Here is a 57,671-nt window from a genome sequence, read left to right on the forward strand (position 1 = left end):
AAGTTGAAGATAGTTTACAAAAAGCAGAAAGCAGTTCTATACAAGGTGTTATTCACGAAAGTGCTAATAATATAGCTAATGTTGTTAAACGTGGTAATAAAATATATAGTACTGCAATTAACGGTTTAGCAAAACAAGACTTAGATTTATTAAAAAAGAATAAAAAACAAGTTACTAAACTTTCTAGTGAAGTTGATGAACTAAGGGATAATATTTTCTATTTTATTAAAAATTTAGACGAAACTAGTGTAGGAGCTAGTAATTTCTATATTCATATTTTGGGATACTTGCAAGACATGGCACAATCGCTTGAATACATAAGTAAAGTAAGCCATAAACACGTAAGTAACAACCATAAAAAACTAAAATTCAACCAAATAAAAGAGTTAAAAGAAGTTGATATGCGTTTTGAAACATTTTTTAATAATACTCAAAATGCATTTGAATCAAGATCTTTTGAAGAAATTGGAACTATTTTAGGAAGAAAACAAGAAATTTTAGAGCTTGTTACTAGTAAGATTCAAAAACAAGTAGAGCGTACTCGTAATGAAGAATCCAGTCCAAAAAACACGACGTTGTATTTTAGTTTATTGTTAGAAACCAAAGATTTGTTAAATGCCACTATGAATCTTTTAGAAGAGTATTATAACTCTCATGATGCATCGGTAAAACCAGCAAAAATAACAACAACTTCTGAAGAAGAAGAATAAAATCAACTCCCAAATAATATAAAAAAGCATCTTTTACAAGATGCTTTTTGTTTTTATAATTTAAATTAGAGAACTAATTCATTTTTATCATGAAAACATTTACAATACTATTATTTTTAATTTTAACATATTTAAAAAGTTTTAGTCAAAATATATCTGGTGAACAGCTGCTAGAAAAAGCCATATCTTATCACGATCCTGAAGAGAATTGGAAAACTTTTAATGGCACACTTTTTATAACCATGGAAACACCAAATAGTGGTAAAAGAGACAGTGAAGTAACTATTAACTTACCAAAATCTTACTTTAAGTTGATATCAAAACGAGATAGTCTCATAACTACACATACTTCAGATAAAGGAGCATGTATTATAACTAAAAGTGATTCTTTAAGAATTGCCAAACAAACAACAAAACTAAATCGTTCTCACTGTGAAACAACCGAGCTTTATAAAAACTATTACACGTATTTGTATGGTTTACCCATGAAACTTAAGAACCCTGGAACCAACATAAGTGATAAAGTTGAGACGAAACGATTTAAAGGAAAAGACTATTTAACATTTAGGGTAGATTATGACTCTCAAGTTGGTAGTGATGTGTGGTATTTTTATTTTAATCCCACTACTTATGCTATGGAGATTTATCAATTTTTTAAAACCGATGATAAGGGTAAAATAAAACCTGATAGTGGTGAGTATATTTTATTGAAAGATGAAGCTATAATAAATCATATAAAAATGCCCAAAGCTAGAGCTTGGTTTTATAATAAAGATGATACATATTTAGGAACAGATATTTTAACGCAATAAAAAAAGCACCTCTTTCGAGGTGCTTTTTACAACACTTAATTTTAAATCCCTCTCAAATTCCTTGAGGTTAGAATTGAGAAAAATTTACAAGTGCTAATTATTAAGATCCGCACATTAAACAATCATCACCTTCTCCAGCTTTGGCTTGTGCAATAAGGGCTTTCATTTCTTCAGCACTCATAGGTTGCACATCAACTTCTTGTGTGTTTTGTTTTGCAAATTTCGCAGCGTTTTGTGCAGCTAATTTCATTTTCTTAGCTTCATCTTGCTCAGATACTACTTGATTTACCTCAACAACTTCTGCTGTTGGCTCTTCCATTTTTGTAGTTTGAAGCGTAAATTTAATAGCATCAACAGCACTCTTAGTACGTAAGTAGTACATACCTGTTTTTAAGCCACTTTTCCAAGCATAAAAATGCATTGAAGTTAATTTAGCCATAGTAGCTCCTTCTAAAAACAAGTTAAGTGATTGTGATTGGTCAATAAAATATCCACGTTGACGAGACATGTCTATAATATCTTTCATACTTAGTTCCCAAACTGTTTTGTATAGTTCTTTAATCTCTTGTGGAATGATATCGATACCTTGAACAGATCCGTTAGCTCTCATGATATCTTGTTTTAAACTTTCATTCCATAAACCTAATTCTACTAAATCTTCAAGTAAGTGCTTATTCACTACAATAAACTCACCAGATAATACACGACGTGTGTAAATATTAGAGGTGTAAGGCTCAAAACACTCATTATTTCCTAAAATTTGAGACGTAGATGCTGTTGGCATTGGCGCTACTAATAACGAGTTACGCACACCATGTTTTAATACTTGTTTGCGCAATTTATCCCAATCCCAATTACCACTCAATTCTTCATCTTTTAATCCCCATAAATTATATTGAAACTCACCTTTACTTATAGGAGAGCCTTTATATGATTGGTACGGACCATCTTCTTTAGCCTCCTCCATACTTGCAGTAACAGCAGCAAAATAAAGTGTTTCAAAAATATCCTGATTTAATTTTTTTGCTTCATCACTTGTAAAAGGTAAGCGCAATTGAATAAAAGCATCTGCTAAACCTTGTACACCTAAACCAATAGGTCTGTGACGCATATTAGAGTTTTCTGCTTCAATTACTGGGTAGTAATTTCTATCAATTACTCTGTTTAAATTTTTAGTAACACGTTTAGTAATACGGAACAATTCCTTATGATCAAACTCACCATTTTTAACAAACATTGGTAATGCAATAGATGCTAAATTACAAACAGCAACCTCATCTGGAGATGTGTACTCTAAAATCTCTGTACATAAATTTGAAGAGCGTATAGTTCCTAAATTTTGTTGATTCGATTTACGGTTAGCTGCATCTTTATAAAGCATGTAAGGTGTACCTGTTTCAATTTGAGATTCTAATATTTTCTCCCAAAGCTCGCGTGCTTTAATAGTTTTGCGACCTTTACCTTCTGCTTCATATTTTAAATATAAAGCTTCGAATTCTTCGCTGTGTGTTTCTGGTAATCCTGGACATTCATTAGGACACATTAAAGTCCAAGGCCCATCTTCCTGAACACGTCTCATAAATAAATCTGAAATCCACATCGCATAAAATAAATCACGCGCACGCATTTCTTCTTTACCATGGTTTTTCTTTAAGTCTAAGAAATCAAAAATATCAGCATGCCAAGTTTCAATATAAATAGCAAAACTTCCTTTACGTTTTCCGCCACCTTGATCTACATAACGTGCTGTATCATTAAATACTTGAAGCATTGGTACAATTCCATTACTGGTTCCGTTTGTGCCTGCAATATAACTACCTGTAGCACGAACATTATGAATAGCTAATCCAATTCCTCCTGCAGATTGAGAAATTTTTGCAGTTTGTTTTAAGGTATCATAAATGCCTTCAATACTATCATCTTTCATTGTTAAAAGGAAACAAGATGACATTTGTGGTTTTGGTGTACCTGAATTAAATAATGTTGGTGTAGCGTGCGTAAAATATTTTTTAGACATGAGCTCATAAGTCTCAATAGCTGATTCGATATCATTTAAATGAATTCCAACAGAAACACGCATCAACATGTGCTGAGGACGCTCTGCTATTTGTCCATTTAACTTTAAAAGATATGAACGTTCTAATGTTTTAAACCCAAAATAATCATAACCAAAATCACGATTATATATAATTGTAGAGTCGAAACGGTCTTTGTTCTCCATAATTACATTGTAAACCTCATCAGATAATAAAGGTGCATCCTTACCTGTTCTTGGGTTTACATAGGTATACAAATCGTGCATAACCTCACTAAACGTTTTCTTGGTATTTTTGTGTAAGTTTGAAACAGAAATACGTGCTGCTAAACGTGCATAGTCTGGGTGAGCGGTTGTCATAGTTGCAGCAATTTCGGCTGCTAGATTATCAAGTTCGCTAGTAGTTACACCATCATACAAACCCTCTATTACACGCATTGCTACTTTTAAAGGATCAACTAATTCGTTTAATCCGTAACATAACTTTCTCACTCTAGCAGTGATTTTATCGAACATGATTTGCTCTTTTCTTCCGTCTCTTTTTACTACATACATTGTTTTACACTTTTTTTTAATATTCCTGATACACCTTCAGAAATTGGGTTAGTTAGTTAGCCTAGATTCGAAACTCTTTTTTAAAAAAGTTTAAAACCTAGAGGTTTAGTTAATTTAATAAATCTTATTTAGTTTAGTTTTCCACTAAGTGGAAGGTAATTTTATTTTTTAAAAAGAAATTATTTAGTTTCTTTTATAAATCGATGGTTTCGCGGGTTTGACAAATTATAAGAATACTTCTACACAAAGCTTCGAGGTATTCTTATTCGACTAAAAATCAGCGTCAAAAGTAAATTTATCTTTCTCTTCTTCTTTATTTAATACTCCTGCTTTCTGGTATTCTGACACACGTTTTTCAAAGAAGTTGGTTTTTCCTTGTAACGAAATCATATCCATAAAATCGAATGGATTGGCCGTATTATAAACTTTATCACAACCTAATTCAAATAACAACCTGTCTGTTACAAATTCCAAATATTGCGACATTAAAACAGCATTCATTCCTATCAAACTAGATGGTAAAGATTCTGTTATAAATTCACGTTCTATATCTAAAGCATCTACTAAAATCTCAGTAATACGAGATTTTGGTACACGGTTTATTAAATGTTTGTTATGTAAGTGCACCGCAAAGTCACAGTGAACACCTTCATCACGAGAGATTAATTCGTTTGAGAAAGTTAATCCTGGCATTAAGCCTCTTTTCTTTAACCAAAAAATAGAACAAAATGCGCCTGAAAAGAAAATCCCTTCTACAGCTGCAAAAGCAATTAAACGTTCTGCAAAACTTGGAGACTCTATCCATTTTAAAGCCCAATCTGCTTTCTTTTTAATTGCAGGAAAGTTCTCTAAAGCATTAAATAATAAATCTTTTTCTTTTTCGTCTTTTACGTAAGTATCTATTAAAAGCGAGTAAGTTTCACTATGGATATTTTCCATCATGATTTGAAATCCATAGAAGAATTTTGCTTCACTATACTGCACTTCGTTTACAAAATTTTCTGCTAAATTTTCATTTACAATACCATCACTCGCTGCAAAAAATGCTAAAATATGCTTAATAAAATAACGCTCATCATCATTTAATTTTGTAGACCAGTCTGTTAAATCTTGATGTAAATCAATTTCTTCTGCCGTCCAAAAACTTGCCTCAGATTTTTTGTACCATTCCCAAATATCATGATGTTGGATTGGAAAAATCACAAAACGATCTTTATTTTCTTGCAAAATTGGTTCTACAGCTATTTGCGACATTGTTTTTTGTTTTTAAAAAGTTTACTAAAATTTTCACACTTTTGGGAACAACAAAGATTGAAAATAGATGCCAAAAATGAAAGGTATAGTTATAAACATTGTCAACAAGTTTTTAACAATGTAAAAATCATAAGGAATACCAACGTTTGATTTTTGTTATTTTTAATTAATTGATAATCAATAATTTAAAAATATTTTAAGCTTAAATAAACATTGATGTATTTTGAGATAGATGCCCTAAAAAAACATGTTTTATTGTGTTTAACTAACTGGCTTTTGTAGTTATTTTGAGGTACTCATTTTTTCTGCAATCTTTTCTAATTCCAGATACCAATCTTCACCAAATTTTCTAATTAAAGCTTCTTTTACAAATTTATAAACCGGAACGCCTAATTCTTTACCAAGTTCGCAAGCATCATCACAAATTTGCCATTTATGATAATTTATGGCTGAAAATTCTGTGTATTCTTGAACTCTTATAGGATATAAATGACAGGATACTGGTTTTTTCCAAGAAATTTCTCCTTGATTGTATGCTTCTTCAATGGCGCAAAGTGCTACGTTGTTTTTATCAAAAATAACATAAGCACAATCTGCATTATTTATTAAAGGTGTTTCAAAATCGCCATCTTCATTAGTTATAAAAGTACCTTGTGCTTCAATAGCTTCAATACCTACTTTTCTTAAAAAAGGTTTTACTTTAGGATAAATAGCTTCAAGTATTTTAGTTTCATCAGGCTCAAGTGGCGCACCAGCATCACCATCAATACAACAAGCGCCTTTACAGGCAGACAGGTTGCATAAAAAATCCTTTTCTATAATCTCCTCAGAAACAATTGTTTTACCTAACTGAAACATAAAATTGTTTATCTTTTAAGTAGCAAAAATAGTTAATCTTTACATCAAATTAATTAAGATAATACGCTACTTTTGCCGAAAATTTAAAACTCAAGACATGCAACTTAATTTTAAAGAAATATTTACAGCGTTTATGGTGCTTTTCGCTGTTATAGATATTGTAGGTAATATTCCTATTGTTATTGATTTACGCAAAAAAGTTGGGCATATACAAAGTGAAAAAGCCTCTATAATTGCTGGTGGTATTTTAATAATTTTTCTGTTTTTAGGAAAAAGTATTTTAAACCTTATAGGCATTGATGTAAACTCTTTTGCAGTAGCTGGTTCTTTTATTTTATTTTTTATTGCTTTAGAGATGATTTTAGGTATTACATTATATAAACAGGAAGAACATACTGCTATGACAGCTTCTATTTTTCCATTAGCATTTCCGCTTATTGCTGGTCCTGGTAGTTTAACTACCTTACTATCATTAAGAGCAGAATTTAGAACAGAAAATATTATTGTTGCGGTTTTACTAAATGTTATTGTTATTTTTATAGTATTAAAAACATCAGCGAGAATTGAGCGTTTTTTAGGAGCAAACGGTATTAATATTATCCGTAAAGTATTTGGTGTTGTTTTATTAGCAATTGCTGTTAAACTTTTTGCCCATAACATAAAAGCCTTGTTTGAGCTGATATAAAAACCATTTACAAATGAAATTAGCAACAATTATAATTAGTGTTCTTGCTTTAGCACTTATTGTCTTTAACCTAACCAAAGTAAATTTTGATGCCCCTTTTGAAGGTGATAGCACCATTGCTTTAATAACCATTTTAGCATCCCTATGTGTTATTTTAATGATGTCCATTTTAAGGATTTCAAAACGTATAGAACAAAAAGTAAAAGAACGCCAATAGTATGTTTGATGCCTTGATTATTGGTGGAGGTGCCGCTGGTTTGTCTTGTGCTTTAGTGTTGGGATCTGCTAAGGATAAAACTTTTGCAAAAGATAAACGCATTGGTATTATTGTTCACCAAAAAACATCCCATTTACAAACTGCCTTATTCAATAATGTTTTAGGATTAAACCCCGGAACTACAGGAGCCTCCATTTTGCAAAGCGGAAAAGAGCAACTCGCTACTTTATACCCACACGTGGAACAAATAGATAAAGAAAAAGTTTTGGAAATCTCTAAAACCGATGATTTGTTTTTAATAAAAACCAACAAAAATAGATACACTTCAAAATTGGTTGTGATTGCCGTGGGTTACACCAATTTAATGACTATAAAAGGTTTGGAACAATACATAGAACCTCATCCAAGAGCGGCTATTGAAAAGGAACGTATTTGGTTAAAAAATACAGATCATAAAATTGAAGACAATCTTTATGTTGCTGGAACACTTGCGGGTTGGCGAAGCCAATTTGCTATCGCTTCGGGTAGTGGTACACACGTGGCTACCGATATTTTAACCCTTTGGAATAGTGGGAACCATGTGAAAGTACATGATAAGGTTGATGTATAATCATTCAGCCTTGCTTAACTTAACCCTCCTTTGACGGCACGAGCGAGACGCTCGCGTTATCGGGGGATAAGCTGAGTAAAGTAGCTAAATAAGTTTATTAGGACTCCCAATATTCAACCAATTTACCTACCGTCCATATGTTATCTTTCTTATCAAGAATTACTATAAAACCATAGCCATTTAAGCCACTATAAACTATGTCTAAAGAAAAAATTCCAATATTTTTGGATTTATTAAAATAAATTCTCGATAAGTTATAAGTTGCCAAATCATTCCTGTTTTTATATTTCTCCTCACCTTTATCAGAAAAACTCAATAGTTTATACTTGGTTGTATCCATTTTAAATAATTTGGATTCCATATAAGATTTACCCTTTTTATTTTTTATTTCTGATAAAATTGATTCAAAATCATTCTTTTCTAAAAAAGGCTTAATTTTATTAAATACATGTTCATCACCTTTTATTTGATTAATTGTATCGCAAATAAAAACAACTAATGGTTCATAAACTTCCGTTTTCTTCATTTCTATAAGCTCATAAAATTTTTTTTGGCCTTCTAGATTCTTAAAATCCTCTGGGGATGGAACAACTAATTTTCTATAATCTGTTATTGTTGAATCAACTAATTCATTAAATAAACTACTAAAGATGTGCCTTTCCAATATGTCATCATTATTTGGATTGCAGTCATAAACAAAAAAAATAAAAAACGTCATGGCTAAAATTCTATATATAAAACATTTATTCATCACAACTCTGATTTATGTTATCGTTTAAAGGAATTTGTTGTAAATTAATGTAGTCATTCATCTGCATTTGAGTTATTAAAGGAGGATTTGTTATCTTTCCAATCTGGTCTAGTCCTTCCCATCCAAATGCCATATAATAGTCTATTGAATATGTATTGTTATCTAATTCCCTAATTGCATTAGCTATTGGTTGAACATGATTGTAAACCATAAATGTATGCGTTGCATTATTTCCTACCTTACTAGCAGGAGATATACCTTCAAAATACTCCCATAAGGACACTAAATAATTGTATTGTTCTGTTGATAGCGGTTCAGTCCCCAAATTATTACCATGATATATTCTTCTTAATTCGGCATGAATACCTTCATGAATTATTATAGAAGCTATTTCAAGGCTTGTTTTGTTATTTATCGAATGAGGAAAAGTTATAGTAATAATTCCAGTATTCTGATCAAAAGTAGTAGATGCTTCTTGATTAGAAGAAAGATTATCAATTTTTAATTTTAATTTAAATTCAGCTTTATTGTTTGTGAATGCAGATAATACATCTTTAAATAAATTATTATCAGTTGAACTAAGCAATTGATACACACATTTAGCTTTACTTGTAAGCTCATTAATAATTATATCCTCAAAATCCACTTCGCCATCGTTAATACCATCATTATCAAGGGCTTCAATAGCAAGTTTAGCAAAAGCCCCAGCTTGTGCATCAATCTCAACCCCATTCCAAAATTGATTTATAAAAGCTGTTATCTCTCCAGCCTCTATTGGGTTGTTAAACCACCAGTTATATGCATCACTCCCTATTTTTAAACCTAATTTATCTGCTACTTGTGCTGTAGACAACAAACTCTTTAAAGGCGTTAATATTGCAACACCTCCGCTACCTGTTCCTGTTCCTTCACAGGAGTTATTACAATCTTCTGTTTTAGTTTCCGTACTCTTATCAAATAAAAATGTATCAGGTTCTCCACCACACACCAAGACATCCATTGTTTGGGTTATCGTTTCTTTTTCCCCACAACTTTCATGTAAATGCCATCTATCTGAGTTTGTCCCCCCGCAACCTGCTACGTATGTATAGGTGTTACAATTTAAGCCACTAGACGAGATGGTTGAACCGCCTGAACCATCTCCCGAACTACCACTACCTGTACCTGCTCCACCAGCAGTACCTCCAGTTCCTGAACCAGAGTAAGTTGGCAGAGTGATTTCACCACATATGCAATCATCAACTTCTCCTTTATTTGTAATTGAAAAATTTGGATTTGAAGCTAAAAAATTTGACAAACTATACTTTTGTATTTTACCAACAAAAGCATCTAGATTATAACCCGATTCAATAAAGGCTTGCAATGTATCGTCATTAGACACAAACTTATGCACATAAATTGAGGGCTCTGTAGAGGTTATACTTTCATTAACTATTAGGTTGTAAAATGTAGCGGTATCATCATCATTTACCTTTAACCTAAAAGTGTAATTGGTATTACCCAGACTATCAATAACCTCAACAATATTATCTAAATCTAAAGAATTTTGATTATTTCCATTTTTTGATGTAGTTGAAGTATTATAGCCTATTTTAGAGTTTATGGCTGATAAAATATCGCTTCCTATTTCTTTCGAACTCAGAAATTTTATATGTAATTCTGGTGTTTTTAGCTCTAAAGAGCTAATCGTATTATCGTCTTTTTCACAATTCCAAATAGACATGGAAATCACGAAAAGCAAGATTCCGAGTTTGTAAAAGCTTTTACTTTTTAAAAATTTAAGGTGATTTAATACATTCATGTAAGCAATAATTATATGGTTAATAAAATAATTTTGCTTTTACTAGTTATGAGGGAAATTATTATTTGATAAACTTAATAAAATCATTGTAAATTCCTACGATGAAAGTTAATGAAATTATGCCATTTGTCGAAAATACAAGTTTCTTGCTGTGGGAAACCCGTAAAAGTTTAAAGTTTATAAAATTTTAAGGAATATTTTATAAATTATTTTGGATAGCCTAATACTCACCAGTATCACTCAACTTAATCACCTCATCAATCATAATATCGCGTTGGTTGTAAACCTCTTCAAAAGCGCCATCACCAAATAGCTGATCAGCTAATGTGGCTTTAATATATTGTTTTACCTCTTCATGGTAGGCTACAAAAGTTACTTTAGATTCGGTTCTTAAATTGAGATAATCTTGAAAAGCAAATACCAATTCGTCATTAACCTCAAACGTATCTATAAATAGTTGTCTAGACATATTATCATAGGCATGTCTATCTTTCTCTAAAGCTTCAAATACAAAATTTCCAAAAAAACCACGTCGCAATAAATAGGATAATGTTTCATTTTGCATACTTCTATCTATAGGTACAAAAACGTCAGGTACAATACCTCCACCACCATAAACTATTTTTCCAGCAGGTGTTTTAAATTTTAACGAATCGTCTACTTTAATTTTTTCAGGATCTAGAAGCTCTCCACTTTCTAATCTATCAAAATACTCGTCGTAGTAATCTTTATTTCCGTTTTTATAAGGACGTTGTATAGAACGTCCTGTTGGGGTATAATACCTAGATACTGTTAGACGCACCGCGCTGCCATCACCTAAGTCCATCTCGCGTTGTACTAAGCCTTTTCCGTAAGAGCGACGCCCTACAATAGTGCCTTTGTCATTATCTTGTAAAGCACCTGCAACTATCTCACTTGCCGATGCTGAGTTTTCGTCAATCAAAACATATACTTTACCATCTTCAAAATCACCTTTGTCGGTGGCGTAGCTTTTTTCAATACTACCTCGTTTGTTTTTAGTGAACAAAATGAGTTTATCATCCTCTAAAAATTCATCAACAATTTGTTCGGCAATACCTAAAAAACCTCCTGGATTATCTCTCAAATCAAGGGCAATTTCTGTTGCGCCTAAATCTTTTAACTTTTCTAAACCCGCTTTAAATTCTTTATAGGTAGATTCTGCAAAACGGTTTATTTTTATATAGCCCAATTTTTCGGTGAGCATATAAGATGCATCCACACTTTTTATAGGAATAACAGCACGTTTTATTGTAAAATCAAGTAATTCTGGTTCTCCTTTTCTATAAACTTTTAATTTTACTTTAGAGTTTATAGTCCCTTTTAATCTTTTAATAATTTCACCATCTTTTAAATTATCACCAAAAAGAGAATCATCATTAGCCATAATAATTCTATCTCCGCCAACTATACCAGCTTTAGCGCTAGGTCCGTTTTCAATAGCTCTAATAACTGCAATCGTATCTTTATAGGTATAAAAGCTAACCCCAATACCTACAAAATCTCCTTTCATTTCTTCGGCAACACGCGCCATGTTTTCTTTAGGAATATAAACCGAGTGCGGATCTAGATTTTTAAGTATGCCATTAACGGTTACATCAACAATACTGTCTGTATTGATTTTATCTACATAATCATATTCAATGTAATCGATAAGCCTGTTTAGTTTATCTTTTTTACTATTAGTAGAAAACAATCTGTCTGGCGAATCCGTAAAATCTAATTTTCCGCCAATAAAAATGCCAGCTGCAATAGCAAAACCTATAATTAAGGGCAAATATTTTTTTTTGTATGGCATTATGCTTTTAAATCTTCTATATGTTCTAATTCAATTCCTGCTTTTTTCAAAAATTTTAGCCCAGAATCATCTTTATAAGCTTCGTTATAAACCACTTTTACAATACCTGCTTGGTGTATTAATTTACTACACTCTTTGCAAGGCGACATGGTAATATACAAAGTAGCGCCTTTACATGATTGTGTAGATGATGCTACTTTTAAAATGGCATTAGCCTCAGCATGTAAAACATACCATTTGGTGTATCCTTCGTCGTCTTCACAAAAATTTTCAAACCCCGATGGCGTCCCGTTATAACCATCAGATATAATCATTCTATCTTTTACAATAAGCGCCCCTACTTGTCGGCGTTTACAATATGATAATTTGCCCCATTCTTGCGCAATTCTCAAATAAGCTTTATCGTACTTAAGTTGTTTATTTTTTAGCATTAATTTTTTTAATTATGGCGTTACCCAGAAAAAAATCTGGGTCAGGCTTTCCGTTTCAATCTTTTGCCAAAAGCAAAAGGATTTTTACTACAATCCTTAACGCAAAACAATATAACGAATATACTTGGTTCGTATTTTAATTACAACGTAAGTTCGTTAAAGTTTTATGAAAATTTTATAGTTTTTAAAATCATATTATTGGAAACGTAATTTGCGTTAGGGATTTTAGCAAGCTACCGTGTAGCGCGAAAAGCCCGACCCAGACTTTTTTCTGGGTAACGCCCAAATAAAAATTTAAGAAAGGTAGTCGCTATTTAATATCATTGGTATAACAAGCCCAACTACAATAGCTGAGATAACCATAATCCAATCGCGCTTTGAAAACCTAAAAATTGTTTGAAAAATATAGCCTAAAAACAATACTACAAATACGATAATTACTTGCGAAAGCTCGATACCTAAAGCAAACTCTAACAATAATATTAACTTATTATCAGCATCTCCTAAAAACATTTGAAACTCTCTAGCAAAGCCTAAACCATGTACCAATCCAAAAAATAATGTTGAGAAAAACAAAACACCTACTTTTTCTTTTTGAGCACCTTTTCCGGCTGTAAACACATTAAAAAGCGCTATAATTAAAATGGTTATTGGAATTAAAAACTCTACTATGGTTGCATTTACACTTATAACATTGTATGCAGCTAAAACTAATGATAATGTGTGGCCTAAAGTAAACATGGAAACTAGAAGTAACACACGTTTCCAATCTTTAAAAATGTAAGGGACTGTTAAAACTATTAGGAATAAAACATGATCGTAGGCATCAATATCTAAAACGTGGTTGATGCCATATTGTACATTAAACCAAAACTCTTCTAACATAATAACTGGTAATTAGGGTTGTTTCAAAGATACAATTATTTGGTATTTTTTTAAATTTGATTGTACTTTTTATCTAGTTGAAAAAGCATCTCTTTGGTTATATCTTCCAAAGAGAATTCGTGTTTCCATTTCCAGTCTTGCCTTGCATAGGAATCGTTGATGCTTTTAGGCCAACTGTTTGCAATATCTTGCCTGTAATCTGGATTGTAATTTATTTCAAAATCTGGAATGTATTGTTTGATGGACTCTACAACTTCTTTAGGCGTAAAGCTTATGGCTGATAAATTATATGACGATCTTATTTTTACATCTTCATCTTTAGCTTGCATAATATCCACGGTTGCTTTAATAGCATCGTCCATAAACATCATAGGGAGTTTAGTGTCTTCTTTTAAAAAGCATTCATATTTTTTATCGGTTAATGCTTTATGATAAATTTCTACGGCATAATCAGTAGTGCCGCCACCTGGTAATGTTTTCCAGCTAATGATACCTGGGTAACGCAAACTTCTTACATCTACATTGTACTTGTTAAAATAATATTCGCACCAACGCTCTCCCACTTGTTTGGTTATGCCATAAACTGTTGAAGGCTCCATAACGGTGTATTGTGGTGTAAAATCTTTTGGTGTTGTAGACCCATAAACTGCTATACTTGATGGCCAAAATACTTTTTTTATAAATTTTGCCTTTGCTAAATTTAATACATGAAACAAGGAAGTCATGTTTAAATCCCAAGCTTTCATGGGGTATTTTTCTCCGGTTGCACTTAACATGGCTGCCATTAGGTATACCGTGTCAATATGATGTTTTTCGACACAAATTTTAACGCTAGCGTAATCTTGTGCATCTACAATTTCAAAATTACCGCTATTAGCAATATCAGGATTACTGTAACTAATATCGCTAGCAATGACGTTATCGTTACCGTAAATACTGCGTAATTTTAAAGTTAATTCTGAACCTATTTGTCCACAGGCGCCAATAATTAATATTTTAGAGCTCATTAAAAACCGTCTTTATAAGAATTTTGCAAAAATAACAAGATTATATTGATAATATTATATTTTTAAAGTCAAATCTTTTCAATTTCGCTATATTGAAATGCGTTCTAAAGTAAAGTAATACTTATATATTTGTAGTAAGAATTAAAATTATAAACCAAACTCTATGAGTATTAAAATATTTAGCGTTTTAACCGTACTTCTTTTATTTATTTCTTGTAAAAAAACTCAAGAAACTACTCCTGAGGAAACTGAAAAACAACAAAGTAAAAATATAACCGAGAAAGACATTTCAAAATTAAAATATACTGAGTATGCTTTAGATTCTAAGACTGAAGTCATTATAAAAGATTGGCAAGAATACTATCAGCTCAAAGATATCATTGATAATGTAAAAAAAGGTGACTTAAGTTTTTTTTACGATAATGAAGATACTATACAAATACTAATAAAAAAAATAAAAGAAACAATTCCAACGGATATAATTTCTGATGGGATTTTAGCTAGACTACTGGTTTTAGAAACCAAGTTACTTAAATTAAAAAGTTTGTCAAACTTATCTACTACAAGTAAACAAGAGCTTTTAAATACCATAGAAGAGTTTTTGGTTGCTTTTTCAAATGTTAACTTTCAAATGAATAAAAAAGTAGAGTTTGATAATCAAAACATTGAAACACTTTAAAATAAAAAAAGGAGGTTTTAAAAACCTCCTTTTTTTATTTTAATTTTATGTGTCTAATTTTTTGTTGGGGTTACTTGTGTTTGTAAAGCTTGTTTTTGCCTTAATAATTCAACTTTAGACAACTGAACTAAATTAAAGTTTGGAGCAGATTTTAAAGTATCATCCAAAATATCAACAGCGGCGTCAATATTTGCTTTTTTATCTTTATTATAAACCGAAAGGGCATTTAAATACATAAAAGCTGATTTTAAAGGCACCTCATAAGGTTGTTGTGATTCATAAAAAGGTCTTTTTTCATCATCTTTAGAGTTTGCTAAACCATAATTAATATACTTTTCTGCTGCCTCCAATTTTAGTGTTTGTAAATTAAGCTCTGCTAATTCATAGGCTACAAAAGCACTCGGCTTTCTTGTATACATTTCTTCAAAATGTCCAATAGCTAACTCTGGCTGGTTAACAGATTTTAAAGACACAGCTTTAACCTCTAGGGCAATATCAGAGTCAGTTAAGTTTTTTTCAAAACCAATAGTGTTTATAGCCTGTACATATTTACCTTCGCTCATATAAATATAGGCCAAAGTATCTTTTCTAGCTTTTGATGGTGTTATAATATTTAAATGCGTCATCGCGTTAATAATACCCTGAACATCTCCTTGAGCGGTCATTTGTTTGTAATAAGCCTCATAATGTTTCAATAAATCAGCGTTAGATTGTGCACTCAGCATAAAACAACACATCAATAAAACCAATCCAAATAATTTTTTCATTTTTTTAATATTTAATTTTTTCGTGCGCTAAAACTATAAAAAATTAAGATTTAATCACTTAAAAGAATGCTAATTATTTCTGTTTACATTAAATATTACTTAATATGTCCCAAGAAAAAACAATTTCAAAACATAGGTCTGAATTAAAACTTTAAAACAAAAGTTCTTTTTTAATCCTTCAAATTTAAATAATGGAGATGCCTTTTTTAGGAAAATAAGAAAAATATGACTATATTTAGATTTACTAAACTAAAAAATTATGGGAATAAAAAGTTTTCAAGGCGCTAGAAGACAGCAATCTAGCGTTATAGATACCACCGCTTTAAAGGTGAGTGATTACATGACTACAAATTTAATCACGTTTACTCCTGACCAAACCATTGAGAGTGTTATGCAATCTTTAATTAAAAATAGGATTTCTGGTGGACCCGTAGTTAATGAAAAAAATGAATTAATTGGTATTATTTCTGAAGGTGATTGCATAAAACAAATTAGTGAGAGCCGATATTATAATATGCCAATGCAAGACAAAACTATTGAAAAACATATGGCTTTAAATGTTGAAACGATTGATGGCAACATGAATATTTTTGATGCTGCCAACAAGTTTTTAGAAGCCAAAAGACGTCGTTTCCCTATTGTTGAAAACGGTAAATTAGTAGGCCAAATAAGCCAAAAAGATGTTCTTAAAGCAGCGATGAAATTGAAGGGGCAAAATTGGAGGTAAACTAGCTCTCTCTTTTTACTAATGCAAAAAAATCGTTTTCTAAAGATAAATAGCCTTGATCGTAAACAAAATAGTAAATGGTTCCTGCTTTTGTTCTATAAATACTTGTAAAATAATTAAAATCAAAACCCGCCTCTACTAATTTAGCTCTTGATATTTTGGTTTTTTGGTCAGGGTTTAAAGTTTCTAAAACTCTGTAATTTTTTCTTAAACGGTTATTAGTATTTCTAATTAAGTTTTTACTGTCCTTATTTACATTGTTATTATAGGCATTTCTACAACCATCACTACAGAATTTTTTATCAACTCTGCCCACAATTTTATCTCCACATTCTAAACACTGTTTTTCCATAATTATTTATTTTTAATTTGATACCAACGCAGATTTAAGTCTTCCGTATCAAAATAGAAATCTTCTATATATTGTAATCCTATTTTTAGAAGCGCGTTATGCGAGGCTTGATTTCTAATTTCTGTTGTAGCGTAAAGTTCTGATAATTTTAGAAATTGAAATGCATAATCAACAGCTGCTTTTCCAGATTCGGTGGCATAACCTTTTCCCCAATAACGCTTAATTAATCTGTAACCAACGTCATAATATTTGGTAAACCCATTCATATTATATTCTGTATTAAATCTTAACCCAGACCAACCTATAAATTCTCCTGTAGATTTCTCAATAACAGCCCAACGAACTATGCCTCTCTCTTTATACTGATTAATAACAGATAGAATTATTTTTAAAGATTCCTCTTTAGTTTTTATAGGCTTATTCCCTAAGTATTTATGTACATCGGGATTAGAATCTAATTCAAACATGCCATCTAAATCAGTTAGCCTAATCTCTCTTAAAATGAGTCTATCTGTTTCTATATGAAATCTCATTGCCTCTAAAAATTACACAAACATAATAAAAATTATCCAATTACAAACGACTACAAACATTTACAAACGATTTTAAATAAGTAAATACCGAATAATTTTTGGTCGATACATAATATTTGCAATGTCGAAACATAAGAACTCGATAGTATTAACTGTTTAACTATTAAAATTTAAAATTATGAACACACTTAGAAACAAAGTACAGTTGATTGGTAACTTAGGAAACGATCCAGAAATCATCAATCTAGAATCTGGCAAAACACTAGCAAAATTCGCAATTGCAACCAATGAAAGCTACACCAATAATAAAGGTGAAAAAATAACAGATACACAATGGCACAATGTAGTTGCATGGGGAAAAACAGCTCAAATAATTGAAAAATATGTAACCAAAGGAAAAGAAGTTGCTATTGAAGGCAAACTAACATCCAGAAGTTACGATGATAAAGATGGAAACAAGCGATACATAACCGAAGTAGTTTGCAGCGAACTACTTATGTTAGGTAAGTGATTCTCATTTTAAAAAGGCGGTTTTAAAACCGCCTTTTTTATTTAAATCAATTTAAATAGAGTTTTTCTAGTTATAAAAATTATATTAAATATCTATTTTTTTTAATTATTCACAATAAGTATTAATCAAACTAAAAATATCAATAAAACTTCTGGTATTATGCATTGGTTAGTATAACCTTTACTACTTTTATACTGAATATTTCAACAAATAGATAATATGTCAGTAGAGCCAAAACTTACGCGATTTAAACAAAGTGTGTTATCAAAATATCAAATATACAATAGCATATTTATGACGCTACCTTTTGATGCCGTTACAAAAACCGGTGTTTTACTCCCTTTATTTCATGAAACTTGTGAAAAAGGCTTTGCTAAAGGAGATAACCCAACAACTATTGTTGATACCTTTTTTAAAAAATATCAAGCTCGTAGAACCAAAGAAAGTCAAATAAATCTATTATTCAGATTTATACAATACATTGAAAGACAAGTGGTTCTATTCGATGCCATTGAAGATGCTGCATTCCCAATAGTTAATAACATGGAAGGTATTGGAACTTTAAGAAACCTGAAAGAATCAGCTACTTCTGAAAATAAATTAGAAGAATTAAAAACCTATCTAGATGAGTTTAAGGTACGTATTGTTTTAACGGCTCACCCAACTCAATTCTATCCAGGTTCTGTTTTAGGAATCATTACAGATTTAACAGAAGCCATCAAAGAAAACGATTTATCTCAAATTAATAACCTTTTTGGGCAATTAGGAAAAACACCTTTCTTTAAAAGAGAAAAGCCAACACCATACCATGAAGCCATAAGTTTAATTTGGTATTTAGAAAATGTTTTTTACGAATCCTTTGGTAAAATATATAATTACATCCAGCAAAATATTTATGATGATGGCAGAAAACACAACGAAATTATTAATGTTGGGTTTTGGCCAGGTGGCGACCGAGACGGAAATCCGTTTGTAAAACCAGATACTACCTTAAAAGTTGCTACAAAATTAAAGCAAGCTATTTTAAAAAAGTATTACATCGATTTAAAAAATTTAAGACGAAAACTAACCTTCAGAGGTGTTGAAGATAGAGTAATAAATCTTGAAACTATCATATACAATTATAGTTTAAATCCTAATTCTAAGGATTATATCACATCTAAAGAACTGATTAAAGAGTTACTTAGTATTAGAAATCTTGTTGTAGAAGAACATCAATCTTTATATGTCGGTGAATTAAATAGTTTAATAAATAGGATACACCTGTTTGGGTATAACTTTGCTTCTTTAGACATTAGACAAGATAGTAGAATCCATCACTCAGTATTTACCACAGCAATTGACTACTTAATTAAAACAGGCAGTTCATCATTCCCTAAAAATTACCACGATTTATCAGAAAATGAGCAAATAGAAATATTATCAAAATCAAACGATAATATTCCAAATTTAGAAGTGTTTGAAGATGAAATGGTTTATAATACCCTAAAAACAATAGCTATTATTAAAGACATTCAAATTAGTAATGGAGAGCGTGGTGCTAACCGTTATATCATTAGCAACAATCAAACTGCATTAAACGTTATGCAGCTATTTGCGATGTTAAAAATAGTAGCATTTAAAGAGGAATTAACCGTTGATGTAGCGCCATTATTTGAAACTATCACCGATTTAGAAAATGCACCAAAAGTTATGGAGCAACTTTACACAAATGAAGCTTATATGGCCCATTTAAGAAAAAGAGGTAGTAAACAAACAATTATGTTAGGTTTTTCTGACGGAACAAAAGATGGTGGTTATTTAATGGCAAATTGGGGTATTTATAAAGCAAAAGAGTTACTAACTGATATGTCTAGAAAATATGACATTACTGCCATATTTTTTGATGGTCGTGGTGGTCCCCCAGCTCGAGGCGGTGGAAAAACGCATCAATTTTATTCTTCATTAGGCCCAACCATTGAGGATAAAGAAGTGCAATTAACTATTCAAGGCCAAACCATTAGTTCTAATTTTGGGACCTTAGATTCGTCTCAATACAACCTAGAACAATTAATAAGTTCTGGAATTAAAAATAGAATAGGTAGTGACAAAAACAAATTATCTGACGATGATAGAATTGTTATGAATGAATTGGCTGAAACTAGTTATAAAGTCTATAAAGATTTTAAAAGTCACCCCATGTTTATTCCGTATTTAGAGCGCATGAGTACCTTAAAATACTATGCTAAAACAAATATTGGTAGTAGACCATCAAAACGAGGTACTTCTGATAAACTCGTTTTTTCAGATTTAAGAGCCATCCCATTTGTAGGTTCTTGGAGTCAGTTAAAACAAAATGTCCCAGGTTTTTTTGGAGTAGGTACGGCTTTAAAACAGTATGAAGATAGTGGTGAATTTTACAAATTAGAACATCTGTATAACAACTCTAAATTCTTCAAAACATTACTTGAAAATAGTATGATGTCGTTAACCAAATCATTTTTCGATTTAACAAAATATATGTCTGAAGACGAAGAATTTGGAGATTTTTGGAATATAATTTATACCGAGTATATTACAACTAAAAGATTACTATTAAAACTAACTGGATATAACGTATTAATGGAAAATGAACCAGCAGGAAAAGCTTCTATCGAAGTCAGAGAATCAATTGTTTTACCATTACTAACAATACAACAATATGCGCTTAAAAAAATTCAAGAATTAGAAAAACAAGGACTTAAAGATACCGATGAGATTAAAGTTTATGAAAAAATAGTTACAAGATCGTTATTTGGTAATATTAATGCTAGTAGAAATTCGGCTTAGTATTTCTTAACAGAATTACATAACATAAATTATAATTATTAATTAAGGCTAGTAGTACTAAGTAGAAGTAAAACTTCTATATCAAATATTTTATATAAAACCATTAGCTATTAAAAAACAGGCTGTCTTAAAAATTTAAGACAGCCTGTTTAATTATAATTAAACTATAAGATTAATGCTCGTTCAATCTAAAATCTGGATAAGCATCCATACCATGCTCATGGCTATCTAAACCTTCAAGTTCTTCTTTTTCAGAAACTCTAATACCAACTGTTTTCTTCAAAGTAAATATAATTATAAATGCTGTTACAGTGCAAAACAATGCATAACATCCAACACCAATTAATTGAATCATAAATTGATCAAAACCTGCTTTAGCACCAAATATTCCAACTGCTAATGTCCCCCAAACACCACAAATAAGGTGCACAGCTATAGCGCCTACAGGATCATCTAATTTTAATTTATCAACAAAACTTACAGCAAAAACAATAATAGCTCCTGCAATAACACCAATAAGAATAGCGTCTGTTGGACTCATTTGATCTGCGCCAGCAGTAATACCTACTAAACCTCCTAAAATACCATTTAAGAACATCGTTAAATCTAAGTTTTTATACATTGCTGTAGATACTAACATGGCAACAACTCCACCAGCTGCAGCTGCTAAACAAGTTGTAACTAATGTTAAAGAAGTTCCAGATGGATCAGCAGATAAAACTGAACCCCCATTAAATCCAAACCATCCTAACCACAAAATTAGAACACCAGCGGTTGCTAACGGTATATTATGTCCAGGTATCGCTTGTGGTTTTCCATCTTTAAATTTTCCAATTCTTGAACCTAATAACCAAACGGCTACTATAGCTGCCCATCCACCAACTGAATGTACTAAAGTAGAACCTGCAAAATCATAAAAGCCTTCTGCTTCACCAAAAGTGAATGAAGATAAGAAGCCACCACCCCATTGCCACGAACCTGCAATAGGATAAACAAAGCCAACATATACAATTGTAAATATCATAAAAGGAACAATCTTCATTCGCTCTGCTACAGCTCCCGACACAATAGTAGCAGCTGTTGCCGCAAACATCCCTTGGAATAAGAAATCTGTCCAGTAAGTGTATCCTTCGTTATATGTTAAATCTAGAACTCCTTCGGCTGTTAATGGCGAATCTAAGCCAAAGCCAGCAAATCCAAAAAATCCATTAAACTCACCTGGATACATTAAGTTAAAACCAACTAAGCAATAAAGCAATAAACCAATGGTAATAATAAATATATTTTTAAAAAGTATGTTTATTGTATTTTTTTGTCTTGTTAAACCAATTTCTAAAAATGCAAAACCTAGGTGCATAAAGAAAACTAGTGCTGTACAGATCATCATCCATACATTATTTGTTGTTAATAATTCCATAATAATTGTTTGATTTTTTAAGATTATTTTAAAGTATTTCCGCCTTTTTCTCCTGTTCTAATTCTATAACATTCTTGAATATCAGATACAAAAATTTTACCATCACCAACTTCTCCTGTTGCAGCAGATTTTAATATGGCTTGAACAGTTACTTCTTCAAAATCATCATTAACAACAATAGATAAATACCTACGTTGAATATCGCTAGTACTATAAGATACTCCTCTGTAAACGTGCCCCTCTTTTTCATTACCTAGACCAGTTACATCCCAGTAAGAAAAAAAGTTTACACCAACTTCGTGTAACGCATCTTTAACCACACGGTACTTGGATTTTCTAATAATCGCTTCAATTTTTTTCATAATTTCTTATCTTAATTTTGATTAGTTCTTTCAATAATATGAAAAAAAATAGATTTTATTTATCTCTAAAACCTATCGTTTTTAAAAATTAAAAGATGCCTTATAAATAAGGCATCTTTTTATTAAATTTTAAAAAAAATGTATAATAAATTGATATTATTCAATTTCTCTTTGTCTCTTACCTGGGTAAGCAATAGCACCATGCTCAGAAATATCAAGACCTGCAATTTCTTCTTCTTCAGTAACTCTTAAGCCTCCAAAGGCTTTCTTAATTATAAATAAGAAAATGAAAGAAAGTAAAATTGCCCAAACTGCATAAGCTAAAACTCCAATTGCTTGAGCACCTAATTGAGCAGCACCCCCACCATTGAATAGACCAATACCTGTATCACCATCTACACCCCAAAGACCAATAACTAAAGTCCCCCAAGCTCCTGCAACACCATGTACAGAAATAGCACCTACAGCATCATCAATTTTTAAAGTTTTTTCAACAAATCCAATAGATAAAACTACAAGAATTCCACCTAATAAACCAGCTATTACAGCGCCACCTTCAGTCATATTGCCACAACCTGCAGTAATACTTACAAGACCTGCTAGCGCACCATTTAAAGTCATACCTAAATTAGGTTTTCCGTTTTTAATCCAAGTAAATAATAAGCCTCCTAAAGCACCTGCTGCTGCTGCAAGGTTAGTTACTAAAACAACTTGAGAAGCAGCCGTTGCATCGTCTCCACCCCAAGCTAATTGAGAACCACCATTAAAACCAAACCATCCTAACCAAAGGATAAATACCCCTAAAGTTGCATACATTTGGTTATGTCCGTGCATTTCAACTGGCTTACCGTCAAGATATTTTCCAATTCTTGGACCTACCATCCAAGCAGCTACAAGTGCAGCCCATCCACCCACAGAGTGAACTATTGATGATCCAGCAAAATCTATAAATTCAGCAGGCATAATACCATCTGTATTATTTAGCCATCCACCATTCCATTCCCAACCACCAGCGATAGGGTATATAACAGCCGTTAAAACAATACTAAAAATAGCGTATGTTGTATATTTTGTTCTTCCAGCGATAGCCCCAGATACTATAGTAGCAGCTGTAGCAGCAAACACCGTTTGAAAAAATAAATCGGCAGCACCTTGAGAGAAAATAAAACCGCCCCAGTGGAACCATCCACCACCTTGATCTGCTCCATACATTAGAGAGTATCCTACAAACCAGAAAGCTAATGAACCAACTGCGATGTCTAGGAAGTTTTTCATTGCGATATTAACCGCATTTTTAGAATCCGTCATTCCAGACTCTACTAAAAAGAATCCTGCTTGCATGAAAAATACTAGAATACCTGAAATAAGCATCCACATCATTCCCATATCGCCTTCTATTGCGGCAGTATCCTGAATAAATAATGACATATTTAATATTGACATAATAAATAGTTTTTAAGGGTTAGTTAATATTGAGTATAAAGTAAACCACTCTTGAAAAGCTGTTTACTTTATGCTACTTTTAAATTTTGTTTTTGTTTTTTTAGAAAGAATAGATCGCAGCTAAAACAAAAGAACTCAAGCTTTTTTGTAATCCTAAATCATTATCTAACCATACAGCATCAGAAGCACTGTCTAATCTAAGTTCTGGCTTGATTGTTAAGTTATCAATTGCAAAACTTCCTGTTAAAGTTAAAGCAAATACACTTGCATCAGATACGCCAGTACCTGCCCAGTCAATAGCTCCAAAATCTTTATCTTCAGAAAAATACTCACCTCTTAAACCAATTGTAAAAGTATCAGAAGTAGCTAATTGTGGATATAAAGCAACACCTGTAAATCCTCCACCATCATCTTCTAAAATTAAATGAGCAGCGTTTATACCTAAAAATAATTTATCAGATAAATCAAATCCACCTGTAAAGTCAATTTCTGTAAAAGAAGGATCAACTAATACATTTAAGAATTGACCATAAAAACCTAACTGTGCTCCAAATGCATAATCACCAGTTGGGTTAAACTCAGTTAAATCTGTATCATTCATAACACCTAACATTAAGCTGAAATCATCACTTAAAGCAATATCTGCTTTAATTCCAGTATGACTAAATGGACCATAAGAGAATAAATAAGACGTACTGTAGTTAAAGTTAGCTGTTGGAGAAATTACTTCATACCCTAAAAAAGTATTAAAGTTACCCATTGTTAGTGTTACTGACTCACTAACGTTCCAGTAAGCATATAATTGATTTACAATATTTCCAGTTGCTGAATACATTGGAGACGCAAAAATAGCATCAGTACCTCTTGGACCAAATACTAAATCAGCAACAAAACCTGCTTTTTCACCTTCATAACCTAATACAATGTTTGCCATACCTAAAGCAAAACCAGGTAGATTAGCAAAAGAAGATCCAGGAGCAGTCCAGTTATTTAAATCGTTAGGGGCATTTAAATTTGTCCTGTAATAAGCATCAATACTTCCACTTACAGTAAATGAAGGCGCAGTCTCCTCTTCTTGTGCGAATAAGGCAGTAGCCATAAAAAGCATTGAAAGTGTAATAATTTTTTTCATAATTGATTTAATTTAAGTTATTAATTTTTTTAGTTAATTTTCATTAAGAATGAGTCAAATCTATGTTAAAAAGTTTTAACCCCCATAAAAAATAGGGGTGTTGTTATTACTTTTATCAATATTCTAATTTTTACCCTATTTTTTTAGGGGTATTCATTTTATTTATTAAATTTTTGAGTTTTTAACAAAACAACTCTTTGAGTAATTTTCAGGTTTTTTTGAGTTTTTATAACATTATTGTAGTTAAAATTGAGGTTTTATGCTTTTAATTCATATTTTGATTACTTATTCATAAATTTTGTGAATTGAGTATTTATTAAAAAAAGAGTTTAATATTGATATATAATTATTTTTATTAATACTTAACTTCTAAAATCGAAATAATGAAATACAGCTTATTGTAATTCAAATACTAGTGCATATCTTAGCATTCCAACTCAATTTTTTAAACTAAAGTTTGTTGATTATGCTGAAGAAACAAGGACTATATTTACCTGAATTTGAACACGAAAACTGTGGCGCAGGATTTATTTGTAATCTAAAAGGAGAGAAAACAAATCAAATCATTCATGATGCATTAGAAATTCTAGTAAAATTAGAACACCGTGGTGGTGTAAGTGCTGATGGAAAAACCGGAGATGGTGCTGGTTTGTTAATTGATATCCCACACGAATACTTTCAAAGAGTTTGTAATTTTTCAATCCCTCAGCCGAAAGAATATGCAGTTGGCATGGTTTTTTTACCTAAAATTAAAAATCAGTACCAGTTTTGTAAGACACTTTTCGAAAAAGAAATTAAAAATCAAGGTCTTACTGTTTTAGGATGGCGAAAAGTACCTGTTGATTCGTCTCAATTAGGAGAAATTGCTAAAGCTTCAGAACCAGAAATCGAGCAAATATTTATTGGAAAAACAGACCCAATTGATGAGGCAACTTTTAAAGCAAAATTATACGCTGCACGAAAAATTACTGAACATGAAGTAAGAAATTCTAAGATTTCTGAAAGTGGTTATTTTTACTTACCAAGCCTATCAAACACAACTTTAATATACAAAGGCATTATCATGCCTGAAGATATTGGCCCTTATTATACAGATTTACAACAAATAGATTTAGTAACTAGATTAGCTCTAGTGCATCAGCGTTTTTCTACCAACACGATGCCTACATGGGAATTGGCTCAGCCTTTCCGCTTTATGTGTCAAAATGGTGAAATTAATACCCTTCGCGGAAATGTAAGTAGAATGCGTGTTCGAGAAGAAATCATGAAAAGTGATGTTTTCGGTCCACAAATAGAAAAATTATTTCCAATAATTCTTCCAGGAAAATCAGATTCTGCATCTATGGACATGGTGGTAGAATTATTAACTCACACAGGGCGATCGCTACCAGAAATTATGATGATGATGATTCCTGAAGCTTGGGAAAAACATGCTACCATGACTCCTGAAAGAAAAGCATTTTATGAGTATAACGCTTGTATCATGGAACCATGGGATGGACCTGCATCAGTACCTTTTACTGACGGAAATTATATAGGTGCTTTATTAGATAGAAATGGCTTAAGACCATCTAGATATACCGTTACTAAAAGTGGCAAACTAATCATGTCTTCAGAAATAGGTGTGGTAGATATTGAACCAGAAGACATTTTAAATCATGGACGTTTAGAACCTGGTAAAATGTTCTTGGTAGACATGAACGAAGGTCGTATTATTAAAGACGAAGAAATTAAAAGTAAAATTGTTTTAGAAAGACCTTATAAAGAATGGCTTGAAAAAACCCGATTACATTTAAGAGACGTTCCTTATACAAATACCACTTGCCCAATTGAAACCATCGATATTAAAACTAGACAGCGTTTATTTAATTATACGTTTGAAGATATTCAAGAAGTAATAACCCCAATGGCCTTAGATGGTAAAGAGGCTTTAGGTTCTATGGGTATTGATACGCCATTAGCTGTTTTGTCAGATAGACCTCAGCTTATTTCTAACTACTTTAAGCAATTATTTGCACAAGTTACTAATCCCCCTTTAGATGGGATTCGTGAAGAAATTGTTACAGATATTGCCTTAAATTTAGGTAAAGACCGAAATATTTTCAGCATTACTGAAAGACAGTGTAGAAAATTACGTATTCAAAACCCTGTAATTTCTAATGCCGATTTAGAAAAAATAAGAACTATAGATATTGATGGTTTTAAAGCCGAAACTATTCAAATCCTATACACAAAATCTCAAGGTTTAAACGGGCTAGAAGATGCTTTAGAAGACATTATAGTTCAAACTACAAAAGCCCTAGAACGCGGATCTAATATTATTATTTTATCTGATAGAGGTGTTAATCAAGATTTAGCTCCAATTCCTGCTTTACTAGCCTGTTCTTATGTAAATCATCAAATGAATCGTTTACGTAAACGTTCTTATTTTGATATTATCATTGAATCTGCAGAACCTCGTGAACCTCATCATTTTGCAACACTATTTGGTTACGGCGCAAGTGCAATAAACCCATATATGGTTAACGAAATAATCAGAATGCAAGTTACTGACGGTTTTATAACCAATATGGACGAACAAAAAGCAGTTGATAATTTCAACAAAGCCATTGGTAAAGGAATTTTAAAAATAATGAATAAAATAGGTATCTCTACATTGCATTCGTATAGAGGTTCTCAAATTTTTGAAATAGTAGGATTCAATTCTCAATTTGTTGAAAAATACTTCCCTTACACAGCTTCAAGAATAGAAGGTATTGGCTTATATGAAATTGAAAAAGAAATTAATGAGCGCTATAAACAAGCTTACCCTGATAATACAATTAATAAACTTTTAGGTTTAAATATTGGTGGGGACTACAGATGGCGAAGAAATGGCGAAAGACATTTATTTAATCCTACAACAATTGCAAAACTTCAACAAGCTGTCAGACTAAGCGATCAAGCTAGCTATGATGTTTATGCAAAAGCCATAAACGAACAAGCTGAGAATTTAATGACTATTCGTGGTTTATTTCAGTTTGATAATTTAGACCCTATCCCTTTAGATGAAGTAGAACCATGGACAGAAATTGTAAAACGTTTCAAAACAGGCGCTATGTCATATGGTTCTATATCGCGCGAAGCTCATGAGAACTTAGCCATAGCCATGAATAGAATAGGTGGTAAATCAAACTCTGGTGAAGGTGGTGAAGATAGAAGACGTTTTCATCCGGACACTAATGGCGATAGCCGTAATTCAGCCATCAAACAAGTTGCTTCAGGTCGTTTTGGAGTTACCTCGCATTACTTAACCAATGCAAGAGAAATTCAAATTAAAATGGCTCAAGGCGCTAAGCCTGGAGAAGGTGGGCAATTACCGGGGTACAAAGTATTACCTTGGATTGCGGCAGCGAGAAACTCAACCCCTTTTGTTGGTTTAATTTCACCACCACCACATCATGATATTTATTCTATTGAAGATTTAGCTCAATTAATTTTTGATTTAAAAAACGCTAATAGAGAAGCTAGAATTAATGTAAAATTAGTTTCAGAGGTTGGTGTTGGTACTATTGCTGCCGGTGTAGCAAAAGCAAAAGCAGATGTAGTTTTAATTGCTGGTTATGATGGTGGTACTGGAGCATCTCCTTTAACATCGTTAAAACACGCTGGTTTGCCTTGGGAACTTGGCTTAGCTGAAGCACAACAAACCTTGGTTTTAAATAACTTAAGAAGTAGAATTGTAGTTGAATGTGATGGCCAGTTAAAAACAGGACGAGATGTTGCTATCGCAGCATTATTAGGTGCTGAAGAGTTTGGTTTTGCAACAGCACCATTAGTAGCTTCAGGATGTATTATGATGCGTAAATGTCATTTAAATACTTGCCCAGTTGGAATTGCAACTCAAGATAAAGAGTTACGTAAAAACTTTAAAGGGACACCTGAACACGTTATCAATTTCTTCTATTATATAGCTGAAGAATTGCGAGGTATTATGGCGCAATTAGGTTTTAGAACACTTGGAGAAATGGTAGGGCAAACTCATAAAATAAATGCCAATAAAGCTATAAAACATTATAAAGCTAAAGGTTTAGATTTATCTAGCATTTTACACAGACCTACCGCTTACAAACAAATGATTGTAAAAAATACAGAAAAACAAGATCATAATATTGATAATGTTTTAGATTTTACAATTCTAAAGGACTCACATAGAGCTTTATATAGAAAAGAAAAAATGAGCTTGCAATATCCTATAAGAAATATAAACCGAACGGTAGGCGCCATTGTGAGTAATGAAATTTCTAAAATATATGGCCATTTAGGATTACCTGAAGATACTTTAAATATTGATTTTAATGGTTCTGCTGGTCAAAGTTTTGGAGCTTTTGGAGCACACGGATTAACATTTACACTTGAGGGAAATACGAATGATTATTTAGGAAAAGGATTATCGGGTGCAAAACTTATAGTTAAAAAACCTATAAAAGCTGATTTTCTGGCTGAAGAAAATATCATTGTTGGTAATGTATGTTTATTTGGTGCCGTACAAGGGCAAGCATACATTAACGGTATTGCTGGAGAGCGTTTTGCTGTTCGTAACTCTGGTGCAACGACTGTTGTAGAAGGTGTTGGAGATCACTGTTGTGAGTATATGACTGGTGGTAAAGTAGTTGTACTTGGTAAAACAGGCAGAAACTTTGCAGCAGGTATGAGTGGAGGTATTGCCTATGTTTACGATCCAGAAAATAAGTTTGTAAATGGCTTATGTAATACAGAAACTATTGAATTTGAAAATGTTTTAGGTGAAGATGCCTCGGATTTGAAAAACTTAATTGAAAAACATAAATTATATACTGATAGTAAACTTGCTACCAGATTATTAGAAAATTGGGATGAAAGTTTAGGCAACTTCATAAAAGTGATGCCAACAGAGTACAAACGTGCCTTAAAACGTTTAGAAACCGAAGAACCAATGTTAGAAGAATTAACAACAGCATAATGTCATGGGAAAAGTTACAGGATTTAAAGAGTTTGAAAGACAAGATGAAACTTACACGCCAGTTGAAGAACGTGTAAAACATTATAAAGAATTTACAGTATCGCTTAGCGAAGAAGAAATTACTAAACAAGGGTCTCGTTGTATGGATTGTGGTATTCCATTTTGCCATAGCGGATGCCCTTTAGGTAATTTAATTCCAGATTTTAATCATATGGTACACCAAGGTGAATGGCAAAAAGCATCTTGGATACTCCATTCAACAAATAATTTTCCAGAGTTTACAGGTCGTTTATGTCCCGCACCATGCGAAAAAGCTTGTGTTTTAGGAATCATTGAAGACCCTATATCCATTGAAAATATTGAGAAAAACATTGTTGAGCGTGCCTTTAAAGAAGGTTGGATAAAGCCACAACCCCCCAAAACTCGCACAGGTAAAGTAGTTGCCGTTGTTGGTTCAGGTCCTGCCGGTTTAGCTACCGCTCAACAATTAAACAGAGCTGGCCATACAGTTACTGTATTTGAAAGAGATGATGAAATTGGTGGTTTATTGCGTTACGGAATTCCTAACTTTAAAATGGAAAAGGAAATTATAGACCGCCGTTTAGCCATCTTAAAAGCAGAAGGGATTATGTTTAAAACGAATGTTAATGTGGGAGAAAATTACAGTGTTGAAGAACTTAAAAACTTTGATGCAGTTGTTTTATGTGGTGGTTCTACAGAACGAAGAAGTTTACCAACTCCAGGCATTGATGCTGATGGCGTAGTACAAGCCATGGATTTTTTAACGCAACAAACTAAAGTCTTGTTTGGTAAAAAAGTTGAAAATCAAATTATGGCTACCGATAAACATGTGATTGTTATTGGTGGTGGTGATACAGGGTCAGATTGTGTTGGTACATCCAATCGTCATGGGGCAAAGTCAGTAGTGAATTTTGAAATTATGCCGAAACCTCCAGGGCATCGCTCTCCAACAACACCATGGCCCTATTGGCCATTACAATTAAAAACATCCTCATCTCATGATGAGGGTGTAGAGCGTAACTGGCTAATCAATACCAAAGAATTTATTACCAATGAGAATAATAAATTAATCGCTTTAAAAACAGTCAATGTAGAGTGGAAAATCGTTCTTGGCGAGCGTCCTCAACTTATAGAAATTGAAGGTACTGAGAAAACATGGCCTTGTGATTTAGCTCTATTAGCACTAGGTTTTACTGGTCCTGAAAGTACTTTGGCTGATAAACTAGGTATTTTAAAAGATGCTCGATCCAACTATAAAGCAGAATATGGAAAATATCAAACAAATATTCCAAATATATTTACTGCAGGAGATATGCGCAGAGGGCAATCATTAATTGTTTGGGCTATTTCTGAAGGTAGAGAAGCCGCTAGACAAGTAGATATTTACTTAATGGGAAAATCTAATTTACCATCTAAAGATATTGGAGGAGATTTAGTAGCCATATAATAATCTATAAAAGTGTATTAAAAAAATGCGAACTTAATAGTTCGCATTTTTTTTAAGTATTTTGCATAAACTCCTCGCATTTATCAACCATATTTTTACTACCACAAATAAAAGGCACACGCTGGTGTAATTCGGTGGGTTCTATATCCATAATTCTTGTAAAACCATCACTTGCTTTACCATTTGCCTGTTCAGCTAAATATGCCATAGGATTGCATTCATAAAGCAAACGTAATTTACCATTAGGATTTTTCGCGCTTTGCGGATATAAATAAACACCTCCTTTTATCATGTTTCTATGAAAATCAGATACTAGAGAACCTATATATCTAGAAGTATACGGTCTATCATCTTCTTCTTTTTGACAATATTTAATATAATTTTTTATCCCTTGAGGGAAATCGAAATAATTACCTTCGTTTACAGAGTAGATACTTCCATCTTCAGGAAATTGCATGTTAGGGTGAGATAAATAAAATGAACCTATTGCAGGATTTAAAGTAAAGCCATTCACACCATCTCCTGTGGTATAAACTAACATAGTTGATGTGCCATAAACAACATAACCAGCAGCAACTTGTTGATTACCTTTTTGTAAAAAATCTTTTAGAGTTACAGGCGTTCCAACTGGAGTTACCCGTCTGTAAATTGAAAAAATAGTTCCAACTGAAACATTTACATCAATATTCGATGAGCCATCTAAGGGATCAATTAAAACAATATATTTGTTTTGATGATTTTCATCTTGACTGTTAATAGAAATAAAATCGTCCTCTTCCTCACTAGCAATACCACAAACAATGTTTCTATTTGTTAAAGTTTGTATAAACTTTTCGTTAGCATAAACGTCTAGTTTTTGTTGGTCTTCACCTTGAATATTGGTATCCCCTGCTGCTCCAATTATATCTACTAAACCAGCTTTATTTACCTCATGGTTTACTACTTTAGCTGCTAATCTGATAGAATTTATAAGACTTGATAATTCTCCTGAGGAATATTTAAAAGAAGCTTGGTTTTCAATTATAAATTCTCCTAAGGTTTGTTTTTTGTGAGTCATAAATTTGATGATTTGTTAGTACAAATTAACATATTTTTTTAACGAACTACAACGTTTTCGTTGTTGAATAATGAATTATTGAACTTTAAACTATATTTGAAGTAATTTTTAAGAAATATGAATTTTATAATACGTAATGCTATTAAATCGGATATGCAACAAGTGCATAATTTAATAAAAGAACTTGCAATATTTGAAAAAGAACCTGATGCTGTAGAGGTAACTATTGAAGATTTAGAAAAGGATGGCTTTGGAGAACATCCTGCTTTTCACTGTTTTGTTGCAGAAGTGAACTCCAAAATTGAAGGTATTGCTTTAATTTACAATAGGTATTCTACCTGGAAAGGCAAAATATTACATTTAGAAGATTTGGTGGTTAGTCAATCTATGAGAGGTACAGGGATTGGTTCTGCTCTTTTAGATGAAGTTGTAAAATATGGCCATCTATTGGGGGTGAGAAGAATAAATTGGGAAGTGCTTGATTGGAATGAGCCTGCTATAGCTTTTTATGAGAAAAAAGGAGCCCATGTTATGCGTGATTGGGATGTAGTACAATTAAGCGAGCAAGCTATAAAAAATTATATTTCAAAATTATAAGATGCAAGTATTTAAGTTTGGTGGAGCTTCTGTAAAAGATGCTAATGGTGTAAAAAATTTAGTATCAGTTTTACAAAAAGTTGGTTTTAAAAATACGCTTATTGTCATTTCGGCAATGGGTAAAACCACTAACGCTTTAGAAATTGTAATTAAAAATTATTTCGAAAATAAAAAAGCGCTACAAAGTTCTGTACAAGATGTTAAAGAATATCATAATGAAATACTTTTAGATTTATTTGAAAACGAAAATCATCACGCTTTTAAAAAAACTACTTCATTATTTAATGAATTAGATACGTTTCTAAAAAGCAATAAATCGCCAGATTATAATTATGTTTATGACCAAGTTATTGGTTTTGGAGAACTTGTTTCAACTACCATCATCAGCGAATATTTAAATCAAGTTGGCATACAAAATAATTGGCTAGATGTCAGAGATTTTATCAAAACCGATAGCTATTATAGGCGTGCTAATATAAATTGGGATATCACTCAAACTTTAATTACTACCAATTTTAATACCTCTATTTTAAATATTACTCAAGGTTTTTTAGGTAGTGATGATAACAATTTTACAACTACTTTAGGAAGAGAGGGAAGTGATTATACTGCAGCCATTTTTGCTTATTGTTTAAATGCAGAACATGTAACCATTTGGAAAGATGTACCTGGAGTATTGAATGCAGACCCTAGATATTTTGAAAACACTAAACTCTTAAATAAAATATCTTATACTGAGGCTATAGAATTGGCTTTTTATGGTGCCTCTGTTATTCACCCAAAAACATTACAACCGCTTCAAGGCAAAGAGATACCACTATATGTAAAATCTTTTTTAAACCCAGAAAATAATGGTACCCGTATTGGTAAAAATGTGACTTTAGAACCTATGATTCCTTGCTTTATTGTAAAGAAAAATCAAGTGTTAATTTCGTTATCTTCCTTAGATTTCTCTTACATAGTTGAAGAAAATATCAGTGAAATTTTCAATTTATTACATCTTTATAAAATGAAAGTAGATGTAATTCAAAATTCCGCCATAAGCTTCTCTGTTTGTGTAGATAATTTATATAATAATCTAGATAAATTAATACATCATTTAAAAGCAAAATTTAAAGTATCTTACAACGAAAACGTGTCGCTTTACACTATTCGGCATTATACTGAAGCTTCTATTAAACAAATTGAAGTAGGTAAAACCATATTACTAAAACAATTAACACAACAAACCGTTCAAGTAGTAACTGAATAAACAATTTACTACATTTGCATCCATGAGTAAAGAGCCCAATTTAGGTTTAGTAACAGCAAAAGAAGTCGCCAAAGCTATTCAATTAGATAAGTATGGTTTTTTTGGCACTTTTGTTGGATGGCTACTCATGAAACTCCTTAAAATATCTACCTTAAATAAATTTTATAAACGCAATAAACATCTTCAAGGAATAGATTTTTTAGATAGTATTTTAGAAGAATTTAAAATTAAATTTGAAATTCCTGAAGAAGACTTAAAACGGCTTCCAAAAGATGGTGCATATATTACAGTATCAAACCATCCTCTTGGTGGAATAGATGGTATTTTACTTTTAAAATTAATGTTGGAACAGCGCAGTGATTTTAAAATAATTGCAAACTTTCTGCTTCACAGAATAGAACCTATGAAACCTTACATTATGCCTGTAAATCCTTTTGAGGACAGGAAAGATGTAAAATCAAGTTTAGCAGGCTTTAAAAACTCCATTTTACATTTAAGAGATGGGCACCCACTTGGTATTTTCCCTGCTGGTGAAGTTTCTACTTACCGCGATGGAAAATTAGTGGTTGATAGACCTTGGGAAGAAGCAGCCATGAAATTAGTTAAAAAAGCAGAAGTCCCCGTAGTTCCCATTTATTTTCATGCAAAGAATAGCAAACTTTTTTATAAACTCTCTAAAATTAATGATACGTTCCGTACAGCTAAATTACCATCTGAAGTTTTAACTCAAAAAAGACGCACCATAAAAGTTAGAATAGGAAAACCAATCTCGGTAAATGATCAAAAAGAGTATGAAACCTTAGCTGAATTTTCAGAATTTTTAAGACGGAAAACCTACATGTTATCTAATGCTTTTGAAGACAAACCAAAAATATTAGACAACTTACAATCCACACTAAAAACACCAAAAACCCCTAAACGCATCATTACACCTGTACAAACAGAATTGATGATGAAGGAGGTAGAGGCCCTTAGAAAAGACGATTTAAGACTTTTAGAAAGTAAAAATTACGAAGTTTTTTTGGCTCAAGCCAATAAAATTCCTTTTATTCTTCGTGAAATAGGGCGTTTACGCGAAATTACCTTTAGAGAAGTTGGCGAGGGCACCAATGAAGCTATTGATTTAGATGCTTTTGATAATTATTATCACCACATGTTTCTTTGGGATAGCGAAAATAATGTGCTTGCTGGAGCTTACAGAATGGGCTTAGGTTCTAAAATTTTCGAGCGTTATGGGATCGATGGGTTTTATCTTCAAGATTTATTTAGGTTTGAACCAGAACTTTATAAAATGATGAGTCAATCTATCGAAATGGGACGCGCTTTCATCATTAAAGATTACCAACAAAAACCCATGCCTTTATTTTTACTATGGAAAGGTATTGTACACATCACGCTTCGCTACCCAGAACATAAATATTTAATTGGAGGTGTAAGTATAAGTAATCAGTTTTCAAATTTCTCAAAATCATTGATGGTGGAGTTTATGAAATCTCATTATTACGACCCTTATATTGCGCAATATGTGCGTCCTAAAAAAGAGTTTAAAGTAAAGCTAAAAGACGCCGATAAGGATTTTGTTTTTGATGAAGCTGAAGCAGATTTGAATAAGTTTGATAAGTTTATTGATGAAATAGAACCAGGTGCCTTACGCTTACCAGTATTACTTAAAAAATACATAAAACAAAATGCCAGATTAGTGGCCTTTAATGTAGATCCTCTATTTAACAACTCGGTTGATGGGTTGATGTATATCAAAATTGCCGATTTACCAGAGAGTACCGTTCGCCCGGTTATGGAAGAATTTCAAGCAGAATTGGAACGCAAGTTTATGGAAAAAAATGGTGGTTAAACCGCAGCCAGTAGTGTTATAAAAATCAATGTTAACTTCGGTATTTGAGCCACTGATTTATCAATCTATTACTTAAAACATCCATTTTACGGGAAACCCGTAACCCATTTTGCGTTTTTCGATAAAAAGCGGATTTTTTTATAAAAAAAGTTGCATTTTCTTATTTTTTTTTTGTTTGAAATGTCTTAAACTTAATTTTTAATCAAAGCCGATAGAAAAGTGGTTTTAGGCAACCAGAGTACTCTATAACTAGCGCTAGTTTTTATTTTCTCCCTAACTATTACATAGCGCATTTAAAACAACAACGGCTTTGTTGTTTTGTGCATCGGCTTTATATTTTTCGGCTTTAAAATTCGGCTAACAATGTTTAACCAACCCAAATACATATTAAAAGTAAATGTATGGGTTTAAAATTTTAGAAATTATGAGAAAATATTTATTACATTGATTGTTTTTTCACTGATGTTTTGCAAATGCAACCTCTACACGAAAAATCCTTTTTTCAGATATTGATTGTGAAGAACAGGTATACAACACAGTTACCCAAGCTATAAATAGTGAACTATTTTCACTTGAAGAAATTGAATGGATTTCACAGGCGGCATTAGCTATCTATTGCTATGGTTATACACTAGATGAAGTTATTGGAGCTCAACGATAAATTCAGCCAAATATTTAAAAACAAAATCTGCTGTTTTGAAACAGCAGATTACAATATTATTTTATGAAAATTTTTATTCTTGTAATAACGTGTTTAGTTTTTATTAATGTTAAAATTAGCAAAAATGATTTGTCTGGATTAATAGTTTACGGATACCAAAGAAATTATATTCCAAAAGAAGAAAAAGAAAAAGCCAAAGAGCTTTACAATTTGCTAGACCAAATGAATAAAAGTGCAAAAGATTTAAATTTTGAGCTAATGTTTAATTCAAATGAATCTATTTTTAAATTAGAAAATCAAATGGAAAACGATTTAGATCCATTATCTATTTCTTATGCAAAAAATATGATTTCAAAAGGAATGTGTTACTACAATATTGAAGAAGATATGATATTGCGACAAACAGATATATATGGTGATAAGACACTTATAAAATCATCACCTAAAAAGTTTAAATGGAAACTATTTAAAGAGAACAAACAAATAGGATCTTATTTATGCTACAAAGCAACAACTATTGTTTCTAAGCAAAGCATAGGGAAAAGTAAAACTTTTATTATTGAAGCATGGTATTGCCCCGAAATACCATTACCCTATGGACCCAATGGGTATAACGGTCTTCCTGGGATAATTCTAGAATTAAAGGACTCAAACTATACATATTTTGCAAAAACATTAAAAATAGAACCAAATAAGAATTATAAAATAGAACCTCCCAAATCAGATAAAATTATTAGTGAGATTGAACACGAAGGGAATTTGATAAAAAGATACGGAAATTGATTTTTTTTAAAATAAAAATTCTTACGATAATTTTATTTTTTTATTTTTTTTGTAAAAACAATCTGTGTTATGCTCAAAAAATAGTTGTTTCCGGCAAAGTAACAGACACATTACAAACCCCATTATCTTACGTCAACATTCTTGCCATACCAGAAAATGATAACGAAGCGGTTACTTTTGCCATAACCCAAGAAAACGGTACTTACAAATTAGGCTTAAGTAAAAACCAAACTTATAATGTTACAGTTAGCTATTTAGGGTTTAAACAGCAAACGGTTAGTATAACAACTACCAATCAAGACCTTTTTAAAGACTTTGTATTAAAAGAAAACCCAGACCAGCTTGATGAAGTGACTTTAAACTACACGCCACCAATAACTGTAAAAAAAGACACCATTACCTACAAAGTAGATGCTTTTGTAACTGGTGAAGAGCGCAAACTACGAGAAGTGCTTAAAAAATTGCCTGGTGTAGAGGTTGACAAAGCAGGCAATGTGATGGTGCAAGGTAAAAAAGTAACCAAAGTATTGGTTGAGGATAAAACCTTTTTTACAGGAGATAGTAAACTGGCTGTAAACAATATACCCGCCGATGCGGTTGATAAAGTAGAAATTCTAGACAACTACAACGATGTTGCTATGTTAAAAGGTTTGCAAGATACCGAAGATATGGCAATGAACATTAAACTAAAAGAAGACAAAAAGAAATTTGCCTTTGGCGATGTTGAAGTTGGTGCAGGCATTAAAGACCGTTATTTAGTGCATCCAAACTTATTTTATTACAGCCCAAAAACCAATGTTAATTTTATTGGCGACCTAAATAACCAAGGTATTAAAAGTTTTAGCTTTCGCGATTATTTAGAGTTTGAAGGTGGTTTTAATAAACTCATGAACGATGCTGGCAGTTATTTTAGTCTATTTAACAGCGATTTTGCGCAGTATTTAAACAATCAAGATTATACGGCAAACACCAACCAGTTTGGTGCTTTAAACATCAGGCAATCTATAAATAACGTTACCGATATTAGTGGCTACGTTATAACTTCTAAAAGTAAAACAGAAACGCAAAGCGAAACTTTAAACGAATACGTTAACGTTCAAAATCCTTTTTTTGAAGAACGAACCGTAAACAATAACCTCAACAACTTTTTTACCATTGGTAAATTAACATTAGATTACGACCCAAGTTTTAATGAAGATTTTGCGTATAATAGTTTTATAAAACTAACTAATAATGATAGTAATGGTTTTATTACTACCATAAACCCCAATCAAAATAACAGCATTTCTACCTTAACCGATGTCGTGGGCATCAACTTAAAACAAAACGTAAATTACAGCCGTAAACTTTCAAAAGACCATACCCTAACTTTAGAAGCTACATACAACTTCCAAAACGATAAACCTCTTACCGAATGGCTTACTAACAGGCAAATTTTGCAAGGTTTAATTCCTTTAGTTAACGATACGTTTTATAATATTTTTCAAACTAAAAAATCGAATTCACATAGCTTTAATGCCATTATAAAAGATTATTGGGTACTAAACAACTTTAACCATTTTTACACAAGTGTAGGCTTAAATACTGCCTTTAGTAGTTTTTTTAATGAAGATTTACAGAAACTTTCAAATGGTAACACCAATAACTTTAATACCAATGGTTTTGGAAATGACTTTGGGTATAACTTCGTAGATACGTTTATGGGTTTAGAATATAAGTTTCAAATAGGTATTGCAACCTTTAAACCCATGTTATATTATCATTTTTACAATTGGAATACAAAACAATTTCAAGACACCTTTTCTAATAATAAGGCTTTATTATTACCGCAGTTTACAACAAAAATAGAGTTTAATAACAGCGAAAAAATAAACTTTAAATATGCCTTAAATGCACGTTTCCCGAGTATTGAACGGTTAGCTAATAACTTTATACTTTCTAGTTTTAATAGCGTTTTTAAAGGCGATACCACATTAGAGAATCAATTATATCATACCGTAAGTTTAAGCTATTATAAGTTTAGTTTGTTTAAAAACTTAAATCTTAATTTAAACACGAGCTTTAACAAAAAGGTAAAGCATTTTAAAAATGTTACACAACTAAATGGTATCAATCAATTTAATACTCAAATATTATTTAATGAACCCGAATACAACTGGTCTGTTAGTGGCGGAATATCTAAAAAAATCAATAAAATAAAATATAACTTTAGAAGCCGTTTTAATTACAATGATTTTTACCAGATTTTGAATGATGCTACTAATTTGAATATTTCAAAATCTATTTCTTCAACAATAAGTGCTGAAACTTCTTTTAAAAATCATCCCAATATTGAGGTAGGTTACACAAAAGACTTCAATAATTATCGCTCTTTTAATTTGATTAATAATTTTGAAAACGACCGATTATTTGTAATTCTGGAATATGATTTTTTAAAAGATTTTATTTTCAAAGCAGATTATAGTTTTGATAATTATACAAATAAAAATAACGGTATAGATAATTCATTTGATACGGCAAATATGTCGTTATTTTATCAAAAAGAAGATACGCCTTGGGGTTTTGAAATTAATGCCATCAATCTTTTTGATTTAACATTTAAACAACAAAACGCCTTCAGTAATTTTTTAATAAGCGATAGTAAAACATTTATTCTACCAAGAATTATTATGTTTAAAATTTCTTATAAATTGTAAAACATCCGTTATATTAATTCAAACTCGTAAAAACATACTTCATTTCGGTTGCTATTTGCAAACTTCTATTAAAATACACTTCAGTTTGTTTATTGGTTCCATCAGATATTTTCGGATCCTCGTAAGTTATAGCTATCCGCTTATCACAACCTAAAACAATAGGGCAACCTTTGTCTGCAGAAGAGCAAGTCATGATGGCTGCAAATTCTGAATTTGGGTTGAAAGCATCTGCAAACTGTTTTGAGAAAGCAATAATTGAAGTATCATTATCAGAAAACTTTATACTATAAACCGGATTATTACCTTCTGATAATTTAGAAATTTTAAAACCCTGACTTATTAATGTTTCTCCTATTTTTGGAAACATGGCGGTTGCTTCTGTTCCGCCTGAATAACATGACACTTTATTAATCCCAAAATATGCTGCCATTGTTTGTGCCCAAACTTGAGACAAATGGCTACGGCGCGAATTATGTGTGCATATAAAATTTAAACGGATGGGCTTATGGTTTTTAATTTTGTCATTTATGTAATGTATTAAAGGCTTAAGAACGGCTTTTCGGTCATCAGAAATGACTTTAGTATCTAAGGCACTAATACTTTTAGATAGTGTTTCAAACATTTATTTATTATTTATAATTAACAACAATTACCATCTGGATTACAACTTGGATCATTTCCTTGTAAAACTGGTTCTGAAACTTCAGTAATTCCACAAGCTTCTTTTGCCTTACAATCTGTTTTTTCAATGGCTAATTTAAATATTAAATTATGACCTTGTATTTCGAAATCGTTAACAAACAATTGCGCCGTATGGAAGTTAGCATTACTATATTCAAACTTAACCTCAGCATCTAAAACATAAGCTTTCATTTTTCCTACTTTTTTTAAAATACCTAAGGCTTTATAAACTGACATATAATCTGTTTTATCTAATTCGCTTGTGCTTTCCCATAGTTGAATAATGGTTTCTTTCCAAGCATCAGTTTGAGCTCCACAATCAACGGAATCAATTGTGATGTGCTTTACTTCTGTGATGTGGTAATTTGCTCCTACTAACTGGTTTGGTGCATATTCAAATAGTAAAGATTTACTAATATGCGATTCTAATATTTTAAAAAATTCTTGTGTTTTCATGATGTTTTTAAATTAAATAATGGTTACTAAATAAACAATGACAACAAATTTTAGTTAACAACAATTAGATTTAGTTGAATTAAAAAAAGCATTTAATTGGGTTTGTAACGCTGTCCAACGTTCAATATCAATACAATAACACATGCTTTTACCTTCTAATTCGCCTTTAAGTAAACCTATACTTTTTAATTCTTTTAAATGCTGAGAAATGGTTGGTTGCGCCAAACCAATTTCCTCAACTAAATCGTTACATATACAAGCGTTTTGATTACTAATGTATTGTAAAATAGCAACTCTTGCCGGATGACCTAATACTTTAAAAAATTGTGCTAAATCGTTTTGTTGCTCAGTAAATATTTCTGTTTTTGTTAAGCCCATTTATAATAATTATATATTGCAATATTACGATAATAAAGTGAATATAAAAAGTCAAAAAACTTTTTTTGACTTTTTATATGATTGTGATTGATTTTAGAACCAAGGTTTTTTTCCTACTTGATAGGTGTTATAAAATTCCTCATCAGACTTCGTTAAATAAACAATACCTTCTATTAAGCCTATAACTCCAGTAATACCAGCACCTAAACCACATGTAATAAATCCTAAAACAAAGGTTAAAACTAGTAAAATTATACCTTCTTTGTTATACCCTAATACAAATTTATGTACGCCTAATGATCCTAATAAAATAGCCAAAACGCCTGCCAATATTTTTTTATTTTCACCTGTTACGTTTTCAAATGTTTCTTTAGCATTATCAGCAAACTCAGAAGCAGATTCTTTCGCTTCATTTGCAAATTCTTTTGCTTTTTCTTTAGCCTCTTTAGCTATTTCTTCAGCTTTATCAGCAGCTTTTTTTGCACCTTCTTTAGCATCGCCTAACATGTCATTTAGATCGTCGCTTAAACTTTTTTCGTCAGACATAATTTTTAGTTTTGATTTGTTTTTTAAAAGTAATAAAAATAAACTTCATTACTAACTATGTGTCTTTCAAATTAAAAGAACGTTACAAAATAAATTATCTGAATAATAAAATAATACCACCTATAGCCGTTACAATTAAAATAAAACGTCTGTAATTTAAATTGGATATTCGTTTAACAATAGACACTCCAACAAAAAAACCTATAATAACCATAGGAATTAAAATAGTATTTAAAGCTAAAGATTCTACTGAAACGGTTTTCCAAACAAAGAAGTGAAATGGTAATTTAAAAACATTAATGATAAAAAATAACCAAGCAGCCGTACCAATAAATTCGTTTTTTGGAAAACGCATAGCTAAAAAATAAATGTTTGAAACTGGACCTGCCAAATTACCTATCATGGTTGTAAAACCTGCCAAAAACCCTGTGATATATGCAAACCATTTATTAGTTGGTACTTTATTAGTATTTCGGATTTCTGTGAAAAACATAATGATTACTGAGACAATTATAATAACTGCCATAAGTCTTTTAAATAAGATTTCGGAAACATCATTACCAATCCAAACACCTACTAAAACTCCAACAATCATCCAGGGTATTAATTTTTTAATAATATGCCATTGAGCATGCCTATTATAATAAATAACTGCAAAAATATCGGCACAAATTAACATGGGTAGTAATATCCCAGTTGATGCTTTCTCACCAAAAACAAAGGCCAAAATTACTACAATAATAATCCCAATACCTTTTATTCCAGACTTAGATAACCCTAATAAAAAAACAGCAAAACCAATGGCAACCCATTGTAACGAAGTTAATTGATAAGATTGAAGTATCTGTATGTAAGTCAATAGTAGTTTTTTAAAGCTACTAATTTACAAAAACGCACTATCAAGAGGTTTGCAAAGTTCAATTTTATTACCATCGTTATCTAATATCCATCCAGATATTATTTTGGTATTATTACTTTTAATACCATTTACCAAACCAAATTTTATAAAGTTAACAAAATTTTGCTTTTATCTTATCTACAATGGTTTGAGCTAATTTTTCTTTACTTTCTATTGTCCAACCTGCAACATGAGGTGATATTAAAACGTTTTCTGATTTAATTAAATATTGAAACGCTTCTGGCATTTCTGAAGAAAATAAACTCTCAAATGAGGCCTTTTCATACTCTAAAACATCAAGTCCTGCTCCTAAAATTTTGCCTGATTTTAAAGCTGAAACTAGATCTTCCGTCACCACACTTTTTCCTCGAGCGGTATTAAAAAACCAAAACGGTTTTTGAAACTGATTGATAAAATCTGAATTTATCATCTTTAAGGTTAGGGGAGTTTGTGGGGTATGTAAACTGACTACATCTACTTGTTTTTGAAATTCTTTTAGCGAAACTTGTTTTGCGTTTTCATCTCCTACATGTTCTTTAATATCATAACATAAAACGGCAACATCAAAGCCTTTTAATTTTTTAGCAAAGGCTTTACCCATGTTGCCATACCCAATTAAGCCTACAATTTTACCATCAAGCTCTAAACCTCTATTCTCTTCTCGTAACCATTTGCCTTGTCTAACCTCGGTATCTGCTTTGTTAAGCTTATTAAATAATGATAATAACATACCCAGTGTGTGTTCACCAACAGCATTACGGTTACCTTCAGGTGCAGCTATAAGCTCAATACCTTTTGAAAAGGCGTAATCACAATCAATATTCTCTAAACCAGCTCCCACTCTTCCAATAAATTTAAGATTAGTTGCAGCATCCAAAAATTGTTTATCGATAGTAAAACGACTTCTTAAAACAATACCATCGTAATTTTGAATTTTAGATTCGATGTCTTCTTTTGAAGATGTGTAATCTTCATGGTTTGTAAAGCCTAAATCGTTTAATTGATTAATTAAAAATTTATGATTAGTATCGAGATGAAGAATTTTCATTGGTGTAATTTAGGTTATAAAATTACGAAGTTTTGCGTTAGCGATTGCAGTGAAAATCCTTTTGCTTTTTTGCAAAAGATTATAACGGAAAGCGCGACCCAAAGGGTAACGCCCGAATTATTATATACCTAAAATTAATTTTGCTATCCAGAAATAGATAAGAATGCCAAAGATATCGTTACTTGTTGTTATAAAAGGCCCTGTTGCAATGGCTGGATCTATACCGCGTTTATTTAAAAATAAAGGTACAAAAGTGCCTATTAAACCTGCTACAATAATAACTATTATTAATGAAATTGATATGGCTAAGGCTGTATTTGCGTTGCCTTGTGTAACCCAAACAAATACAAATAAAAAAAGTGCTAAAATAAAACCGTTAAGTGCGGCGAGTAACATTTCTTTAATTAACCGGCTATTGATACTTCCTTTTACATCATCATTTGCTAAACCTTGGACGATTATGGCGCTTGATTGAACCCCTACATTACCTGCCATAGCCGCAATTAATGGTGTAAAGAAAAATAAAACTGCATATTTTGAAAAGGCTTCTTGAAAACCTTCCATAATTAAAAAAGCACCAACACCACCAACTAATCCTAAAAATAGCCATGGCAAGCGTGCTTTTGTTAGTTGTAAAATACTATCATCAGCCTCTACATCGCCCGTAATACCTGCTGCCATTTGATAATCTTTATCGGCTTCTTCTTTTAAAACATCTACAATATCATCTATAGTAATACGGCCTACAAGTGTTTTATTTTCATCTACTACAGGGATGGCTTCTAAATCGTATTTTGCCATAACTCTGGCTACTTCTTCAACATCTTCATCTACTTTTACGTAGTCGACATTTGAATTAGAAATTTCAGAAATTTTTTGATCACTTTTAGCAATTATAAGGTCTTTTAATGATAAACGACCAATCAACTTTTCCTGCTTATCTACTACATAAATAGAGTGCACTCTGGTTACATCTTTTGCTTGCCCTCTAATTCTTCGCATACAACCTGCAACGGTCCAGGTTTCGTAAACCTTAACTAGCTCTTTAGCCATTAAACCTCCTGCTGTATCTTCATCATAAGCTAAAAGCTCTCTAATTTCAGCTTGGTGTTCTGCATCTTCTATATTTGAAATAACTTCTTGCTGCCGCGCTTCTGGTAATTCTGAGATAATATCAGCAGCATCATCGGTATCTAACTCTTCAATTTCTTCAGCAATTTCTTTTGCTGATAGATTTCTTAGAACTTTTTCCCGGTTATCTTCATCCATCTCCATAAGGATGTCTGAAGTGGTTTCGGAATCTAGAAGTTTTATGATATACATAGCCTCTTCTAGATTTAATTCATCTAAAATTTCGGCAATATCAGCATAATGAAAGTCGTCTAAAAGCTTATGTAACTCCTTATTGTTTTTTGATTCAATAAGTTTCTCAACTTGCTCTACGAGTTCATCTGTAAGTTGGAATTGTATGTTTTCTTTTTCTTCTAACAAATTGAAAACTTAAAAAGGGTTAACTATCTTTTTCTATTAATTGAGTGAGCTCAATAAACTCTTGAACATTTAATTGTTCGGGACGCTTGTCAAATATACTATTTGCTTTTAAATTATCGGATAAATTAAAAGTTTTTAAGCTATTACGAATTGTTTTTCGACGTTGTTGAAACGCTGTCTTTACGGTTTTAAAAAATAACTTTTCATCACAAGGTAAAGTGAAATTATCTTTTCTTATAAGTCTTAAAACGCCTGAATCTACTTTTGGTGGTGGTGTAAAAACATTTGGAGACACTGTAAATAAATATTCTGCATCATAAAAAGCTTGAACTAAAACTGATAAAATGCCGTAAACTTTACTTCCTTCTTTTGAACAAATCCGTTCTGCAACTTCTTTTTGAAACATGCCTGAAAATTCAGGAATTTGATGACGAATCTCTAATGTTTTAAATACAATTTGACTTGAAATATTATAAGGAAAATTACCAATAATAGCTAATGGTTCGTCTTTAAAAACGGTATTTAAATCGTATTTTAAAAAATCTTTTTCTATAATTCGAGGTGCCAGTGTTAAGTAATTAGCCTGAAGATATTCTACAGATTCTGAATCAATTTCTATAACATACGTATTGGCATCTTTTTTTAATAAATACTTAGTAAGTACTCCCATACCTGGGCCAATTTCCAAAATATTTTGATACCCTTTTAAGGTTAAGGTATCTGCAATTTTTTGTGCTACCATTTCATCATTTAAAAAATGCTGTCCAAGATGTTTTTTTGCTTTTACTTGATGATGGTTGGAGTTGTTTGACACAGATAGAGGGTATTAAAACGCTAAGATAAACTATAAAAATGGATTCCTGTGTTTACTGGAATGACAAGGCTAATTGAAGTTTACTGTATACTCATCAATAATTTCAAGTTCGGTTCTAAAAGCTAACATTTTATCGGCAAACTTTTTTAAGCCTTCGCCTCTAAGTCTTTCTGCATCTTCTTTATAATATGCATCTAAAGCTTCTCTGGAATATGTCCTGTATTGCACAGAGTATGTAACGCCTCCCAAATCTTCTTCAACTAAAACTCTTGTAAGTGTCGCTTTTTCAAATTTACCAGTTGCTAAAACTTGTGGAATATGCTCTTTAATCCAAAGTAGCCATTCTTTATGAATACTTTCGTCAATATTTACCGTTACATTGTATATATACATAGCTATAAATTTATTGCAAATAACAGAAGTTCTTTTTCATCATCAAAAGGTTTTATTGTTTTTTGAAAATTCAAGCCTAACTTTTCTAATAATTTTATTGATTTTGTATTAGCAGAAGTTGTGATTGCTAAGAGTTTTTCTAATTTAAAATGATTTTTTGCAAGTTTTATAACTTCTTGAGAGGCTTCAAAACCAAAGCCTTTACCTTCATATTCTGGTAAAAAAGCAAAACCTAAATCTACGTCATCTAAGGTATCTCTTTTAATAAGTCCGCAAGTGCCAATGGGTTTATTATTTTCGTCTTTTAGTAACACTTTATAAAACCCAAACCCAAAATCTTTATAGCTTTGAAGATGACCTTCAGAGATTCGTTTTTCTGCATCAGAAATTGTTTTTGTGTGTCTATCTCCAATAAACTTAATCCAATTTGGAGCATTTACTAGTTCTAGAAAAAACGTGGCATCTTCTATTAAAAATTTTGAAATAATGAGACGTTTGGTTTCTGCTATTATCATTTAAACTAATTTATGGCATCACCACGTAATAATCTAAATCGTTTTCTTGCTTCTACAAAATAAATGCTGTCTGCATGATTAAAGATAATTTGCTCATAGAGTTGTTTTGCCTTTTCGGGAAGATTTAATTGCTTTTGATAAATTTCAGCTAAATGATAATAAGCATCATCAATTAAAATACCGTCACTATAATTTTCAATAATAGTTTCGTAATTATCTTTCGCCTTTTCAAATTGAGATTTCATTTCAAATAATTGAGCTTGTTTGTATAATGCTTGTGCTATAATAGGCTCTGTTTTATGATCTTTCAAAATTTTATCTAACAATAAAATAGCCTCTTCGTTTCTATTTTGAAACGCCAATAAATCTGCTTTTGCATATAATTTTAAGGCCGATTGAAGAGAATCTTCATATTTATTATCTGATATAAGTAGTTTTAAATCGAGTGCATCATTAGCAATAAGTTGTGATGTTGAGGCTTTTAAGATTTTTAGTTGAGATTCTGCCCATTTAAAATCGCCTTTATAGTAACTTGCTTTAGCAACTTTAAAACGAGCTTCTTGAGAAATGGTGCTGTTTTTTAAATTGCGTTGTATTTGTGTATAATAAATTAATGCTTGATTAAACTTTTCTTGAAGTAATAAAATATCGCCTAATTCTAATTTCACTTTAGCCTTTTCTAATTCGTTGATTGGTAAAATTAAAATGTTTTCTAAAAAAGATGTTGCATCTTTTGTTTCGTTCATGTAAAAAGCCAAAAAGTGGGCATATGAGATTTGTAAATTCAATGTTTGAGTTTGTAAACCAAATATTTTAAAAAGCTCTAAATAGGTATTTTTTATAGTTATATACTGCTCTTTTGAGGATTCTTTTATTTGAAGTTGCAATAAGTTATTATGAGCTTCTAATTTAGTGTCTGAATCTTGAGCGTTTTCAGTTAAATACGTAAGTATTTCTTTAGCAGTCTCGTTTTCATTTTCGTTTAAAGTGATTAAAGCTAAATCTTCAATTCGGCTTAAGCTTTGTTGGTTTCTATTAAAAATTGCTTTTTCTTGGGTAAAGGCTTTATTAAAATCTTTTTGCTGAACAAAAAGCCAACTCAATAAATCATTCCATAATAAATTAGGTTGTTCTTGAATTTTTTTGAGTAGAATTTTTCTGAACAAAATATTATTACCACTAGTACTTTGTTCAGTTATAAAATCGTTTATTGAGCGCTTTATATCTCTAACTGTCGCAGGATTTACTTCAACAAAATTTATATAGCTATTAAACATTCTTTCAATATTACCTTGTTCACCGTAAATTTGAGCTAATTGTAAATTAAAATTAAAGTCGGGGTTTAAAACCATTGCATTTTCGTAGGCTATTATAGCTTCATCTAAAAGGGAATGATTTTGAAAACTTCTAGCTACAGAAAACACATTACTAGGTTTTGTATCGATACTTTCTAAAGCTTTTTTATAATAAACTTGTGCGTTTACTAAATCGTTTTTAAGTTGATAATTATAACCTAATTCAACAATAAATGCAGGGTAATTAATCCTTTCTAGTAAATTCTGTAAAAAACTTTCAGCCTCATCATATTGTTCTAATTCTTGATGGGTACTTATTATTTGATTAATATAATTAATGTTTGAAGTGGCATTTGAATATAACTTCTTATACTCAATAAGCGCTTTTTCGTATTCACCATTTTTAAAATATTCTTTAGCAATAATATCATTTTGTGATATAGCCGAACCAGAAATAAGAATACATAGTATTAAAAGAAATCTCATATTGTAAAGATAGCAAATGTGATTTTTACTATTTGTAAATATTATTATAAAAAATGCCCGAATAAAATTCGGGCACTAACCAACCAAAAATAATATGCTATTAACTAACGTTAATTTAAATACTCGAGATTGGGGACAGTCTTAAATTTCTGAATTACCAGAAATGACTATTAGCAAAAAAATCTTTTGTAAATACTTTACTGAATTTATTTAAAAAAACAAATTAACTATTTAGTTGCAACAACTGAAATTTTATTTTCAGACTTAATGATCTCAAAATCTGAAAATAATACTTTACTTGCAACAAAAATTAAAGTGATTAAAAGTACAATACGTTTAAAATTTTTCATTGGGTTAGTAGGTTACATATTTTTGGGACTACTAATTTGAAAAATATAAACTAAAACTCCAAAAGAAATGAATAAAAATGGTCAAACAACGAAATAAATTTGTATTTCGTCGATTAAAAAAACTTATTTTATAAAATTTGTAAGAATTTATTTTCTTTTATGGTTTTTGAAAAATAAAACTAATCTATAATTTTAAAACCTGTATAAGGTTGTAAAACCTCAGGTATTTCTATACCATTTTCTGTTTGATAATTTTCTAAAATTCCAGCTAAAACTCTTGGTAATGCCAAAGAACTACCGTTTAATGTATGTGCTAGTTCGTTTTTCCCTTCGCTATTTTTAAATCGAAGTTTTAAACGGTTTGCTTGAAATGTTTCAAAATTTGAAACAGAAGATATTTCTAACCATCTATCTTGCGCCGTTGAAAATACTTCAAAATCATAGGTTAATGCTGATGCAAAAGAGGTGTCTCCACCACATAAACGTAATATTCTATATGGAAGTTTTAATTCTTTTAAAATATCTTTTACATGATCAACCATTTCATCTAATGCTTGATAAGATTTTGTTGGATGTTCTACTCTAATAATTTCAACTTTATCAAATTGATGCAATCTGTTTAAACCTCTTACATGTGCTCCATAACTACCTGCCTCACGACGGAAACAAGGTGTATAACCAGTAATACCAATAGGTAAATCACTTTCATTTAAAACCACATCCCTAAAAATATTAGTCCCCGGTACTTCTGCGGTAGGTATTAAATACAAATTATCTTCAGTAATATGATACATTTGTCCTTCTTTATCTGGTAATTGCCCGGTGCCAAAACCAGAAGCTTCATTTACTAAATGTGGTAATTGGTATTCGGTATAACCAGCTGCTGTGTTTTTATCTAAAAAATAGGTTATTAAAGCACGTTGTAACTTCGCTCCTTTCCCTTTATAAACTGGAAATCCTGCTCCTGTAATTTTATTACCAAGCTCAAAATCTATAATGTCGTACTTTTTCGCCAACTCCCAATGAGGAAGTGCATTAGCATGCAATTTAGGAATTTCCCCAGCTGTAAAAATCTCTTCGTTATCTAACTCTGAATTTCCTCTTTTAACCAAATCGTTTGGGATATTTGGTATTTTATATAACAATTCGGTTAAAGCTTCTACTTTGTTATTTAATGCATCTGAAAGTTCTTTTGATACATCCTTTAAAAGAGCTGTTTTTTCTTTTAAAATATTAGCTTTTTGTGGTTCGCCAGATTTATATAAGTTTCCTATTTCTTTAGATAATGCATTAGATTCTGCCAATGTATTATCAAGTTCAGCTTGAATACGTCTTCTATCTTCATCAAAAGCTATAACATTATTTATCATTTCTGATGCATCCATGTTTCGCTTTTCAAGGCGTTTAATAACTAAATCTTTGTTTTCTCTAATAAAGGCAACTTGTAACATGTAAAAGGAATTTAAGAGACAAATTTAATGAATTGATAAGATATTTAAAGGGTTAAATGAAACTTAAATAAAATGAGTTTTTATATAAGCTAGTGCGGTTACCTCATCATTTGCTAATTGCATTTTTAAGGCTTCAATAGATTCGAACTTTTCCTCATCACGGATGCGATGTAACAAATCTATTTGAATTTTTTTATGGTAAATATCTTTATTAAAATTAAAGAAATGCACTTCTATGGTTTGTGAATTCCCATTTACTGTTGGATTGACACCAATATTCATCATACCATAAAATACGATATCACTCATTATGGATTTCACAATATAAACCCCTTGTTTAGGTATAATTTTGTAGTCCTCTGCTACATGAATATTCGCAGTAGGATACTGAATTTTTTTTCCTAAGCCTTTTCCCTTAACAACTGTTCCACTTAACATAAAATGATATCCTAAAAAACTGTTAGCTTTTTCAATGTCTCCCTCAATTAAAGCTTGCCTAATTTTTGTTGAACTTACCGAAACATCATCAATATCTTGAGCTGAAATTTCTTCAACATCAAAACTATAAGTATTCCCAAAAACTTTTAAATCATTTATGTCAGCATTTCTATTTCTTCCAAATCTATGGTCGTAACCTATAATCACTTTTTTAGCATTTAATTTTTCTACTAAAATTTGTTTTACAAAATCTTCGGCTGAAAGTCTCGAAAATTCTTTTGTAAACTTTTTAACAAGTAAATAATCTATCCCTAAAGCTTCTAAAATTTTGTAGCGCTCATCAATAGTATTTATAAGTTTAATGTTTGAATCTTTTTGCAAAACCATTCGTGGATGTGGAAAAAAAGTAAGTATAACAGACTTTAATCCATTTATTTTAGCAGTATTAATAAGACGTTTTATTATTTTTTGATGCCCTATATGAACACCATCAAAAGTACCAATGGTTACTACCGATTCTTTTTTATCGAAAGACTCTAATATGCTTTTTATTTTCAACGAAAATGCTTTTATGCAAAATTAGATATAATACCTATATAAAAAAAGGATACCATACACTTAGGGTTTTTTAACCTTAAATTGTTTTATATATAGACAAGAAAAAGTCTTTATTGATTAAATACAGAGTCTTTTTTTTTTAAAATTTAAAAAATAACTATTATTGTTATTAGAATTACAGAAACACCCTTAAATCTAAGTGAATGATATCAAAATTGCGTTACGGACTTACAATTACTTTTCTCTGGCTAAATAGCTATGGATATGCTCAAAAATATAGTTGGGAGAAAACCACAATAATTGAAAAAAATAATCTATCGGAATTTTACATCAATGAAGAAAAGGTTGAGATTTTTGAATTGGATTTAGATGCTTTTAAAAAGCAAATAGCCAATGCTCCCTTAAGAAACTTTAACAATAAAAAGGCAGGTAGACTGATACAAATTCCTGGTTATAACGGTAACCCAGAAAATTTTTATGTTTATGAGGTTTCGGTATTTTCTGAGTCACTTTCTGCTAAATATCCAAATATAAAATCATATATAGGTTTTAGTTCAGATAATTCAGGTGCTCAATTAAGAATGAGTGTTTCTCCAAATGGTATTCAAACAATGATTACTTATTTAGACAAACCCACAGTTTTTTTGCAACCTTTAAGTCATGGTAATAAAAATTATGTGCTTTATGATAAAAACTCTAAAACTAAATATGAAGATCCATTTGAATGTAATACCATAGAAGATATTAACAAAAGTTTTGATAACTCTATAACTAATAGAGATGCTAATGATCAAATTTTAAGGTCTTTTAGAATAGCTGTCTCTACAAATGGAGAATATACTACTTACCACGGAGGCACTGTTGAAGGGGCATTAGCTGCAATTAATGCAACATTAACTAGATTAAATGCTGTATTTGAAACCGATATGGCTGTAACTTTTGTTCTTGTAGATGCCCCAGAATTAATTTTTACTGACGCTAGTTCAGACCCATATTCAACTAATTTAAATGATTGGAATTTACAATTACAAAACACATTGACTACTACTATCGGTAACGCTGCGTATGATATTGGACATATGTTTGGAGCTACTGGTGGAGGTGGTAATGCTGGTTGTATTGGTTGTGTTTGTATAGATGATAGTGCATCAACTAATGATATTAATAAAGGAGGTGGTATTACTTCTCCATCAAATGGTATACCTGAAGGCGACACCTTTGATCTTGATTTTGTAGCCCATGAAATTGGGCACCAAATGGGTGCAAATCATACTTGGGCCTTTGATACAGAAGGAACCGGTGTGAACTCGGAACCTGGCAGTGGAACAACTATAATGGCTTATGCAGGTATTACTGGTGCCAATAACGTACAACAAAATGGTGATGATTATTTTCATTACCATAGTATAAATCAAATACTTAATAATTTAGATACGAAGAGCTGTGCCACTGTAACACCCATAACTAATAACCCTCCTGTAGCTAGTGCTGGTAATGATTTTACTATCCCTACAGGAACAGCTTATATTTTAAAAGGTTCTGCAACAGATCCTAATGGAGGAGATACCTTATCTTATTGTTGGGAGCAAATAGACAGTGGGCAAGTAACTAATACTAGTTTTGGGCCTACATTAACTAGTGGATCTATGAACAGATCATTGCCCCCTTCTAGTACTTCAGATAGATATATTCCAAAATTAGATCGGGTTATTACTGGACAACTTACACAAACAAACCCAACTATAAATAGTGCATGGGAAACTGTATCTATAGTCGGAAGAACTTTAAATTGGGCTTTAACTGTGAGAGACCGAGAACCAACTGCTGTGGGACTGAATGGTCAAAGTAGTTTTGATTTAATGCAAATAACTGTTGATGCTAATTCTGGTCCATTTATAGTAACATCTCAATCTTCAAATGTAACTTGGGACGTTGGATCCAATCAAACAGTTACTTGGGATGTAGCAGGAACAGATTCAGGACAAGTAAATACTCCAAATGTTAATATTAAACTATCAATAGATGGCGGACTTACATATCCTTTTAATTTAGCTTCTAATGTTCCAAATAATGGTTCTGCAGACATAATTGTTCCTGATACTGGAATAGACTCAAATACTGCAAGAGTTATGGTTGAAGGAAATAATAATATTTTTTACGCTATAAATTCTATTAATTTCAATATTCAGAAATCCGAATTTGCTATAGCAATTTCTAATAATTTAATAGATGTTTGTTCCCCTTCCGATGCTTTATATAATTTTACATACAATACCTTTTTAGGCTTTACTGGTACTACAACCTTTTCAACACTAGGTTTGCCTTCAGGTGCCGTTGCTACTTTTAATCCCACAAGTGCCTCAGCTAACGGAACTCTAGTAACTTTAATAATTTCTGGAACATCTACTGTTGGAGTTGGTAATTATATTTTTGATGTAGTTGGTACTTCTGGATCTATTGTTAAAGACTCAAATGCATCTCTAAATATTTTTAGTAATTCATTTAACTCAACAACACTTTCATCTCCTTCTAACGGGGCAATAAATATTCCAGTATCTACTAATTTAAGTTGGGATAATGATTCTAATGCTCAAGCATTTGATATTGAAATCGCTTCTGATGCTGGTTTTACTAATATCGTTGAAAGTGCCACAGTGTCATCAAATTTATTTACTACAAATTTACTGGCAAGTAACACAAATTATTTCTGGCGAGTAAAACCTAAAAACTTATGTGGTGATGGTATATTCTCCTCAATCTTTAGTTTTACAACTCAAAACATAAGTTGCCAATCGTTTAATTCAAACAACACGCCCACTAATATACCTGATAATAATGCTACAGGTATAACTTCGATTATTAATATTGCTACAAGTGAAACAGTTCTTATTACCGATGTGAATCTTACTTTAAATGTAACACATCCTTGGATTGGTGATTTAACAGTTTCATTAACTAGTCCAAATGGAACAGAAATCACTCTTATAAGTTCAAGAACTGATGATGGCAACAATTATAGCAATACTACTTTTGATGATGATGCTTCTAGTTTGATTAATACTGGATCAGCACCTTTTACAGGCTCTTTTAGACCAGAACAACCTTTATCAATATTTAATTCGGAATTTTCAAATGGTAATTGGTTATTAAAAATTGTTGATAGTGGTCCTGCTGATATTGGAACTTTAGATAACTGGAGCATAGAAATATGTGGCAGCCCTCCTTCTGATTCTGATGCTGATGGGGTTTTTGATAACATAGATAATTGTAACTCTATTTCAAATGCAGATCAAGCAGATTTTGATAATGATGGTATCGGTGATGTTTGTGATGATGATATTGATAACGATGGTATTTTGAATGTAAACGACACCTGTAATGATACACCACTAGGTGATACTGTAGATGTAAACGGTTGCTCGGTATTCTCATTACCTTCTAATAATTTTAATTTACAAATAAGTAGTGAAACTTGTCGTAATAGTAATAATGGAAGTATTAGTATTTCTGCTATTGAAACCTTTAATTATGTAGCTCAATTAACTGGTAATGGCGTTAATATTTCTAATAACTTTACTTCGTCAACAGTATTTTCTGGAATAGAGGCCGGTAATTATACCATTTGTATAACAGTTAGTGGAGAAGCTGATTATTCTCTATGTTATAATGTTACAATTACTGAACCTGATGATCTTTCTGTAATCTCGAAAATTGATACATTAACTGGGAAAGTTCAATTAGGGCTTTCAGGAAGTAATTCTTACACCATCAATTTAAATGGATCTATTATCAAAACATCTGATAGTAATATAATCTTAGATTTAGTAACAGGTATTAATAAACTTCAAATTAATACAGATAAAGAATGTCAAGGTTTATATAGTGAAACCATTAATAATGTTTCTAAAACTATTTTAACCCCAAATCCTATTGGAGAGGAACTTTTAAATATTTATGTAAATAATAATATTGAACAAATTCGAGTTTATGTGTATTCAAGCATTGGAAAATTATTGTTCACTAAAAACATGACTACCATAAATGGAAAATCTAATTTAAACCTTTCTAATTTATCTTCTGGCATCTATATCATAAATGTTAATACTGGTGAATCTCAATCAAATCACAAAATAATTAAGAAATAAGATGAAAAAAAGCCTATTATATTTCAGTTTTATCGCGCTTATATTAGCTTTCAATTGTTCAAAAGACGAACCAGATCCAATTCCTACTTCAGCTACCTTACTATTTCCTGATAACAATCAGGAATGTAATGAAGGAACAAGTGTTAATCCTACTCAAACTTCAATTACTTTTAGATGGAACGCTTCTACTAACACAAACTCGTATGATTTATTTTTAAAAAACTTAAACACACAAACTACTGTTATTACTAACTCCACAACAAATTCTTTAAGTATAATTATCAATAAAGGCACCCCATATTCTTGGTATGTAGTTTCAAAATCTGAAACTTTTCCTCAAACTGCTGAAAGCGAAATATGGAAATTTTATAATGCTGGAGATGCCATTGAATCTCATCCACCGTTCCCTGCTGATTTAATTTCACCTCTATCCAGTGATAATATAATTGGGATAACCACACAAACCTTAACTTGGCAGGGTAGCGATGTAGATAATGATATTGTTAATTATGATGTATATTTTGGAACTACTCCGAATCCTTCAACATTACTAAGAAATACAACTATAACTAACACAGATGTAACAGTTGCTGCAGGAAATACATATTATTGGAGAGTTATAACGATTGACAGTGAGGGTAATTCATCAGAATCAGAAATTTTTCAATTTAGAGTGAATTAATCTACAATCTAAATTTAACAAATATTTAAAAAGAGAAGGATGTCCCTTCTCTTTTTTATTTCCCATTAAAGCTATTCATTGTAATATTTATTCCAGCTAAAGCAAAAGACTTTATCAAATCAACTGATTTTACTAGTCGATCTTTCATTTTTACATTTTCTTCTTCAGTCCATTCCCCCAAAACATAATCAATTTGACTGCCTTTACTAAAAGCGTCACTAATACCAAACCTAAATCGGTTATAATTGGTCGTACTCAATTTATCCTGTATATCTTTTAATCCATTGTGGCCACCATCGCTACCTTTTGTTTTTAATCTAATACTTCCAAAAGGCAAGTTTAAATCGTCTGTAATAATAAGTAAATTTTCTAAAGGAATATTTTCCTTATTTAACCAATATAAAACGGCTTTACCACTTAAATTCATGTAGGTATTTGGCTTTAATAAAATAAAAGTTCGTCCTTTTAATTTATATGTTGAGATATCTCCTAATTTTTGAGTTTCAAAAGTTAATCCCTCTTCATTAGCTAAAAAATCTAA

50 protein-coding genes (2 of these 50 running past the window's edge) are annotated in these 57,671 nt (G+C 31.4%); 18 read left to right on the top strand and 32 right to left on the bottom strand.

Features of this window, described 5'->3' with window-relative positions:
* Positions 1-710, top strand: partial view of an inorganic phosphate transporter gene (locus tag AC1XJX_RS03460; protein ID WP_482002566.1) — the 3' portion only. Its footprint begins 1,576 nt before the window's first position; the window shows 710 of its 2,286 coding nt (coding positions 1,577-2,286); the start codon falls outside the window, past its left edge; it ends in the stop codon at positions 708-710.
* A gap of 89 nt (positions 711-799) precedes the next feature.
* Positions 800-1,522, top strand: coding sequence for a DUF6503 family protein (locus AC1XJX_RS03465; protein ID WP_482002567.1), 723 nt, complete (start codon positions 800-802; stop codon positions 1,520-1,522).
* 100 nt (positions 1,523-1,622) lie between these two features.
* On the opposite strand, the gene AC1XJX_RS03470 is transcribed toward AC1XJX_RS03465, so the two are convergent.
* From AC1XJX_RS03470 to AC1XJX_RS03480, 3 genes are all read right to left on the bottom strand, one after another.
* On the bottom strand, positions 1,623-4,112 hold the full coding sequence (locus AC1XJX_RS03470) for a ribonucleoside-diphosphate reductase subunit alpha (protein WP_482002568.1): 2,490 nt from the start codon (positions 4,110-4,112) through the stop codon (positions 1,623-1,625).
* Between the two features lie 270 nt (positions 4,113-4,382).
* Complete coding sequence (locus AC1XJX_RS03475) at positions 4,383-5,366, bottom strand: ribonucleotide-diphosphate reductase subunit beta (protein WP_482002569.1); 984 nt, start codon at positions 5,364-5,366, stop codon at positions 4,383-4,385.
* A gap of 282 nt (positions 5,367-5,648) precedes the next feature.
* Complete coding sequence (locus tag AC1XJX_RS03480) at positions 5,649-6,224, bottom strand: DUF3109 family protein (RefSeq protein ID WP_482002570.1); 576 nt, start codon at positions 6,222-6,224, stop codon at positions 5,649-5,651.
* Between the two features lie 97 nt (positions 6,225-6,321).
* On the opposite strand from AC1XJX_RS03480, the gene AC1XJX_RS03485 reads away from it, so the two are divergent.
* Genes AC1XJX_RS03485 through AC1XJX_RS03495 form a run of 3 tightly spaced genes read left to right on the top strand, consistent with a single transcriptional unit; the run spans position 6,322 to position 7,736 of the window.
* Positions 6,322-6,909: a MarC family protein gene (locus tag AC1XJX_RS03485; RefSeq protein ID WP_482002571.1), complete on the top strand. Its 588-nt coding sequence runs from the start codon at positions 6,322-6,324 to the stop codon at positions 6,907-6,909.
* 13 nt (positions 6,910-6,922) lie between these two features.
* Complete coding sequence (locus AC1XJX_RS03490) at positions 6,923-7,126, top strand: hypothetical protein (protein ID WP_482002572.1); 204 nt, start codon at positions 6,923-6,925, stop codon at positions 7,124-7,126.
* Between the two features lies 1 nt (position 7,127).
* Positions 7,128-7,736, top strand: a complete 609-nt coding sequence (locus tag AC1XJX_RS03495) for an FAD-dependent oxidoreductase (protein WP_482002573.1) — start codon at positions 7,128-7,130, stop codon at positions 7,734-7,736.
* Between the two features lie 97 nt (positions 7,737-7,833).
* On the opposite strand, the gene AC1XJX_RS03500 is transcribed toward AC1XJX_RS03495, so the two are convergent.
* The 6 genes from AC1XJX_RS03500 to AC1XJX_RS03525 all read right to left on the bottom strand — a co-directional run bounded on the left by AC1XJX_RS03500 (position 7,834) and on the right by AC1XJX_RS03525 (position 14,427).
* The gene (locus AC1XJX_RS03500; protein WP_482002574.1) at positions 7,834-8,454 is read right to left on the bottom strand and encodes a hypothetical protein; all 621 of its coding nucleotides are present in this window, start codon (positions 8,452-8,454) and stop codon (positions 7,834-7,836) included.
* A gap of 25 nt (positions 8,455-8,479) precedes the next feature.
* On the bottom strand, positions 8,480-10,228 hold the full coding sequence (locus AC1XJX_RS03505) for a hypothetical protein (RefSeq protein WP_482002575.1): 1,749 nt from the start codon (positions 10,226-10,228) through the stop codon (positions 8,480-8,482).
* A gap of 280 nt (positions 10,229-10,508) precedes the next feature.
* Positions 10,509-12,104: a S41 family peptidase gene (locus AC1XJX_RS03510; protein WP_482002576.1), complete on the bottom strand. Its 1,596-nt coding sequence runs from the start codon at positions 12,102-12,104 to the stop codon at positions 10,509-10,511.
* On the bottom strand, positions 12,104-12,535 hold the full coding sequence (locus AC1XJX_RS03515) for a deoxycytidylate deaminase (protein ID WP_482002577.1): 432 nt from the start codon (positions 12,533-12,535) through the stop codon (positions 12,104-12,106). The genes AC1XJX_RS03510 and AC1XJX_RS03515 overlap by 1 nt, the downstream gene beginning before the upstream one ends.
* 294 nt (positions 12,536-12,829) lie before the next feature.
* On the bottom strand, positions 12,830-13,420 hold the full coding sequence (locus AC1XJX_RS03520; protein WP_482002578.1) for a HupE/UreJ family protein: 591 nt from the start codon (positions 13,418-13,420) through the stop codon (positions 12,830-12,832).
* 50 nt (positions 13,421-13,470) lie between these two features.
* Positions 13,471-14,427, bottom strand: a complete 957-nt coding sequence (locus tag AC1XJX_RS03525; RefSeq protein ID WP_482002579.1) for an NAD-dependent epimerase/dehydratase family protein — start codon at positions 14,425-14,427, stop codon at positions 13,471-13,473.
* Positions 14,428-14,590: 163 nt separating this feature from the next.
* On the opposite strand from AC1XJX_RS03525, the gene AC1XJX_RS03530 reads away from it, so the two are divergent.
* Positions 14,591-15,106 carry a hypothetical protein gene (locus AC1XJX_RS03530; RefSeq protein WP_482002580.1) on the top strand — a complete coding sequence of 172 codons (516 nt, stop codon included), beginning with the start codon at positions 14,591-14,593 and terminating at the stop codon, positions 15,104-15,106.
* A gap of 53 nt (positions 15,107-15,159) precedes the next feature.
* Here AC1XJX_RS03530 and AC1XJX_RS03535 read toward each other — a convergent pair whose 3' ends face one another.
* Positions 15,160-15,873 (bottom strand): hypothetical protein, encoded by a 714-nt coding sequence (locus tag AC1XJX_RS03535; protein ID WP_482002581.1) that lies wholly within the window; start codon positions 15,871-15,873, stop codon positions 15,160-15,162.
* Positions 15,874-16,132: 259 nt separating this feature from the next.
* Between AC1XJX_RS03535 and AC1XJX_RS03540 the strand changes: the two genes are divergently transcribed.
* A complete protein-coding gene (locus AC1XJX_RS03540; RefSeq protein WP_482002582.1) occupies positions 16,133-16,600 on the top strand; it encodes a CBS domain-containing protein in 468 nt (155 codons plus the stop codon).
* Between the two features lies 1 nt (position 16,601).
* Here AC1XJX_RS03540 and AC1XJX_RS03545 read toward each other — a convergent pair whose 3' ends face one another.
* Together AC1XJX_RS03545 and AC1XJX_RS03550 are read right to left on the bottom strand one after the other, a co-directional pair.
* A complete protein-coding gene (locus AC1XJX_RS03545; RefSeq protein ID WP_482002583.1) occupies positions 16,602-16,952 on the bottom strand; it encodes a hypothetical protein in 351 nt (116 codons plus the stop codon).
* A 2-nt stretch (positions 16,953-16,954) separates the two neighbouring features.
* The gene (locus AC1XJX_RS03550) at positions 16,955-17,485 is read right to left on the bottom strand and encodes a GNAT family N-acetyltransferase (protein ID WP_482002584.1); all 531 of its coding nucleotides are present in this window, start codon (positions 17,483-17,485) and stop codon (positions 16,955-16,957) included.
* 178 nt (positions 17,486-17,663) lie between these two features.
* Here AC1XJX_RS03550 and AC1XJX_RS03555 point away from each other — a divergent pair, with 178 nt between their 5' ends.
* Complete coding sequence (locus AC1XJX_RS03555) at positions 17,664-17,996, top strand: single-stranded DNA-binding protein (RefSeq protein WP_482002585.1); 333 nt, start codon at positions 17,664-17,666, stop codon at positions 17,994-17,996.
* Positions 17,997-18,215: 219 nt separating this feature from the next.
* The gene (locus tag AC1XJX_RS03560) at positions 18,216-20,804 is read left to right on the top strand and encodes a phosphoenolpyruvate carboxylase (RefSeq protein ID WP_482002586.1); all 2,589 of its coding nucleotides are present in this window, start codon (positions 18,216-18,218) and stop codon (positions 20,802-20,804) included.
* Positions 20,805-20,976: 172 nt separating this feature from the next.
* On the opposite strand, the gene AC1XJX_RS03565 is transcribed toward AC1XJX_RS03560, so the two are convergent.
* The 4 genes from AC1XJX_RS03565 to AC1XJX_RS03580 form a co-directional block, all read right to left on the bottom strand.
* The gene (locus tag AC1XJX_RS03565; protein ID WP_482002587.1) at positions 20,977-22,221 is read right to left on the bottom strand and encodes an ammonium transporter; all 1,245 of its coding nucleotides are present in this window, start codon (positions 22,219-22,221) and stop codon (positions 20,977-20,979) included.
* Positions 22,222-22,244: 23 nt separating this feature from the next.
* Positions 22,245-22,583: a P-II family nitrogen regulator gene (locus tag AC1XJX_RS03570; RefSeq protein WP_482002588.1), complete on the bottom strand. Its 339-nt coding sequence runs from the start codon at positions 22,581-22,583 to the stop codon at positions 22,245-22,247.
* Between the two features lie 156 nt (positions 22,584-22,739).
* Positions 22,740-24,026, bottom strand: a complete 1,287-nt coding sequence (locus tag AC1XJX_RS03575) for an ammonium transporter (protein WP_482002589.1) — start codon at positions 24,024-24,026, stop codon at positions 22,740-22,742.
* A gap of 100 nt (positions 24,027-24,126) precedes the next feature.
* A complete protein-coding gene (locus tag AC1XJX_RS03580) occupies positions 24,127-25,158 on the bottom strand; it encodes an outer membrane beta-barrel protein (RefSeq protein WP_482002590.1) in 1,032 nt (343 codons plus the stop codon).
* Positions 25,159-25,624: 466 nt separating this feature from the next.
* On the opposite strand from AC1XJX_RS03580, the gene gltB reads away from it, so the two are divergent.
* Complete coding sequence (gene gltB, locus AC1XJX_RS03585) at positions 25,625-30,139, top strand: glutamate synthase large subunit (protein WP_482002591.1); 4,515 nt, start codon at positions 25,625-25,627, stop codon at positions 30,137-30,139.
* A 4-nt stretch (positions 30,140-30,143) separates the two neighbouring features.
* Positions 30,144-31,607: a glutamate synthase subunit beta gene (locus tag AC1XJX_RS03590; RefSeq protein ID WP_482002592.1), complete on the top strand. Its 1,464-nt coding sequence runs from the start codon at positions 30,144-30,146 to the stop codon at positions 31,605-31,607.
* Positions 31,608-31,659: 52 nt separating this feature from the next.
* Here the strand turns inward: AC1XJX_RS03590 and fbp are convergent, their stop codons facing one another.
* Positions 31,660-32,664, bottom strand: a complete 1,005-nt coding sequence (fbp, locus tag AC1XJX_RS03595; RefSeq protein ID WP_482002593.1) for a class 1 fructose-bisphosphatase — start codon at positions 32,662-32,664, stop codon at positions 31,660-31,662.
* Between the two features lie 117 nt (positions 32,665-32,781).
* On the opposite strand from fbp, the gene AC1XJX_RS03600 reads away from it, so the two are divergent.
* From AC1XJX_RS03600 to AC1XJX_RS03620, 5 genes are all read left to right on the top strand, one after another.
* Positions 32,782-33,261: an N-acetyltransferase family protein gene (locus tag AC1XJX_RS03600; RefSeq protein WP_482002594.1), complete on the top strand. Its 480-nt coding sequence runs from the start codon at positions 32,782-32,784 to the stop codon at positions 33,259-33,261.
* A 1-nt stretch (position 33,262) separates the two neighbouring features.
* Positions 33,263-34,513: an aspartate kinase gene (locus AC1XJX_RS03605; protein WP_482002595.1), complete on the top strand. Its 1,251-nt coding sequence runs from the start codon at positions 33,263-33,265 to the stop codon at positions 34,511-34,513.
* A gap of 22 nt (positions 34,514-34,535) precedes the next feature.
* Positions 34,536-36,365, top strand: coding sequence for a GNAT family N-acyltransferase (locus AC1XJX_RS03610; RefSeq protein ID WP_482002596.1), 1,830 nt, complete (start codon positions 34,536-34,538; stop codon positions 36,363-36,365).
* Positions 36,366-37,089: 724 nt separating this feature from the next.
* On the top strand, positions 37,090-37,809 hold the full coding sequence (locus tag AC1XJX_RS03615) for a GLPGLI family protein (RefSeq protein WP_482002597.1): 720 nt from the start codon (positions 37,090-37,092) through the stop codon (positions 37,807-37,809).
* Positions 37,806-40,505 (top strand): carboxypeptidase-like regulatory domain-containing protein, encoded by a 2,700-nt coding sequence (locus AC1XJX_RS03620; protein ID WP_482002598.1) that lies wholly within the window; start codon positions 37,806-37,808, stop codon positions 40,503-40,505. The genes AC1XJX_RS03615 and AC1XJX_RS03620 overlap by 4 nt, the downstream gene beginning before the upstream one ends.
* Positions 40,506-40,518: 13 nt before the next feature.
* Here the strand turns inward: AC1XJX_RS03620 and AC1XJX_RS03625 are convergent, their stop codons facing one another.
* From AC1XJX_RS03625 to AC1XJX_RS03690, 14 genes are all read right to left on the bottom strand, one after another.
* The gene (locus tag AC1XJX_RS03625; RefSeq protein ID WP_482002599.1) at positions 40,519-41,127 is read right to left on the bottom strand and encodes an arsenate-mycothiol transferase ArsC; all 609 of its coding nucleotides are present in this window, start codon (positions 41,125-41,127) and stop codon (positions 40,519-40,521) included.
* 17 nt (positions 41,128-41,144) lie between these two features.
* Positions 41,145-41,642 (bottom strand): DUF6428 family protein, encoded by a 498-nt coding sequence (locus AC1XJX_RS03630; RefSeq protein WP_482002600.1) that lies wholly within the window; start codon positions 41,640-41,642, stop codon positions 41,145-41,147.
* A 54-nt stretch (positions 41,643-41,696) separates the two neighbouring features.
* Positions 41,697-42,020, bottom strand: a complete 324-nt coding sequence (locus AC1XJX_RS03635) for an ArsR/SmtB family transcription factor (protein WP_482002601.1) — start codon at positions 42,018-42,020, stop codon at positions 41,697-41,699.
* Between the two features lie 93 nt (positions 42,021-42,113).
* Positions 42,114-42,566 carry a TM2 domain-containing protein gene (locus tag AC1XJX_RS03640; RefSeq protein ID WP_482002602.1) on the bottom strand — a complete coding sequence of 151 codons (453 nt, stop codon included), beginning with the start codon at positions 42,564-42,566 and terminating at the stop codon, positions 42,114-42,116.
* A gap of 94 nt (positions 42,567-42,660) precedes the next feature.
* Positions 42,661-43,425, bottom strand: a complete 765-nt coding sequence (locus AC1XJX_RS03645) for a sulfite exporter TauE/SafE family protein (protein ID WP_482002603.1) — start codon at positions 43,423-43,425, stop codon at positions 42,661-42,663.
* A 151-nt stretch (positions 43,426-43,576) separates the two neighbouring features.
* The gene (locus AC1XJX_RS03650) at positions 43,577-44,512 is read right to left on the bottom strand and encodes a 2-hydroxyacid dehydrogenase (protein ID WP_482002604.1); all 936 of its coding nucleotides are present in this window, start codon (positions 44,510-44,512) and stop codon (positions 43,577-43,579) included.
* A gap of 120 nt (positions 44,513-44,632) precedes the next feature.
* Entirely contained in the window at positions 44,633-46,003 is a 1,371-nt protein-coding gene (gene mgtE, locus AC1XJX_RS03655; RefSeq protein WP_482002605.1) for a magnesium transporter, read from the bottom strand.
* A gap of 19 nt (positions 46,004-46,022) precedes the next feature.
* Entirely contained in the window at positions 46,023-46,817 is a 795-nt protein-coding gene (gene rsmA, locus AC1XJX_RS03660; protein ID WP_482002606.1) for a 16S rRNA (adenine(1518)-N(6)/adenine(1519)-N(6))-dimethyltransferase RsmA, read from the bottom strand.
* Between the two features lie 69 nt (positions 46,818-46,886).
* Entirely contained in the window at positions 46,887-47,210 is a 324-nt protein-coding gene (locus AC1XJX_RS03665) for a DUF4286 family protein (RefSeq protein ID WP_482002607.1), read from the bottom strand.
* Positions 47,211-47,212: 2 nt separating this feature from the next.
* Positions 47,213-47,725 carry a GNAT family N-acetyltransferase gene (locus AC1XJX_RS03670; protein ID WP_482002608.1) on the bottom strand — a complete coding sequence of 171 codons (513 nt, stop codon included), beginning with the start codon at positions 47,723-47,725 and terminating at the stop codon, positions 47,213-47,215.
* Positions 47,726-47,730: 5 nt separating this feature from the next.
* Positions 47,731-49,506 (bottom strand): tetratricopeptide repeat protein, encoded by a 1,776-nt coding sequence (locus AC1XJX_RS03675; protein ID WP_482002609.1) that lies wholly within the window; start codon positions 49,504-49,506, stop codon positions 47,731-47,733.
* A 227-nt stretch (positions 49,507-49,733) separates the two neighbouring features.
* Positions 49,734-49,856: a hypothetical protein gene (locus tag AC1XJX_RS03680; protein ID WP_482002610.1), complete on the bottom strand. Its 123-nt coding sequence runs from the start codon at positions 49,854-49,856 to the stop codon at positions 49,734-49,736.
* 179 nt (positions 49,857-50,035) lie between these two features.
* Positions 50,036-51,307 (bottom strand): serine--tRNA ligase, encoded by a 1,272-nt coding sequence (gene serS, locus AC1XJX_RS03685; protein ID WP_482002611.1) that lies wholly within the window; start codon positions 51,305-51,307, stop codon positions 50,036-50,038.
* Between the two features lie 63 nt (positions 51,308-51,370).
* A complete protein-coding gene (locus tag AC1XJX_RS03690; protein WP_482002612.1) occupies positions 51,371-52,303 on the bottom strand; it encodes a bifunctional riboflavin kinase/FAD synthetase in 933 nt (310 codons plus the stop codon).
* Between the two features lie 203 nt (positions 52,304-52,506).
* On the opposite strand from AC1XJX_RS03690, the gene AC1XJX_RS03695 reads away from it, so the two are divergent.
* Both AC1XJX_RS03695 and AC1XJX_RS03700 read left to right on the top strand, forming a co-directional pair.
* The gene (locus AC1XJX_RS03695; protein WP_482002613.1) at positions 52,507-56,448 is read left to right on the top strand and encodes a reprolysin-like metallopeptidase; all 3,942 of its coding nucleotides are present in this window, start codon (positions 52,507-52,509) and stop codon (positions 56,446-56,448) included.
* A 1-nt stretch (position 56,449) separates the two neighbouring features.
* The gene (locus tag AC1XJX_RS03700; RefSeq protein ID WP_482002614.1) at positions 56,450-57,130 is read left to right on the top strand and encodes a hypothetical protein; all 681 of its coding nucleotides are present in this window, start codon (positions 56,450-56,452) and stop codon (positions 57,128-57,130) included.
* 55 nt (positions 57,131-57,185) lie between these two features.
* Here the strand turns inward: AC1XJX_RS03700 and pth are convergent, their stop codons facing one another.
* Positions 57,186-57,671 carry the 3' portion of an aminoacyl-tRNA hydrolase gene (pth, locus tag AC1XJX_RS03705; protein WP_482002615.1) on the bottom strand. The gene runs 81 nt beyond the window's last position, so only the last 486 of its 567 coding nucleotides appear in the window; its start codon lies off the right edge, out of view — the gene reads right to left on this strand; its stop codon occupies positions 57,186-57,188.

Source organism: Flaviramulus sp. (assembly GCF_982512915.1).

Excerpts from the sequence above, each read along its gene's own strand:
- AC1XJX_RS03465 (WP_482002567.1), top strand. The coding sequence starts at position 800 with ATGAAAACATTTACAATACTATTATTTTTAATTTTAACATATTTAAAA.
- AC1XJX_RS03470 (WP_482002568.1), bottom strand. The coding sequence starts at position 4,112 with ATGTATGTAGTAAAAAGAGACGGAAGAAAAGAGCAAATCATGTTCGAT.
- AC1XJX_RS03475 (WP_482002569.1), bottom strand. The coding sequence starts at position 5,366 with ATGTCGCAAATAGCTGTAGAACCAATTTTGCAAGAAAATAAAGATCGT.
- AC1XJX_RS03480 (WP_482002570.1), bottom strand. The coding sequence starts at position 6,224 with ATGTTTCAGTTAGGTAAAACAATTGTTTCTGAGGAGATTATAGAAAAG.
- AC1XJX_RS03485 (WP_482002571.1), top strand. The coding sequence starts at position 6,322 with ATGCAACTTAATTTTAAAGAAATATTTACAGCGTTTATGGTGCTTTTC.
- AC1XJX_RS03490 (WP_482002572.1), top strand. The coding sequence starts at position 6,923 with ATGAAATTAGCAACAATTATAATTAGTGTTCTTGCTTTAGCACTTATT.
- AC1XJX_RS03495 (WP_482002573.1), top strand. The coding sequence starts at position 7,128 with ATGTTTGATGCCTTGATTATTGGTGGAGGTGCCGCTGGTTTGTCTTGT.
- AC1XJX_RS03500 (WP_482002574.1), bottom strand. The coding sequence starts at position 8,454 with ATGACGTTTTTTATTTTTTTTGTTTATGACTGCAATCCAAATAATGAT.
- AC1XJX_RS03510 (WP_482002576.1), bottom strand. The coding sequence starts at position 12,104 with ATGCCATACAAAAAAAAATATTTGCCCTTAATTATAGGTTTTGCTATT.
- AC1XJX_RS03515 (WP_482002577.1), bottom strand. The coding sequence starts at position 12,535 with ATGCTAAAAAATAAACAACTTAAGTACGATAAAGCTTATTTGAGAATT.
- AC1XJX_RS03520 (WP_482002578.1), bottom strand. The coding sequence starts at position 13,420 with ATGTTAGAAGAGTTTTGGTTTAATGTACAATATGGCATCAACCACGTT.
- AC1XJX_RS03525 (WP_482002579.1), bottom strand. The coding sequence starts at position 14,427 with ATGAGCTCTAAAATATTAATTATTGGCGCCTGTGGACAAATAGGTTCA.
- AC1XJX_RS03530 (WP_482002580.1), top strand. The coding sequence starts at position 14,591 with ATGAGTATTAAAATATTTAGCGTTTTAACCGTACTTCTTTTATTTATT.
- AC1XJX_RS03535 (WP_482002581.1), bottom strand. The coding sequence starts at position 15,873 with ATGAAAAAATTATTTGGATTGGTTTTATTGATGTGTTGTTTTATGCTG.
- AC1XJX_RS03540 (WP_482002582.1), top strand. The coding sequence starts at position 16,133 with ATGGGAATAAAAAGTTTTCAAGGCGCTAGAAGACAGCAATCTAGCGTT.
- AC1XJX_RS03545 (WP_482002583.1), bottom strand. The coding sequence starts at position 16,952 with ATGGAAAAACAGTGTTTAGAATGTGGAGATAAAATTGTGGGCAGAGTT.
- AC1XJX_RS03550 (WP_482002584.1), bottom strand. The coding sequence starts at position 17,485 with ATGAGATTTCATATAGAAACAGATAGACTCATTTTAAGAGAGATTAGG.
- AC1XJX_RS03555 (WP_482002585.1), top strand. The coding sequence starts at position 17,664 with ATGAACACACTTAGAAACAAAGTACAGTTGATTGGTAACTTAGGAAAC.
- AC1XJX_RS03560 (WP_482002586.1), top strand. The coding sequence starts at position 18,216 with ATGTCAGTAGAGCCAAAACTTACGCGATTTAAACAAAGTGTGTTATCA.
- AC1XJX_RS03565 (WP_482002587.1), bottom strand. The coding sequence starts at position 22,221 with ATGGAATTATTAACAACAAATAATGTATGGATGATGATCTGTACAGCA.
- AC1XJX_RS03570 (WP_482002588.1), bottom strand. The coding sequence starts at position 22,583 with ATGAAAAAAATTGAAGCGATTATTAGAAAATCCAAGTACCGTGTGGTT.
- AC1XJX_RS03575 (WP_482002589.1), bottom strand. The coding sequence starts at position 24,026 with ATGTCAATATTAAATATGTCATTATTTATTCAGGATACTGCCGCAATA.
- AC1XJX_RS03580 (WP_482002590.1), bottom strand. The coding sequence starts at position 25,158 with ATGAAAAAAATTATTACACTTTCAATGCTTTTTATGGCTACTGCCTTA.
- gltB (WP_482002591.1), top strand. The coding sequence starts at position 25,625 with ATGCTGAAGAAACAAGGACTATATTTACCTGAATTTGAACACGAAAAC.
- AC1XJX_RS03590 (WP_482002592.1), top strand. The coding sequence starts at position 30,144 with ATGGGAAAAGTTACAGGATTTAAAGAGTTTGAAAGACAAGATGAAACT.
- fbp (WP_482002593.1), bottom strand. The coding sequence starts at position 32,664 with ATGACTCACAAAAAACAAACCTTAGGAGAATTTATAATTGAAAACCAA.
- AC1XJX_RS03600 (WP_482002594.1), top strand. The coding sequence starts at position 32,782 with ATGAATTTTATAATACGTAATGCTATTAAATCGGATATGCAACAAGTG.
- AC1XJX_RS03605 (WP_482002595.1), top strand. The coding sequence starts at position 33,263 with ATGCAAGTATTTAAGTTTGGTGGAGCTTCTGTAAAAGATGCTAATGGT.
- AC1XJX_RS03610 (WP_482002596.1), top strand. The coding sequence starts at position 34,536 with ATGAGTAAAGAGCCCAATTTAGGTTTAGTAACAGCAAAAGAAGTCGCC.
- AC1XJX_RS03615 (WP_482002597.1), top strand. The coding sequence starts at position 37,090 with ATGAAAATTTTTATTCTTGTAATAACGTGTTTAGTTTTTATTAATGTT.
- AC1XJX_RS03625 (WP_482002599.1), bottom strand. The coding sequence starts at position 41,127 with ATGTTTGAAACACTATCTAAAAGTATTAGTGCCTTAGATACTAAAGTC.
- AC1XJX_RS03630 (WP_482002600.1), bottom strand. The coding sequence starts at position 41,642 with ATGAAAACACAAGAATTTTTTAAAATATTAGAATCGCATATTAGTAAA.
- AC1XJX_RS03635 (WP_482002601.1), bottom strand. The coding sequence starts at position 42,020 with ATGGGCTTAACAAAAACAGAAATATTTACTGAGCAACAAAACGATTTA.
- AC1XJX_RS03640 (WP_482002602.1), bottom strand. The coding sequence starts at position 42,566 with ATGTCTGACGAAAAAAGTTTAAGCGACGATCTAAATGACATGTTAGGC.
- AC1XJX_RS03650 (WP_482002604.1), bottom strand. The coding sequence starts at position 44,512 with ATGAAAATTCTTCATCTCGATACTAATCATAAATTTTTAATTAATCAA.
- AC1XJX_RS03665 (WP_482002607.1), bottom strand. The coding sequence starts at position 47,210 with ATGTATATATACAATGTAACGGTAAATATTGACGAAAGTATTCATAAA.
- AC1XJX_RS03670 (WP_482002608.1), bottom strand. The coding sequence starts at position 47,725 with ATGATAATAGCAGAAACCAAACGTCTCATTATTTCAAAATTTTTAATA.
- AC1XJX_RS03675 (WP_482002609.1), bottom strand. The coding sequence starts at position 49,506 with ATGAGATTTCTTTTAATACTATGTATTCTTATTTCTGGTTCGGCTATA.
- AC1XJX_RS03680 (WP_482002610.1), bottom strand. The coding sequence starts at position 49,856 with ATGAAAAATTTTAAACGTATTGTACTTTTAATCACTTTAATTTTTGTT.
- serS (WP_482002611.1), bottom strand. The coding sequence starts at position 51,307 with ATGTTACAAGTTGCCTTTATTAGAGAAAACAAAGATTTAGTTATTAAA.
- AC1XJX_RS03695 (WP_482002613.1), top strand. The coding sequence starts at position 52,507 with ATGATATCAAAATTGCGTTACGGACTTACAATTACTTTTCTCTGGCTA.
- AC1XJX_RS03700 (WP_482002614.1), top strand. The coding sequence starts at position 56,450 with ATGAAAAAAAGCCTATTATATTTCAGTTTTATCGCGCTTATATTAGCT.